General features: G+C 72.8%; 44 protein-coding genes and 1 tRNA gene (2 of these 45 cut by a window edge). 17 read left to right on the forward strand and 28 right to left on the reverse strand.

All coding sequences use genetic code 11. From position 1 onward, the window contains the following. The 7 genes from rho to PUR71_RS17805 all read right to left on the reverse strand — a co-directional run. Window positions 1-669 carry the 5' portion of a transcription termination factor Rho gene (gene rho / locus PUR71_RS17775; protein WP_329927984.1) on the reverse strand. Its footprint begins 1,425 nt before the window's first position, so the window shows 669 of its 2,094 coding nt (coding positions 1-669); its start codon is at window positions 667-669; its stop codon lies beyond the left edge, outside the window. A gap of 598 nt (window positions 670-1,267) precedes the next feature. Beyond that, a complete protein-coding gene (gene thrB / locus PUR71_RS17780; RefSeq protein WP_329927985.1) occupies window positions 1,268-2,206 on the reverse strand; it encodes a homoserine kinase in 939 nt (312 codons plus the stop codon). Between the two features lie 406 nt (window positions 2,207-2,612). Further along, entirely contained in the window at window positions 2,613-3,710 is a 1,098-nt protein-coding gene (thrC, locus tag PUR71_RS17785; RefSeq protein ID WP_329927986.1) for a threonine synthase, read from the reverse strand. Between the two features lie 10 nt (window positions 3,711-3,720). Continuing rightward, the gene (locus PUR71_RS17790) at window positions 3,721-5,013 is read right to left on the reverse strand and encodes a homoserine dehydrogenase (RefSeq protein WP_329927987.1); all 1,293 of its coding nucleotides are present in this window, start codon (window positions 5,011-5,013) and stop codon (window positions 3,721-3,723) included. 137 nt (window positions 5,014-5,150) lie between these two features. Then, window positions 5,151-6,545 carry a diaminopimelate decarboxylase gene (lysA, locus tag PUR71_RS17795; protein ID WP_329927988.1) on the reverse strand — a complete coding sequence of 465 codons (1,395 nt, stop codon included), beginning with the start codon at window positions 6,543-6,545 and terminating at the stop codon, window positions 5,151-5,153. A 103-nt stretch (window positions 6,546-6,648) separates the two neighbouring features. Next, window positions 6,649-8,310: an arginine--tRNA ligase gene (gene argS, locus PUR71_RS17800; protein WP_329927989.1), complete on the reverse strand. Its 1,662-nt coding sequence runs from the start codon at window positions 8,308-8,310 to the stop codon at window positions 6,649-6,651. Between the two features lie 83 nt (window positions 8,311-8,393). Beyond that, a complete protein-coding gene (locus PUR71_RS17805) occupies window positions 8,394-8,822 on the reverse strand; it encodes a response regulator (protein WP_329927990.1) in 429 nt (142 codons plus the stop codon). A gap of 157 nt (window positions 8,823-8,979) precedes the next feature. Between PUR71_RS17805 and PUR71_RS17810 the strand changes: the two genes are divergently transcribed. Beyond that, window positions 8,980-9,051: transfer RNA gene (locus PUR71_RS17810), tRNA-Arg, on the forward strand. Between the two features lie 117 nt (window positions 9,052-9,168). Here PUR71_RS17810 and PUR71_RS17815 read toward each other — a convergent pair. The 4 genes from PUR71_RS17815 to PUR71_RS17830 form a co-directional block, all read right to left on the reverse strand. Next, on the reverse strand, window positions 9,169-10,188 hold the full coding sequence (locus PUR71_RS17815) for a trypsin-like serine peptidase (protein ID WP_329927991.1): 1,020 nt from the start codon (window positions 10,186-10,188) through the stop codon (window positions 9,169-9,171). Window positions 10,189-10,292: 104 nt separating this feature from the next. Beyond that, on the reverse strand, window positions 10,293-11,222 hold the full coding sequence (locus PUR71_RS17820; RefSeq protein ID WP_443077480.1) for a carbohydrate kinase family protein: 930 nt from the start codon (window positions 11,220-11,222) through the stop codon (window positions 10,293-10,295). A 99-nt stretch (window positions 11,223-11,321) separates the two neighbouring features. Continuing rightward, entirely contained in the window at window positions 11,322-12,887 is a 1,566-nt protein-coding gene (locus PUR71_RS17825) for an MFS transporter (protein ID WP_329927993.1), read from the reverse strand. A gap of 198 nt (window positions 12,888-13,085) precedes the next feature. Next, window positions 13,086-14,792 (reverse strand): DUF885 domain-containing protein, encoded by a 1,707-nt coding sequence (locus PUR71_RS17830; protein WP_329927994.1) that lies wholly within the window; start codon window positions 14,790-14,792, stop codon window positions 13,086-13,088. Between the two features lie 194 nt (window positions 14,793-14,986). On the opposite strand from PUR71_RS17830, the gene PUR71_RS17835 reads away from it, so the two are divergent. Further along, window positions 14,987-15,745: a TetR/AcrR family transcriptional regulator gene (locus PUR71_RS17835; protein WP_329928153.1), complete on the forward strand. Its 759-nt coding sequence runs from the start codon at window positions 14,987-14,989 to the stop codon at window positions 15,743-15,745. A gap of 57 nt (window positions 15,746-15,802) precedes the next feature. Here PUR71_RS17835 and PUR71_RS17840 read toward each other — a convergent pair whose 3' ends face one another. The 8 genes from PUR71_RS17840 to PUR71_RS17875 form a co-directional block, all read right to left on the reverse strand. Then, on the reverse strand, window positions 15,803-16,654 hold the full coding sequence (locus PUR71_RS17840) for a fumarylacetoacetate hydrolase family protein (RefSeq protein WP_329927995.1): 852 nt from the start codon (window positions 16,652-16,654) through the stop codon (window positions 15,803-15,805). 196 nt (window positions 16,655-16,850) lie between these two features. Next, window positions 16,851-18,068 carry a serine/threonine-protein kinase gene (locus PUR71_RS17845; RefSeq protein WP_329927996.1) on the reverse strand — a complete coding sequence of 406 codons (1,218 nt, stop codon included), beginning with the start codon at window positions 18,066-18,068 and terminating at the stop codon, window positions 16,851-16,853. Between the two features lie 87 nt (window positions 18,069-18,155). Further along, a complete protein-coding gene (locus PUR71_RS17850; protein ID WP_329927997.1) occupies window positions 18,156-19,139 on the reverse strand; it encodes an ABC transporter substrate-binding protein in 984 nt (327 codons plus the stop codon). A gap of 29 nt (window positions 19,140-19,168) precedes the next feature. After that, window positions 19,169-19,921 (reverse strand): amino acid ABC transporter ATP-binding protein, encoded by a 753-nt coding sequence (locus PUR71_RS17855; RefSeq protein ID WP_329928154.1) that lies wholly within the window; start codon window positions 19,919-19,921, stop codon window positions 19,169-19,171. Between the two features lie 29 nt (window positions 19,922-19,950). Continuing rightward, on the reverse strand, window positions 19,951-20,937 hold the full coding sequence (locus PUR71_RS17860) for an amino acid ABC transporter permease (protein WP_329927998.1): 987 nt from the start codon (window positions 20,935-20,937) through the stop codon (window positions 19,951-19,953). Window positions 20,938-20,965: 28 nt separating this feature from the next. After that, window positions 20,966-21,913: an ABC transporter substrate-binding protein gene (locus PUR71_RS17865; RefSeq protein ID WP_329927999.1), complete on the reverse strand. Its 948-nt coding sequence runs from the start codon at window positions 21,911-21,913 to the stop codon at window positions 20,966-20,968. 25 nt (window positions 21,914-21,938) lie between these two features. Next, complete coding sequence (locus PUR71_RS17870; protein ID WP_329928000.1) at window positions 21,939-22,424, reverse strand: GNAT family N-acetyltransferase; 486 nt, start codon at window positions 22,422-22,424, stop codon at window positions 21,939-21,941. Continuing rightward, window positions 22,421-23,578, reverse strand: coding sequence for an LLM class flavin-dependent oxidoreductase (locus tag PUR71_RS17875; protein ID WP_329928001.1), 1,158 nt, complete (start codon window positions 23,576-23,578; stop codon window positions 22,421-22,423). Before PUR71_RS17875 ends, PUR71_RS17870 begins: the two co-directional genes overlap by 4 nt. Window positions 23,579-24,081: 503 nt before the next feature. On the opposite strand from PUR71_RS17875, the gene PUR71_RS17880 reads away from it, so the two are divergent. The 3 genes from PUR71_RS17880 (at window position 24,082) to PUR71_RS17890 (ending at window position 29,430) form a co-directional block, all read left to right on the forward strand. Further along, window positions 24,082-25,047: an amino acid ABC transporter permease gene (locus PUR71_RS17880; RefSeq protein ID WP_329928002.1), complete on the forward strand. Its 966-nt coding sequence runs from the start codon at window positions 24,082-24,084 to the stop codon at window positions 25,045-25,047. Beyond that, entirely contained in the window at window positions 25,044-26,957 is a 1,914-nt protein-coding gene (locus PUR71_RS17885; RefSeq protein WP_329928003.1) for an FAD/NAD(P)-binding protein, read from the forward strand. Before PUR71_RS17880 ends, PUR71_RS17885 begins: the two co-directional genes overlap by 4 nt. Window positions 26,958-27,147: 190 nt before the next feature. Further along, the gene (locus tag PUR71_RS17890; protein ID WP_329928004.1) at window positions 27,148-29,430 is read left to right on the forward strand and encodes an FdhF/YdeP family oxidoreductase; all 2,283 of its coding nucleotides are present in this window, start codon (window positions 27,148-27,150) and stop codon (window positions 29,428-29,430) included. A gap of 52 nt (window positions 29,431-29,482) precedes the next feature. On the opposite strand, the gene PUR71_RS17895 is transcribed toward PUR71_RS17890, so the two are convergent. Further along, window positions 29,483-31,075, reverse strand: a complete 1,593-nt coding sequence (locus PUR71_RS17895) for an NlpC/P60 family protein (RefSeq protein ID WP_329928005.1) — start codon at window positions 31,073-31,075, stop codon at window positions 29,483-29,485. Between the two features lie 345 nt (window positions 31,076-31,420). Here PUR71_RS17895 and PUR71_RS17900 point away from each other — a divergent pair, with 345 nt between their 5' ends. Together PUR71_RS17900 and PUR71_RS17905 are read left to right on the forward strand one after the other, a co-directional pair. Further along, a complete protein-coding gene (locus tag PUR71_RS17900) occupies window positions 31,421-32,614 on the forward strand; it encodes an inorganic phosphate transporter (protein WP_329928006.1) in 1,194 nt (397 codons plus the stop codon). Between the two features lie 26 nt (window positions 32,615-32,640). Continuing rightward, entirely contained in the window at window positions 32,641-32,889 is a 249-nt protein-coding gene (locus PUR71_RS17905; protein ID WP_329928007.1) for a hypothetical protein, read from the forward strand. Window positions 32,890-33,012: 123 nt separating this feature from the next. Here the strand turns inward: PUR71_RS17905 and PUR71_RS17910 are convergent, their stop codons facing one another. Further along, window positions 33,013-34,566: an MDR family MFS transporter gene (locus PUR71_RS17910; protein ID WP_329928008.1), complete on the reverse strand. Its 1,554-nt coding sequence runs from the start codon at window positions 34,564-34,566 to the stop codon at window positions 33,013-33,015. A 136-nt stretch (window positions 34,567-34,702) separates the two neighbouring features. Continuing rightward, window positions 34,703-35,191: a MarR family winged helix-turn-helix transcriptional regulator gene (locus PUR71_RS17915; RefSeq protein ID WP_329928009.1), complete on the reverse strand. Its 489-nt coding sequence runs from the start codon at window positions 35,189-35,191 to the stop codon at window positions 34,703-34,705. Between the two features lie 164 nt (window positions 35,192-35,355). Here PUR71_RS17915 and PUR71_RS17920 point away from each other — a divergent pair, with 164 nt between their 5' ends. Beyond that, window positions 35,356-36,393 (forward strand): DUF3533 domain-containing protein, encoded by a 1,038-nt coding sequence (locus PUR71_RS17920; RefSeq protein ID WP_329928010.1) that lies wholly within the window; start codon window positions 35,356-35,358, stop codon window positions 36,391-36,393. An 89-nt stretch (window positions 36,394-36,482) separates the two neighbouring features. Here the strand turns inward: PUR71_RS17920 and PUR71_RS17925 are convergent, their stop codons facing one another. The 4 genes from PUR71_RS17925 to PUR71_RS17940 all read right to left on the reverse strand — a co-directional run bounded on the left by PUR71_RS17925 (window position 36,483) and on the right by PUR71_RS17940 (window position 41,741). Next, window positions 36,483-37,700: an ROK family transcriptional regulator gene (locus tag PUR71_RS17925; RefSeq protein WP_329928011.1), complete on the reverse strand. Its 1,218-nt coding sequence runs from the start codon at window positions 37,698-37,700 to the stop codon at window positions 36,483-36,485. Between the two features lie 33 nt (window positions 37,701-37,733). After that, window positions 37,734-38,297, reverse strand: coding sequence for a GtrA family protein (locus PUR71_RS17930; protein ID WP_329928012.1), 564 nt, complete (start codon window positions 38,295-38,297; stop codon window positions 37,734-37,736). Between the two features lie 93 nt (window positions 38,298-38,390). Beyond that, entirely contained in the window at window positions 38,391-40,787 is a 2,397-nt protein-coding gene (gene lon / locus PUR71_RS17935; protein ID WP_329928013.1) for an endopeptidase La, read from the reverse strand. A 144-nt stretch (window positions 40,788-40,931) separates the two neighbouring features. Continuing rightward, window positions 40,932-41,741, reverse strand: coding sequence for a rhomboid-like protein (locus tag PUR71_RS17940; RefSeq protein WP_329928014.1), 810 nt, complete (start codon window positions 41,739-41,741; stop codon window positions 40,932-40,934). 570 nt (window positions 41,742-42,311) lie between these two features. On the opposite strand from PUR71_RS17940, the gene PUR71_RS17945 reads away from it, so the two are divergent. The 7 genes from PUR71_RS17945 to PUR71_RS17975 all read left to right on the forward strand — a co-directional run bounded on the left by PUR71_RS17945 (window position 42,312) and on the right by PUR71_RS17975 (window position 52,979). Continuing rightward, window positions 42,312-43,049: a response regulator transcription factor gene (locus PUR71_RS17945; RefSeq protein WP_326846781.1), complete on the forward strand. Its 738-nt coding sequence runs from the start codon at window positions 42,312-42,314 to the stop codon at window positions 43,047-43,049. Window positions 43,050-43,125: 76 nt separating this feature from the next. Beyond that, window positions 43,126-44,256: a HAMP domain-containing sensor histidine kinase gene (locus PUR71_RS17950; protein WP_329928015.1), complete on the forward strand. Its 1,131-nt coding sequence runs from the start codon at window positions 43,126-43,128 to the stop codon at window positions 44,254-44,256. A 346-nt stretch (window positions 44,257-44,602) separates the two neighbouring features. Then, window positions 44,603-48,349, forward strand: coding sequence for a multifunctional oxoglutarate decarboxylase/oxoglutarate dehydrogenase thiamine pyrophosphate-binding subunit/dihydrolipoyllysine-residue succinyltransferase subunit (locus tag PUR71_RS17955; protein WP_329928016.1), 3,747 nt, complete (start codon window positions 44,603-44,605; stop codon window positions 48,347-48,349). A gap of 254 nt (window positions 48,350-48,603) precedes the next feature. Continuing rightward, the gene (locus PUR71_RS17960) at window positions 48,604-50,607 is read left to right on the forward strand and encodes a serine/threonine-protein kinase (RefSeq protein WP_329928017.1); all 2,004 of its coding nucleotides are present in this window, start codon (window positions 48,604-48,606) and stop codon (window positions 50,605-50,607) included. Window positions 50,608-50,639: 32 nt separating this feature from the next. Beyond that, on the forward strand, window positions 50,640-50,819 hold the full coding sequence (locus PUR71_RS17965) for a DUF6104 family protein (protein ID WP_329928018.1): 180 nt from the start codon (window positions 50,640-50,642) through the stop codon (window positions 50,817-50,819). A gap of 191 nt (window positions 50,820-51,010) precedes the next feature. Next, window positions 51,011-51,934: a DUF4097 family beta strand repeat-containing protein gene (locus PUR71_RS17970; RefSeq protein WP_329928019.1), complete on the forward strand. Its 924-nt coding sequence runs from the start codon at window positions 51,011-51,013 to the stop codon at window positions 51,932-51,934. A gap of 1 nt (window position 51,935) precedes the next feature. Continuing rightward, window positions 51,936-52,979, forward strand: coding sequence for a PadR family transcriptional regulator (locus PUR71_RS17975; RefSeq protein ID WP_329928020.1), 1,044 nt, complete (start codon window positions 51,936-51,938; stop codon window positions 52,977-52,979). 127 nt (window positions 52,980-53,106) lie between these two features. Here the strand turns inward: PUR71_RS17975 and PUR71_RS17980 are convergent, their stop codons facing one another. Both PUR71_RS17980 and PUR71_RS17985 read right to left on the reverse strand, forming a co-directional pair. Continuing rightward, window positions 53,107-54,069 (reverse strand): zinc-binding dehydrogenase, encoded by a 963-nt coding sequence (locus PUR71_RS17980; protein WP_329928021.1) that lies wholly within the window; start codon window positions 54,067-54,069, stop codon window positions 53,107-53,109. Window positions 54,070-54,227: 158 nt separating this feature from the next. Next, window positions 54,228-55,424 carry an NAD(P)-dependent malic enzyme gene (locus tag PUR71_RS17985; RefSeq protein ID WP_329928022.1) on the reverse strand — a complete coding sequence of 399 codons (1,197 nt, stop codon included), beginning with the start codon at window positions 55,422-55,424 and terminating at the stop codon, window positions 54,228-54,230. A gap of 586 nt (window positions 55,425-56,010) precedes the next feature. On the opposite strand from PUR71_RS17985, the gene PUR71_RS17990 reads away from it, so the two are divergent. Together PUR71_RS17990 and PUR71_RS17995 are read left to right on the forward strand one after the other, a co-directional pair. Further along, the gene (locus PUR71_RS17990) at window positions 56,011-56,937 is read left to right on the forward strand and encodes an ABC transporter substrate-binding protein (RefSeq protein WP_329928023.1); all 927 of its coding nucleotides are present in this window, start codon (window positions 56,011-56,013) and stop codon (window positions 56,935-56,937) included. Window positions 56,938-57,370: 433 nt separating this feature from the next. Continuing rightward, window positions 57,371-57,671, forward strand: the 5' end (the start) of a protein-coding gene (locus PUR71_RS17995) for an ABC transporter substrate-binding protein (protein WP_329928024.1). Its footprint extends 632 nt past the window's final position; only the first 301 of its 933 coding nucleotides appear in the window; its start codon is at window positions 57,371-57,373; its stop codon lies off the right edge, out of view.

Genomic DNA, 57,671 nt, shown 5'->3' on the forward strand with positions numbered 1-57,671 from the left:
GTCCTGGCCGGCCTGGGCCTCGCCGCCCTCCTGGCGCTCGGTGCGCTCGCCGCCGTCGCGGCGGTCGCGGCGCTCACGGCGGTCGCGGCGGGACTCGGTGCGGCCCTCCTCGCGGCCCTCGAAGGCGCGGGTCTCGGCCGGGCGGGCCTCGGCCTGCTTCGGCTCGGCCACGACGACGGCGGCCGACTCGGCGGCGGCGGCCTCGGCGACCGGGGCGCCGGCGGCCGAGGTGGCGCGGCGGCGGGTGCGCTCCGCGCGGGCGGGCGCGGCGGTCTCGGCGGCGGCCTGCACCGGGATCTCGATCTGGGCCTGCGGCTCGGCGGCCGGGGCGGCGGCGGCCGCGGCGGCCTTGGTGCGGCGGGCCGGCTTCTCGGCCGGGGCCTCGGCGTCCGCCTTGGCGGCGGTGCGCTTGGCGGCCGGGGCGCCACCGGCGGCGAGCAGCGGGTCGCCGCCGCTCTTCTCCTTGATGGTCTCGATCAGCTGGCTCTTGCGCATGCGTCCGGTACCGGTGATGCCCAGATCCGCGGCGAGCTTCTGGAGCTCGGCCAGGACCATCCCGTCCAGGCCCGCGGCGGCCGAACGGCGGCGCCGGGCCGGGGCAGCGGGGGCGGCGGCGTCCGACGCGTCGGCGTCCGGGCGCGCGCCCATCAGATCGGTGGTGTCGCTCACTAAGGGTCCTTCCCTGGAGCGGACGTCGGCCTGTCTGGCTCGGCGACCGGTTGTGCTGTCCTGACCAACGCTCGACTGCGTCGGTCCGAGGCGGTGATCCCTCGAACGGCGGAAGCCGTCGAGGGAGAGCTGCGAGGTGCGGTGCACGAAGCACGGTGGTGCGAGTGGCGCGGTGGGCCGGCCGTGTGCCGACCTCCCCGAAGGGCGTACTCCCACGCTGCCTGCGAATCCCGGGCCCCCGTCGCGTGACGGTGGCCCGCGCTCCGCCCGTCCTGGCCTCGAGGTGGGAGGCCGCGGGTGGGAGTCAGGTGCCGTCACGGCTTCGGGATGCGGCCGCAAGTCGCGCAGGCAGGCTGCGTACGCGCTGCGGTGGGCTCCCGGAGAATCGTCGCCCCGGATATCGCCGGGACTCCGCGAAAGCGGAGTGCTGGGATCGGGACGCGGCGCACCGAGCCCCGGAGGGCACCTGGTGCAGCAATGAGATTAACACTACCGACCCCCTCAGACATTCCCCAGCCGTGCGCTTGCCAATCGTGTCCGGACGGCCCGGCTGCGGGCGTGCCGCGCCGGACCCGGGCGGACCGCCCGAACGTGCTGCTCAGGCGTCCAGCGGGAGCACCGTGGCACCGGTGCGGTCGAGCTCCAGGCGGTGTGCGGCGAACGCCGGGTCGCCGCCGTGGCCGTGGTGCCCGGCGAAGGAGAGCACCTTGTCGGCGCCCGCCTCGTCGGTGAGCGCGAGGACGGTCGGGCCGGCCCCGGAGATGACCGCGGGGATGCCCTCCGCGCGCAGGGCGCCCACCAGGCCGGCGCTCTCGGGCATCGCGGAGGCGCGGTAGTCCTGGTGCAGCCGGTCCTCGGTGGCGGCGAGCAGCAGTTCGGGGCGCCGGGTCAGCGCCTCGACCATCAGCGCGGCGCGGCCCGCGTTCACCGCGGCGTCGCCGAGCGGGACGGTCTTGGGCAGCAGGCCGCGGGCGGTCTTGGTGAGTACCTCGGTGGCGGGCACGAAGACGACCGGCACGACCCGCTCGGACGGCTCCAGGACGACCGCCTTGGCCGACTCCTCGTCGGTCCAGGCGACGGTGAAGTTGCCGCGCAGGCAGGCCGCGACGTTGTCGGGGTGGCCCTCCAGCTCGGAGGCCAGGTCCAGCAGCGCGTCGTCGTCCAGCGCGGAGGGGCCGCCGATGGTGACGGCACGGGCGGCGACGAGGCCGGCGCAGATGGCCGCCGACGAGGAACCGAGGCCCCGGCCGTGCGGTATCCGGTTGGCGCAGACCACTTCGAGGCCGCGCGGCTGGCCGCCGAGCCGGTCGAAGGCGGCGCGCATCGAGCGGACGACGAGGTGACGCTCGTCGCGGGCCAGCGAGTCGGCGCCCTCCCCGGCGATGTCGACGGACAGGCCGGAGTCGGCGACCCGGACGACCACGTCGTCGTACAGACCCAGTGCGAGGCCGAAGGCGTCGAAGCCCGGACCGAGGTTGGCGCTGGTCGCGGGGACCCGGACCCGGACGGCGGCGGCACGGAACGCGGGACCGGCCATGCGGTGGACTCTCCTGGGGAAATCGGCGGCGCGGAGCGCGTCGGTGCGAGGGTGGGGAGGCGGGCCGCGGGCCCCGTACCGGGGCGGGCGGTCACAGTCGTCGGTGCGGCCCGCGAGGGGGCCGGACCCGGGGCATGTGCCACACGGCCGGACCCAGAGTATCGAAGAGAGGTTCCCCAGTGGTACACCCCGTGGGCCTTCGATCTGGTGTGTTGCCGCTTCTGGCCGGAATGCGCACCCCTCCCTGCCAAAGAGGGGGCCGGAATCGGATCGGAATGCGCAGCGGAATTGACACAAAAGTGTCAGTGGAGAACTTTGACGGGCCGACCCCCGAAAGGGTCGGCCCGTCTCGGTCCGTCGCGGTGTCAGGCTTTGTGCCCCACCCGCCGGATGGCCCGGCCGGGGGTCAGTCGAGCAGGCCCAGGCGCCTGGCCGCCGCCTCCGGGTCGACCGGGACGACCTGCGGCTGCGGCGCGCCGGCCACCGCCCAGTCCGGGTCCTTGAGGCCGTTGCCGGTCACGGTGCAGACGATCCGCTGGCCCGGATCGACCAGCCCGGCCTCCGCCTTGGCCAGCAGACCGGCCACCGAGGCGGCCGAGGCGGGCTCCACGAAGACGCCCTCCCGCGAGGCCAACAGCCGGTAGGCGGCGAGGATCTGACGGTCCGTCACCTTGTCGATGAGGCCACCCGACTCGTCCCGCGCGGCGAGCGCGAAGTCCCACGAGGCGGGGTTGCCGATCCGGATCGCGGTGGCGATGGTCTGCGGCTTGAGCACCGGTGCGCCGTCCACGATCGGGGCCGAGCCGGAGGCCTGGAAGCCCCACATCCGCGGGGTGCGGGAGGCCAGGCCGTCGGTGGCGTATTCGCGGTAACCCTTCCAGTACGCGGTGATGTTGCCCGCGTTGCCGACCGGGAGGACGTGGATGTCCGGGGCGTCGCCGAGCATGTCGACGATCTCGAAGGCGGCCGTCTTCTGGCCCTCGATGCGCACCGGGTTCACCGAGTTCACCAGCGCCACCGGGTACTTCTCGGACAGTTCGCGCGCGAGCGTCAGGCAGTCGTCGAAGTTCCCGTCCACCTGCAGGATCTTGGCGCCGTGCACCAGCGCCTGGCCCATCTTGCCCAGGGCGATCTTGCCCTGCGGGACGAGCACCGCGGACACCATCCCCGCCCGCACCGCGTACGCGGCGGCGGAGGCCGAGGTGTTGCCGGTGGAGGCGCAGATGACGGCCTGCGCGCCCTCCTCCTTGGCCTTGGAGATGGCCATCGTCATCCCGCGGTCCTTGAAGGACCCGGTCGGGTTGGCGCCCTCGACCTTCAGGTAGACCTCGCAGCCCGTGCGCTCGGACAGCACCTGGGCGGGGACCAGCGGCGTGCCGCCTTCGAGCAGGGTGACCACCGGAGTGGCCGCGGTGACCGGCAGGCGGTCGCGGTACTCCTCGATCAGGCCGCGCCACTGGTGGGTGCGCGCGCCTCGGACGACGTTCTCGGCAACGGCGTTCATGGCTAGTTCCTTACTCCCCTTCGACCCGCATGATGCTGGCCACGTCCCGCACGCTGTCCAGCGCGCGGAGCTTGTCGACCGTCGCCGACAGGGCGGCGTCGGTGGCACGGTGGGTGACCACGACGAGCGAGGCGTCGCCGTCGCGGCCCTGCTGGCGCACGGTGTCGATGGAGACGCCGTGCTCGGCGAACACGGAGGCCACCTGGGCGAGCACACCGGCGCGGTCGTCCACGTCCAGGCTGACGTGGTAGCGGGTGACGACCTCGTCCATCGGCTTGGCCGGCAGCTGCGTGTACACCGAGTCACCGGGGCCGGTGGCCTCGTTGAGCTTGTTGCGGCACACCGCGACCAGGTCGCCGAGCACCGCCGAGGCGGTCGGCGAGCCGCCGGCGCCCGGGCCGTAGAACATCAGACGCCCGGCCGCCTCGGCCTCGACGAACACCGCGTTGTACGCCTCGCGGACGGAGGCCAGCGGGTGCGACAGCGGGATCATCGCCGGGTGCACGCGCGCGGTGACGGACTCGCCGTCGGCCGCCCGCTCGCAGATCGCGAGCAGCTTGACCACGCAGCCCATCGCCTTGGCGGAGGCGATGTCGGCCGCGGTCACCTCGGTGATGCCCTCGCGGTAGACGTCCGCCGCGGTCACCTTGGTGTGGAAGGCGATGCCGGCCAGGATCGCGGCCTTCGCGGCGGCGTCGAAGCCCTCGACGTCGGCGGTCGGGTCCGCCTCGGCGTAGCCGAGCGCGGTGGCCTCCTCCAGCGCCTCCGAGTAGCCGGCGCCGGTGGTGTCCATCTTGTCGAGGATGAAGTTGGTGGTGCCGTTGACGATGCCGAGCACCCGGTTCACCTTGTCGCCGGCGAGGGACTCGCGCAGCGGGCGCAGCAGCGGGATCGCCCCCGCCACCGCGGCCTCGTAGTACAGGTCCACGCCGGCCGCCGCGGCGGCCGCGTGCAGCTCGGCGCCGTCCTGGGCGAGCAGTGCCTTGTTGGCGCTGACCACCGAGGCACCCTGCTCGAACGCCGACAGGATGTGGTGTTTGGACGGCTCGATGCCGCCCACGACCTCGATCACCACGTCGATGTCGCCGCGGTTGATCAGGGCCTCGGCGTCGGTGGTCAGCAGGTGCGCGGGGACGCCGGGGCGCTCCCGGCCGGCCCGGCGGACCGCGATGCCGGCGAGCTCGACCGGGGCACCGATGCGCGCGGCGAGGTCGTCGGCCGTCGTCGTCATGATGCGCGCCACCTCGGAGCCCACCACACCGCAACCCAGCAACGCCACCTTCAGCGGGCGCGTACGCATCATCCGACTCCGCTCTGCATTCATCGTGCTTCGGTATTTCCGGCGGTTTTCTCGGGCCGCCGGGAACTTCGGTCCGTACCAGTCTCGGGGACTTTCCGCACGGATCTACGGTCGTTCCATGATCTGAGACGAGAATTTCGTCATCCGATATCCAGACGCAGGAGATCCTCCTCCGTCTCGCGCCGGACGATCACCCGCGCCCCACCGTCCTTGACGGCCACCACGGGCGGCTTCAGGGCGTGGTTGTAGTTGCTCGCCATCGAGCGGCAGTACGCGCCGGTGGCCGGCACCGCGAGCAGGTCGCCCGGGACGAGGTCGGCCGGCAGGAAGGCGTCCCGCACGACGATGTCGCCGGACTCGCAGTGCTTGCCGACCACCCGGACCAGCATCGGTTCGGCGTCGCTGGTGCGCGAGACGAGCGCCACCGAGTACTCGGCGTCGTACAGCGCGGTGCGGATGTTGTCGGACATGCCGCCGTCCACGCTCACGTAGGTGCGCAGGCCCTCCAGCGGCTTGACGGTGCCGACCTCGTACAGCGTGAACGCGGTCGGGCCGACGACCGCCCGGCCCGGCTCCACGCTCAGGCGCGGCACGTCCAGCTCCGCCGCCCGGCACTCGCGGCGGACGATGTCGGCCAGCGCGGCGGCGATCTCGGCCGGCTCGCGGGGGTCGTCGTCGCTGGTGTAGGCGATGCCGAGGCCGCCGCCCAGGTCGATCTCGGGCAGCTGGACGCCGTGCTCGTCGCGGACCTGCGCGAGCAGGCCGACCACCCGGCGGGCGGCCACCTCGAAGCCGGCCATGTCGAAGATCTGCGAGCCGATGTGCGAGTGGATGCCGCGCAGCTCCAGGCTCGTCGGGTGGCCGAGCACCCGGCGCACCGCCTCGGCGGCCGCGCCACCGGTCAGCGACAGGCCGAACTTCTGGTCCTCGTGCGCCGTCGCGATGAACTCGTGGGTGTGCGCCTCGACCCCGACGGTGACCCGGATCAGCACCGGCTGTCGCACGCCGTACCGGGCGGCGATCGCCGCCAGCCGCTCGATCTCCTCGTAGGAGTCGACGACGACGTGGCCGACGCCCGCCTTCACGGCGTGCTCCAGCTCGTCCACCGACTTGTTGTTGCCGTGCAGCGCGATCCGCCCGGCCGGCATCCCGGCGGCCAGCGCCACGGCCAGCTCGCCCCCGCTGCACACGTCGAGGTTGAGGCCCTCCTCGTGCAGCCAGCGCACGACCGCCTTGGAGAGGAACGCCTTGCCGGCGTAGTAGACGTCCGCGTCGGTGCCGAAGGCGTCGCGCCAGGCGCGTGCCCGGGTGCGGAAGTCCTCCTCGTCCATGACGTAGGCCGGGGTGCCGAACTCGGCCGCCAGCCGCTTGACGTCGATGCCGCCCACGGTGACCACGCCGTCGGCGTCGCGGGCGACGGTGCGCGACCAGACCCTGGGGTCGAGCGCGTTCAGGTCGGCGGGCGGGGCCTGGTAGTGGCCCTCGGGCAGGACGTCGCCGTGACGGGGGCCTGCGGGGTGTGCGGAGCGACTCATCGATCTCGTCCTTCGGGACCTGTGGCTTCGGGACCTATGGCGAGGGGCGGCGACGGTCCCCGTTGACCGTCAGCCGCCCCCGCCGTGCGCTTGGGGGTGGTTCCTACATCCGCTCGGGCGCCGTCACGCCCAAGAGCGTGAGGCCGTTGGCGAGCACGGTGCGCGTCGCCTCGACCAGCCAGAGGCGGGCCCGGTGCGTGTCCGTGAGCTCCTCGTCGCCCTTGGGCAGGAACATGCAGTTCTCGTACAGGCGGTGGTACTTGCCCGCGAGCTGCTCCAGGTACACGGCGACCTTGTGCGGCTGGCGCAGCTGGCCCGCCTCGGCCAGCACGACCGGGAACTGGGCGAGGTGGCCCAGCACCTCGTTCTCCCACTCCGTGGCGAGCAGCTCGGGCTTGAACTGCTCGGCCGTGCCCTTGTCCACGCCCAGCTCGGCGGCCTTGCGCGCCACGCCGCACATCCGGGTGTGGGCGTACTGGACGTAGAAGACCGGGTTCTCATTGGTCTGGCTCGTCAGGATGTTGATGTCGAGCGTGATCGTCGAGTCGGTGGAGGAGCGCGCCAGGGTGTAGCGGGCGGCGTCCACGCCGATCCACTCGACCACGTCGTCGATCGTGATGATGTTGCCGGCCCGCTTGGACATGCGGACCTCCTCGCCGTCGCGAAGCATCTTCACGAACTGGCCGATCTTCACCTCGATGTTGTGGTTCATGTCGTCGCCCGCGCAGGCCGAGATGGCCTTGAGGCGGTTGACGTACCCGTGGTGGTCGGCGCCCAGCATGTAGAGCGCGACGTCGGTGCCGCGGTCGCGCTTGGACAGGTAGTAGGCGGCGTCGGCGGCGAAGTAGGTGGTGTCGCCGTCGGCCTTGATCAGGACGCGGTCCTTGTCGTCGCCGAAGTCGGTGGTGCGCAGGAAGACCGCGCCGTCCTGGTCGAAGACGTGGCCCTGCTCGCGCAGCCGGGTGATGGCCTTCCCGACGGCGCCCGAGTCGTGCAGCGACTTCTCGGAGAACCACACGTCGAAGTGGGTGCCGAACTCGTCCATCGAGCGCTTGATCTCGGCGACCATGAGCTTGAGGCCCTCGGTGCGGAAGACCTGCAGTTGCTCGGCCTCGGGCAGGTCGAGCAGGCCCGGGACGGCGTCGGTGATCGTCTTGGCGATGTCGACGATGTACTCGCCGACGTACCCGCCCTCGGGCACCTCGCGGCCGTTCGCGGCGGCCTGCAGCGAGGCGGCGAACTTGGTGATCTGCACGCCGGCGTCGTTGAGGTAGTACTCGGTGGTGACGTCGGCGCCGGAGGCCCGCAGCACGCGGGCGAGCGAGTCGCCGACGGCCGCCCAGCGGACGCCGCCGATGTGGATCGGGCCGGTCGGGTTGGCGGAGACGAACTCCAGGTTGATCTTCAGGCCCTTGAGGGCCTCGTTGCGCCCGTAGGCCTCGCCGGCCTCGACGACGGTGCGCGCGAGCGCGCCGGCGGTGGCGGTGTCCAGGGTGATGTTCAGGAAGCCCGGACCGGCGATGTCGACCTTGGCGACGCCGGTGATCCCTCGCAGGCGGTCGGCCAGCGCCTCGGCGACGGCTCGCGGCGGCTTGCCGGCCGCCTTGGCGAGCTGGAGGGCCACGTTGGTCGCGTAGTCGCCGTGGTCCCTGTTCTTGGGCCGCTCGACCGTCACGTGCTCGGGCACGGCGACGGCCAGCTCGCCCGCCTCGACGGCGGCGCTCACTGCGGCCTGGACTGCCTGGGAAAGCTCTGCGGGGGTCACGACGCCAAGCGTAGGCGAGAGGGGGTGCCCGCCCGCCACTCGGTTTGCCGGTTGAGACGCCCGTGCGCGGCCCGGCGGCGGTCTCAGCCCCGATCGGTGCGCTCTGTTCGCTCAGGGCGAAACGCGTCGGGCCGCCCGCCCAGGGCCATCAGCCGGCGCACCAGCGCCACCAGGTCCGCCGGGTCGAAGGGCTTGCCGAGGTAGCCGTCCACCCCGACCGCCTCCCCCAGGTCCAGATCGGCCGGCGTGCAGGCGCTCACGATCGCGATCGGCAGCCCGCTGGTGCCGGGCGCCGCGCGCAGCCGGGCCGCCGTCCGCAGACCGTCCAGCCGCGGCATCACCACGTCCAGCGTCACCACGTCCGGCCGCACCCGGCGGACCACCTCCAGGCACTCGGCGCCGTCGGCGGCGGTCACCACCTCGAAGCCCTCGAGTTCCAGGTTCACCCTGATCAGCTGGCGGATCACCTCGCTGTCGTCCACCACGAGGACCCGCCCGGACTCTCCCGACACCTCACCGAGGGTATCGGCGGCGCCGCCGCCCCGTCCGGCCTTTGCCGACTTCCGCCCGCGGGGGCCGGCGGCGCGGGTGCGAAACCCGTGCACGGAGCACGGCCGGAGCCTGGTAGTGTTCTCCACGTCGGAGCGCAGGCCCCGACGGCAAGAGCAGGCCCCCGTAGCTCAGGGGATAGAGCACCGCCCTCCGGAGGCGGGTGCGTAGGTTCGAATCCTACCGGGGGCACTTGCAACCGAGGCCCAGATCAGTGGAGTTGATCCACCGATCTGGGCCTTCGTCGTTTTTCCGGAGCCCTGGCGCGGACGCCGCCCGGCCGCGGGGTGGGCGGCCGGGCGGCGGGCTTCAGGAGGCGGAGGCGGCGGCCTCGGCCTGGGAGTAGAGCGTCGCGATCGTGTGGTCGAAGTAGGCGCTGTAGGACACGTCGTCGGTGTCCCCGCCCTGCTGGTAGCCGCCGATGGCCCCGACCACGTCCCCGGTGGCGGTGTTGATCCACGGGCCGCCGCTGGTGCCGGCCGGATAGCTCGGGCAGTCGATGACGCGCTGGTACGTCGCCTGCTTGTCGGTGGTGTTGGTGCACAGGCTCGGGGACTCGGAGTCGGCCGGGTAGCCGTAGAGGCGGACGGTCGCGTCGAACGGCTCGTCGGTGCCCAGGCGGTTGGCGCCGACCACGTCCTCGATCTTGCGGCCGTTGTGCGGGGCCGTCTCCAGGATCGCGAAGTCCTCGTCCTGGTCGCCCTTCTGGGACCAGCCGGTGGTGGTGTGGACCGCCGTCACCTGCCACGTGCCGTACGGCGCGGTGCCGTTGCGGTAGCCGGGCGCGAAGACGACGCCGTCGGTGCTGCTGAGGCAGTGCGCGGCGGTCAGCAGGAGGTTGCCGGTGGCGCTGTGCACCACGCTGGCGGTGCAGAAGTGGTTGCCGGCCGCGACGGAACCGCTGAACAGCGCGCCGACGGTGGACGATTCGGAGGTCGCCGGGGCGGCGGCCGTGGTGCCGAGGCTGACGGTGCGGGTGGCGGGGGCGGTCGTGGCGGTGGGCGTCGGGGTCGGGGTGGGTGTCGGGGTGGGCGTCGGCGTCGGGGTGTCGGCCGCCGGGCTCGGGGTGCTCGACGGCGTGGGCTCGGCGAGCGGTGACGTCGACGCGGTCTCCGCGGTCGCCGCGGGGGCCGTCGGGGCCGGGGCCGAGGCGGGCGCCGCCGCCGTCGGGGAGGTGCGGGTGGGGCTGCTCGCGGCCGTCGCCTCGGACGGGCTCAGCGAGTGCATGCCGGTCACCACGGCGGCCACCGTCAGCGCCGAGAGCGCGGTGAGCAGGGTCGGGGCCAGGAATCTGCGTCGCGGGGTCGAGCGGCGGCGGTGCTGGCCCATGCGAGTCTCTCCTGCTCGGGAGTCGGCGTTGTCCGGTCACTGACTATGCCGCCTCTGACTCGAAAAGTTGTGACCCGAGGCTTGGAGCTCCATGAGAAAAGCCATCACCCGGCGGCAGTGGACTCCAGCGCCGCCGCAGCGACGAAGGCCGTGTGCGTCCCCGCGACGGTGCACGCGTGCGCGCCCGCCACGGCGCCGGCCCGGGCGCAGTCCAGCGGCGGGCGGCCCCGGAACCACGCGTACAGGAAGCCGGACACGAAGGCGTCCCCCGCGCCGTTGGTGTCGACCACCGGGCGGCCGGGGTCGACGGCCGGGACGTGGCGCGGCGCCGGGTCGTCCCGGGTGAGCAGGAAGCAGCCGTCGGCGCCGGCGGTGGCGACCACGACCGACGCCCGGCCGCCGTCGAGGACCGCCCGCATCACCTCCTCATGGCGGCCCCGGCACCCGGCCACGGAGAGGAAGACGAGGTCGGACCCGAGGGCGTAGTCGCGGTGGTGCGGCTCGCGGCCGTCCCAGTCGTGCAGGTCGGTGGACGTGGTGCGGCCGAGCCGGCGCAGGTCGCCGTACATGTCGCGGTTGACGCCGGTGATGGACAGGTGGACGTGCCGGCTGCGCTCGGCATACGGGAGGTAGAAGGCGCGCGGCAGCCGGAGGTCGGCGGGGTGGCGGCCGTCGTAGAAGGAGAACCGGCGGCCGTCGGCGTCCACCAGGTTGACCCCGCGCGGGGTGCCGTGCGGACTCACCAGGTGCGCGAAGTGCAGGCCGTGGCGCGCGAACGCGGCCAGGAGCAGTTCGCCCTGGGGGTCGTCGCCGAGGAAGTCGATGAAGGCGGTGCGCAGGCCTAGGTGGTGGGCGCCGAGGGCGACGCCGGTGCCGGTGTGACCGGCGTGGTCGCGCACCGGGCCGACGGACTGCGAGTCCCCCGGCGGGATCGCCAGCCGGTCGACGCGGACGACGGTGTCCACGCCGGCGCCGCCGACGACGAGCAGGTCGAACTCCGCCGGTGCGGGCGCGGCCGGATCCGTTGCGGGCAGCACGACGGCGCCTCCTCGATCCCTGGACGGTGGCCAGGAGTCAAGCAGGCGCCGGAGGTCGACTGCAAGACCTTGCGGAAACTTTCAGGCGGCTCGCTCTCAGGTCGATCGCTGGCGCTGCGCCGGAGCGGTCGCGCCCGCCTTGGCGCTGGGATGCCCGTCGACGACGACGGCGGCCTCGGCGGCGCCGGCGCCGCTCGGGATGCCCGTGGCCTCACCGGGAGCCGGCCGGTGGTCGATCATCAGGAACGCGATCACCGCGGCCAGCAGCAGCACGCCCATCGCCACCCAGGTCGCGATCACGTAGCCGTGCACCGCGCCCTGCGCCTGGACCTGCGCCGTCCGCACGAGCCGGGTGGACAGGTACGTCGCCGTGGCGCTGGCCGCGACCGTGTTCAGCAGCGCGGTACCGAACGAACCGCCCACCTGCTGGGCCGAGTTGATGGTGGCCGAGGCGGCACCGGCCTCGTTCGGGGCGACCCCGAGGGTGGCCAGGCTCATCGACGGCATGAACACCAGGCCCATGCCGAAGCCGAGCAGCAGCACCGCCGGGAGCACCATCGCGGCCCACGGGCTGTCCACCTTCATCTGGGTCAGCCAGGCCATGCCGGCCGCCGCGAGCAGCAGCCCCGGGCCGATCAGCAGCCGGGACGGCACCCGGGTCATCAGCCGGGCCGCGATGCCCGTCGAACTCAGCACGATCGCGGCCGTCATCGGCAGGAAGGAGACGCCCGTGACCACCGGCGAGAAGTGCTTGATGACCTGCAGGTAGTAGGTCAGGAACAGGAACAGGCCGAACATGCCGACCATCGCGAGCCCGACCGACAGCGCGCCGCCGCCGCGGTTGCGGTCCGCGACGATGTGCATCGGCAGCAGCGCGTGCGCGGTGCGCCGCTCGACCAGGACGAACGCCGCGAGCAGCGCCGCGCCGAGGACCAGCGAGCCGATCACCAGTGCGTCGCCCCAGCCTCGGGTGACGGCCTCGGAGGTGCCGAAGACGATGGCGAGCAGACCGGTGCAGCCGAGCACCGCGCCCGGCAGGTCGAGCCTGACCCGCCGCCCCTTGGCGATGTGGTCGCGCTCCAGGACGTAGAAGGCCCCGAAGGCGGTCGCGACGGCGATCGGGGTGTTGACGAACAGGCACCAGCGCCAGTTCAGGTACTCGGTCAGCAGCCCGCCGGCGATGAAGCCGATCGCGGCGCCGCTGCCGGCGATCGCGCCGAAGATCCCGAAGGCCGTGCTGCGTTCCTTCGGGTTGGTGAACGTGGTCGAGAGCAGCCCCAGCGCGGACGGGGCGAGCAGGGCGCCGAACGCACCCTGCAGGGCGCGGGCGCCGAAGAGCATGGCCGGGCCGGTCGCCCCGCCGCCGAGCGCGGAGGCGAGCGCGAAGCCCAGCAGGCCGATGGTGAAGACGCGCTTGCGGCCGAAGAGGTCGCCCAGGCGTCCGCCGAGCAGCAGCAGGCCGCCGAAGGCGAGCGTGTAGGCGGTGATCACCCACTGCCGGTCGGCGTCCGAGATCCCGAGGTCCCGCTGGGCGGACGGCAGCGCGATGTTCACGATGGTGATGTCGAGGACGATCATGAGCTGGGCGATGGCGATGACCGCCAGCGCCCACCAGCGGCGGCTGTCCGCGGCGTCATGACCGGTGGCGGTTTGCGCAGACACTGGTCGAGCCTTCCGGAGTGCTTACGGAGAGGTCACGCAGTCGCCTTCCAGCCAAACGCTCATGTGGGCGAAAGGCAAGGAAAAAACTCACCAAATCGCCTCATACCGGACCAATGGAAGACAGGGGTACGACCAGGGTCCTGCGACCACCGGCCTACGTCCGGACCCCGGCGGACCGGGGCCCGGACGGCCCGGCCGCTACAGCGCCGACAACTCCTCGACCAGGTCGTCCAGGCCGAGCGAACCCTGCGACAGCGCGGCCATGTGCCAGGCCTTGAGGTCGAACTCCTCGCCGCGCGCCTCGTGCGCCGCCTTCGCCGCCGCCCGGCCGCGCAGCCAGGCGCGCTCGCCCAGCTTGTAGCCGATCGCCTGGCCCGGCATGCCCAGGTAGCGGACCAGCTCGCTGTCCAGGAAGTCGCTGGACAGGCCGCAGTAGCGGCCGAAGAACTCGCGGGCGGCCTCCGGGCTCACCGGCTCGCCCGGCCGGTACGGGGACTCGGCGGGGAAGTCGAAGCCGGCGTGCATGCCGATGTCGACGATGACCCGCAGCGCCCGCATCATCTGCGCGTTGAGGTAGCCCAGGCGGTGGCCCGGGTCGGTCAGGTAGCCGAGCTCGTCCATCAGGCGCTCGGCGTACAGCGCCCAGCCCTCCAGGTTGGCGCTCACGCCGCCGAGGCTGACCTGGTAGGTGGAGAGGCGGTCGGCGACGTAGTTCCACTGCGCGAGCTGCAGGTGGTGGCCGGGGACGCCCTCGTGGTACCAGGTCGACACCAGGTCCCACACCGGGAAGCGCTCGCGGCCCAGCAGCGGCAGCCAGGTCCGTCCGGGGCGGGTGAAGTCCAGCGAGGGGGCCGTATAGTACGGCGCGGCGGCGCTGCCGGGCGGGGCGATCATCGACTCGACCCGGGTGACCGGCTCGGCCAGGTCGAAGTGGGTGCCCTGGAGGTCGGCGATCGCCCGGTCCATCAGACCCTGGAGGTACTCACGGGTGGCCTCGGCGCCGATGATGCCCTCGCCGTCCGTCTCCAGCCACTTCATCGCCTCCATCGGGCCCGCGCCCGGGCGGACCTTCTCGGCCTCGCCCTCCATCTGGGCCAGCAGGTGGTGGAACTCGCCCCAGGCCCACGCGTAGGCCTCGTCGAGGTCCAGGTCGGAGCCGGTCCAGAAGCGGACCCAGCGGCCGTAGCGCTCGCGGCCCGCGGTGTCCGGGGTGCCGGCGGCGGCCGGGCCGTAGACGTCGCGCAGCCAGTCGCGCAGCTCGCTCAGCGCGCCGGCCGCGGCGACGGCGTGCGCCGACAGCTCCTCGCGCAGGGACTCCGGCGCCTGCGCCACCAGCTGCCCGAACCACCCGCCGGGCGTATCGCCGGCCAGCCACTCGCCGAACTGCCCGACCACGGTGGTGACCTGACGGGGCCCGGAGAGCAGACCGCGCTCGATGCCGCCCTCCAGCGTCCGCCGGTACTGCGCCAGCGCCAGCGGCACCCGGGCCAGCCGGCGGCCGACGACCGCCCACTGCTCCTCGGTGTCGGTGGGCATCAGGGTGAAGACGTCACGCGTGTTGTGCACCGGCGAGCCGAGGTTGCGGACCGCGCGGTAGCCCTCCCCCGCGTCGTGGACGGCGAGTTCGGCGGTCAGCCGCTCGCGCAGCAGCCGGGCGCAGCGGCGCTCGGCCTCGTCCTCGGCGGCGCCGGCCCGCTCGGCCTCGGCGAGCCGGTCCAGGGTGCGGCGGGCGAGGTCGGCGACCGCCTCCGCGCCGGCCGGGGACAGGTCGGGGAGCCGGTCGTCCTCGGGGTTCAGTCCCAGGTAGACCGCGGTCAGCGGGTCGAGCTCGGCGAGGTCGCGGACGTAGTCGTCGGCGATGCGGCGCGGGGTGGGGCCGTCGGAGGTGATCAGTTCTTCAACCATTCGGACATCATTTCGCGGCACGGGCCGAATGCAACCCCCATGCCCCGCAGCACGGGTGGCCCGCGGGTGGTCGGCGGCCCGCCGCGCGCCGCGACAACCGTTCGGAAGGCGCCCGCAGACAACCGTTCGAGATCGTCGGCGCGCGACAGGATCCGATCGTCCCGACGCCCATTACGCTGACGGCCATGAGCGCCATGGATGCCCGCCCCGCCACCGCATCCGGCCCGGCGAACCCCCAGGCCGACCCCGAACCGCGGCCGCGCCGCGCCGGCTACCGGCGGCTGCCGGTCCAGCAGCGGCGCGAGCAACTCATCGCGGTGGCCCTGGAACTGTTCGCCACCCGGGCGCCCGAGGAGGTCGGCCTGGACGACGTCGCCGAGGCCGCCGGGGCCTCCCGCCCGCTCGTCTACCGCTACTTCGCGGGCGGCAAGCAGCAGCTCTACGAGGCCGCGCTGCGCACCGCCGCAGACGAGCTGACCAGCCGCTTCGCCGTCCCGCTGACCGGCACGCCGTCCGAACAGCTGTCGGCCGTCCTGGACGGCTACTTCGCGTTCGTCGCCGAGCACGACGCCGGCTACTCGGCGCTGCTGCGCGGCGGTTCGGTGGTGGAGACGGCCCGCACCTCGGCGATCGTCGACGACGTCCGGCGGGCGGCGCTGCGGCGCACGCTGCGACACCTGGGCGTCCGGGAGGCGGGCCCGCGGCTCACGCTGCTGGTGCGCTCGTGGATCGCGGTGGTCGAGGGGGCCTCGCTCAGCTGGCTGGACGAGGGGCGCGCGCTGCCGGTGGCCGAGCTGCGCGACTGGCTGGTCGACCAGTTCACGGCGATGGCGGCGGCGACGGCGCTGCACGATCCGCAGACGGCGCGGGTGCTGGCCGCGCTGCTCGCGCTGGAGGGGCCGCACGCGCCGCGGGCGGAGCGGCTGCGGGCGGTGCTGGCGGCCGGGCGGTGAGCACCACGGGCCGAGGTGGCCTTCCGACCCCCGTGCCTGGGGTCGGGCGGCGGGCGCTCAGGCCTTGCCGAGCACCTGGCGCTGACGACCGAGGCCGTCGATCTCGATCTCGACGACGTCGCCCGGGGCGAGGAACGCCGCGCCCGGGTGGCCCAGGGTGACCCCCGCCGGGGTGCCGGTGACGATCACGTCACCGGGCTCCAGGGCCATGAACTGGCTGACGTAGCGCACGAGTTCGAGCACCGGGAAGATCATGTGCGCGGTGCTGCCGTCCTGCCGGAGCTCGCCGTTGACCCACAGCCGCAGTGGCAGCCGCTGGGGGTCGGCCACCTCGTCGGCGGTGACCAGCCAGGGGCCGAGCGGGGTGAACGTCTGCGCCGACTTGCCCTTGGCCCACTGGCCGCCGCGCTCCAGCTGGAACGCGCGCTCGGTGACGTCGTTGGCGATCGTGTAACCCGCGATCACCCGCGCCGCCTCGGCGTGGCCGGCCAGGTAGCTCGCCGGGCGCCCGATCACGACGGCCAGCTCGGCCTCGTAGTCGGTCTTGTCGCCGCCCCGCGGCACCAGCACCTCGTCGTAGGGGCCGACCACGGTCGAGCTCGGCTTGAGGAAGATCACCGGCTCGTCCGGGATCGCGGCGCCGGCCTCGGCCGCGTGGTCGCGGTAGTTGAGCCCGATCCCGACCACCTTGCCCGGCCGGGCCACCGGGGCGCCGACCCGCTGTCCGGCGAGGTCGACCTCGGGCAGCAGGCCCGCCGCCACGTCCCGGGCCAGCGCGGCCGCGTCCAGTGCGGCCAGGAACGGCCCGTCGATGTCCCGGGCCATTCCGGAGAGGTCGTAACCGGTGCCGTCCTGTCCCAGCACGACCGGACGCTCGGCGCCCGGGGGTCCGACACGGAGGAGCTTCATCGATCCGTCACCACCATTTCGTCGCAGGTCACCGGGCCGGCCGCACACCGGTCCCGAGTCTGGCAACGAGGTATATCAACGGCTCCGTGGGCGATCCAGACGGTCCTCGTGGGCGAATTCCTATCAATTCCCACCGCCGGAGGAACGCCCGAATCGGCGTCCCGCACGGTTGACACCCTTCGCCCCCTCCGGTGTCTCAGGCCTTCCGGGGGCCGCCGGTGAGCAGGCCGTCGAGGGTCAGGGCCCGGGGCTCGCCCGGGCCCTCGTCGGCGAGCTCGCGCTCCCAGTGGTCGAGGTCGCGCAGCACGTCGGCGCGGGCCTGCGGGACGGCGTCGAGGGCCGGGACGAGCTCGCGCAGCAGCGCGACGGCGGCGCCCCTGCTGCCGTCGCGGGCGAGGAAGAGCGCCAGGTCGTGGCAGGTGCGCAGGGTGCGGAGGTCGGCCGGGCCGCAGATCCGGGCGAGGTCGCGGATGATCCCGGGCAGCATCGCGACGGCCTCCCCGGGCTCGCCGCCCGCGCCGAGCCGCCAGGCCCGGTCGGCGTTGCGGCGCAGGTGTTCGGGGTCGCCGTGGTCGAGCACGCCGGGGCGGACCTCGCGCAGCAGGCGGTGCACCTCGGCGGCGTCGGCGGGGCGGGCGGCGGGGTCCTTGGCGAGGAGCCGGGCGATCAGGTCGCCGAGCGCGGGGTCGACGGTGCGCACCCTCGCCGGGACCTCCTCCAGGTGCTTGTACATGTACTCGGCGGCCGAGGACGCCTGGAAGGGCCGCCGGCCGGTGCACAGCTGGTACAGCATGACGCCGAGCGCGTAGAGGTCGGCCTTGCTGTCCGCGCCGGCGCCGGACCAGACCTCGGGGGCCAGGTAGGGCACGGTGCCGACGATGTTCCCGGTGGAGGTGAGCACGGCACTCTGGGTGAGCAGGCGGGCGATGCCGAAGTCGAGGACCTTGGCCTTGCCGGTGTCCCGCGCGATCATGACGTTCTCGGGCTTGATGTCCCGGTGGACGATGCCCTCGCGGTGCGCGGCGTCCAGCGCCCGGCACACGTGGCGCGCCCAGCGCAGGGCGTCGGCCTGGTCGGGGACGCCTTCCTTCAGGACGTCGGCGAGCGAGCGTCCGCGGACGTACTCCATGACGAGGTAGTGGGTCTCCCCCGCACCGGGGCCGGCCCCGGTGCGCACCCGCCCGTAGTCGTGCACCGTCACGATGTGCGGGCCGGCGAGCCCGCCGGCCGTCCGGGCCTCGCGGATGAACCGGCTGACGGCCTCCCGGTCGGCGGCGTGCTCCTCCAGCAGCACCTTCACCGCGACCTTGCGGCCCATCCGCGCGTCGGTGGCCAGCCAGACCGAGCCGAAGCCGCCCCGGCCGAGCTCCTCCACCAGCCGGTAGCGGCCGTCGAGTACGTCCCCCTCCTGCATGTCTCCCCCCAAGTCCGCTTCCTCCGCCCGGCGTTCACCGCCGGGCGGACCACCATAGCGGCGGGGGGAGACGAACGGGTGAACGGATCAGGACGCGGTCTTCGGCAGTCCGGGCGGGTTGATCTCGGAGCTCTGCACGGCCTCGTTGGTGAGGCCCCAGCGCTTGAGCACCTGCGCGTAGGTGCCGTTCCGGATGGTCTCCTCGATCGCCCCGTTGAGCGCCTTGACCAGCCCGTTGTCCTTCTTGGTGGTCGCCGCGATCTTGCCGAGGACGTCGGCGCCGCCGCCCGAGTAGGTGCCGACGATCTCGGTCTCGCCGCTCTGGGCGGCGTGGAAGGACAGGCTGGGGTTGGGGCCGACGTAGGCGTCGATCCGGCCGGAGGAGAGGGCGAGGTAGAACTCGACGCCCTGGAAGTACTTGATGTCGATGGGCTTGAGGCCGTTGCGCACGTCCTCCTCGCTCCAGGCGATCAGCAGCTTCTCCTGGTTGGTGCCGGAGGAGACGCCGACCGTCCGGCCCGCGAGGTCCTTGGCGCCCGTCACCTTCAGGCCGCTGCCCTTCTTGGCCTCGAAGCCGAGGATGTCGAGCCGGTAGGTGGCGAAGTCGTACTTCTCCTTGCGGGCCTCGGTGACGGTGATGTTCGACAGGCCGGCGTCGTACTTGCCGGCGTCCAGGCCGACGAAGATGTTCTCCCAGGACACCGGGTTGAACTCGACCGTGAGACCGAGCACGTCACCGATGAGCGAGGCGATGTCGGGCTCGACGCCGATGACGGTCTTGTCGTCGTTGGCGTAGAACTCCAGCGGCGGGGTGGTGCCGAGGTTGTCGGCGACCGTCAGCGTGCCGCGTCTGCGGATCTCCTCCGGGACGAGCGCCGCGATGGCGTCCACCTTGGGCGTGGTCACGCGCTTCTGGTCGGCCGTCAGGTTGACCGTCGTGCCGTCGGGCGCGGTGCTGCCCTTGGCCGGGGCGAGCTCCGCCTGGGCGCCCGCGGGGCCCGCGCACGCGGCCGAACCGAGGAGGCCGACGGCGGCGATGGCGGCGACGAGGGCGCGGCGGGGCAGGGACATGGTGGAACTCCTTTACGGGGAAGGGGGTTTCAGAGGACCTTGGCGAGGAACGCCTTGGTGCGCTCCTGCCGGGGGCGGTCCAGGACCTCGGTCGGCGGGCCCTGCTCGACCACCACGCCGCCGTCCATGAAGACGACGGTGTCGGCGACCTCGCGGGCGAAGCCGATCTCGTGGGTGACGACGATCATCGTGGTGCCGCTGCGGGCGAGGTCCTTGATCACGTCGAGCACCTCGCCGACCAGCTCCGGGTCCAGCGCCGAGGTCGGTTCGTCGAACAGCAGCACCTTGGGCTCCAGGGCCAGCGCCCGGGCGATCGCCACCCGCTGCTGCTGCCCGCCGGAGAGCTGCCGCGGGTAGGCCTGCGCCTTGTCGGCCAGCCCGACCCGCTCCAGCAGCCGCAGCGCCGCCGCCCGGGCCTCGGCCTTCGGCCGGCGCAGCGCGCTCACCGGTGCCTCGACCAGGTTCTCCAGCACGGTGAGGTGCGGGAAGAGGTTGAAGTTCTGGAAGACGAAGCCGATGTGGGTGCGCTGGCGCAGCACCTCGCGCTCCCTGAGCTCGTGCAGCCGGTCGCCGGAGCGGCGGTAGCCGATCAGCTCGCCGTCGATGGCGACGAAGCCGCGGTCGAGCTTCTCCAGGTGGTTGATCGAGCGCAGCAGCGTGGACTTGCCGGAGCCGGACGGCCCCAGCACGACGGTCACCGATCCGGCCGGGACGTCCAGGTCGACGCCGCGCAGGACGGCGAGTGCGCCGAAGCTCTTGTGCAGGCCGCGGACCTGCACCATGGGGGCCGCCTCGGTCTTCGTCAGGGTGGTCACGACTGTCCTTCCGGGCTGAGGGCCGCGCCGGCGCCCCGGAGGAACGTCCGGACGCGCTGGAGCGGGGTGGGCGGCGGGGTGCGCTCGGCGCCGCGGGCGAAGTGGCGCTCGACGTAGTACTGGCCCACCGACAGGGCGGTGGTCAGCAGGACGTACCAGACGGTGGCGACCATCAGCAGCGGCACGACCCGGCCGGTCCGGCCGTAGACCACCTGCGCCTGGTAGAAGAGCTCGCCGATGGCCATCACGTAGACCACCGAGGTGCCCTTGAGCAGCGAGATCACCTCGTTGGCGGCGGCCGGCAGGATGCCGCGCATGGCCTGCGGCAGGACGATCCGCCAGGCCTGGCGCAGGCGCGGGACCCCGAGCGCGGCGGCGGCCTCGCGCTGGCCGGCGTCGACGGCGATGACGCCGCCGCGGATGATCTCGGCGGCGAACGCGGCCTGGTGCAGCCCGAGGCCGAGCACGGCGGCTCCGAGCGCGCTGAGCACGCCCATCGTGTCGACCTCGCCGAAGGTCGGGCCGAACGGGATGCCGAGGCCGAACCGCTTGTAGAGGTAGGAGAGGTTGAACCAGAAGACCAGCTGGACGATCAGCGGGATCGAGCGGAACGCCCACACGTACGCCCACGCGATGCTCCGCAGGATCCGGCTGGGCGACAGCCGCATCGCGGCCACGACGGCGCCCAGCAGGAAGCCCAGGACGGTGCCGTAGGCGGTGAGTTCGAGGGTGCGCCCGACCGCGCGGACGATCACGTCGGCGGTGAAGTAGAGCCGGAAGGTGCCCCAGTCCCAGCCCGGGTTGGTGGCCAGGCCGTGGACGAACTGGGCGAGGACGACGACGGCGGCGAGCCCGGTGGCGAGCCGCCAGGGGTGGCGGGCCGGGACGGTCCGCAGCCCGGCCAGGTCGTCGAGGTCGACCCGCCCGGGGCCGCGCGCGGAACCGGCGGGTCCGCGGACGGCGGTGGTGTCGGTGACGGTCATGCGGGGACTCCTCCAACGGGCCCGGGGATCAGGGGTGTTCGGGCGGGCTGATCAGGGACTCCGGGATCGCCGAGTCGGTGACGCCCCACTTGCGCAGGATCCGCTCGTACGTCCCCTCCTTGATCAGGGTGTTGACGGCCGCCCGGAACGCCGGGGTCAGCCGGGAGCCCTTCTTGAACGCGAAGCCGACGTCCAGCCGGTGGAACTCGCCGAGGAAGCGCGTCCCCGAGGCCTCCTGCGCGGCCTGGTGGCGCAGGCCGTTGATGGTGGACATCACGATGTCGACGCGGCCCTGCTGGAGGCCGGTGAGCACGGCGCCGCTGTCGCTGAACGCCTTGACCTCGTACGGCTTCTTCCCGGCGTCGGCGCACACGTTCTTCTTCGCGTTCAGCGTGGTCTCGAAGGTGGTGCCGGCGCCGGTGCCGATGGTCAGCCCGCACAGCTGGACGAGGTCGGTGACCGGCTTGCGGTCGGTATCGTCCTTGCGCACCGCGAAGCCCTGGCCGTCGTCGATGTAGGTGACGAAGTCGATGGTCTTCAGCCGGGCCGTGGTGACGCCGAAGTTGCCGGTGCCGACGTCGTACTTGCCGCTGTCGAGGGCGGGCAGGATCGTCTCGAAGGCGGCCTCCTCGCGCTGCACGGTGAGGCCGAGCACCTTGGCGACCGCGTCGGTGATGTCGATGTCGATCCCGGCCGGCTTCTTGGTGGCCTGGTCGGCGTAGAACGCGCTCGGCGGGTACCCGAAGGACGTGCCGAACGTGACCGTGCCGGCGGCACGGACCTCCTCGGGCAGCAACGCGGCCGCCGCGTCGGACTCGGCGATCCCGGAGACGACGTCCTGACCGGCCGCGGCGGCCGGTCCGCTCGCGCCCGGCGCACCCGGGATCTTCGGGTCCGCGCCGCACGCGGCCACCGCCAGGACCGGCAGCAGGGCGGCCGTGGCCGCGAACAGGCGACGGACGGGGGTGGTTCTCACGCGAGGCCTTTCGTGGGGTGGTGCGCTAGTGGAAGAGGTGCTTCTCGAACGGGAGCGGGCCGACCGCGACCGGATCGGCGCTGACGTCGAACAGCGGCGTGTAGCCGGCCGCCAGGTAGAGGCCCCTGGCCTCGGGCTGGAGCGGGCCGGTGGTGAGGAAGACCCGGCGGTACCCGGCGGCGAGCGCGGCGCGTTCCAGCTCGGCCAGCACCCGGCGGGCCAGGCCGCGGCGGCGGTGGGCCGAGGCCGTCCACATCCGCTTGAGCTCGGCGGTGTGCCGGTCGTAGCGCTTGTACGCGCCGCCGGCCACCGGCTCGCCGTCCTCCAGCAGGAGGAGCAGCAGGCCGTGCGGCTCGGCGAACGCGTCCGCCGGGTAGCGGGTCATCTCCACCTGCCCCGAGGGGCCGTAGCGCCTGGTGTACTCGTGCGTCAGCTCGCGCAGCAGCGGTTCGACCAGGGGGTCGTCGATCGTGACCCGCCGGATCTCCGCGATGCGGGCGGACTCCGTCACGCCTGCACCGCGATGAGCTGCTGCCGGTCCCGCTCGGCCTCCTCGGCCCGCGCCGCCTTCTCGGCGTCCCGCTTGGCGACCTCCTCGCGGACCAGCGGGATGACGTAGCGGCCGAAGTCGATCGCGTCGTCCAGCAGGTCGTAGCCGCGCGCGGAGAGGATGTCGACGCCGAGGTCGTAGTAGTCGAGCAGCGCCTGGGCGACCGTCTCCGGGGTGCCGACCAGCGCGTTGGAATTGCCCGCCCCGCCGGTGGCCGCCGCGGTCGGGGTCCACAGCGCGCGGTCGTAGCGCTCGCCGGCCTCGGCGATCTCGATGAGGCGCTGGGAGCCGGTGTTCTCCGGCGCGTCGGCGCCGAGCGGGCGGCCGCGGCGCAGCGGCTCGCCGCCGGCCCGGCGGGCCCTGATCGCGTCCACCGTCCGGTGCGCCTTCTCCCAGGCCAGTTCCTCGGTCGGCGCGACGATCGGCCGGAAGGCCACCTGGATCCGCGGCACGTCGGTGCGCCCGGCGGCGCGGGCCGCCTCCTTCACCCGCTCGATCTGCTCGGCGGTGCGGGCCAGCGGCTCGCCCCACAGGCAGTAGACGTCCGCCTCGGCGCCGCCGGCCGCGTAGGCGGCGTCCGAGGAACCGCCGAAGGAGACGCCGGGGCGCGGCTGCTGGACGGGGAAGACGTCCGAGACGAAGTCGTTGAAGCGGTAGTGCTCGCCCTCGTGGTCGAAGGGTTCGCGGCTGGTCCAGGCCTTCTTGACGATGCCGATGTACTCGCGGGTCCGGGCGTAGCGCTCGTCCTTGCCGAGGAAGTCGCCCTCGCGCTGCTGCTCGTGGTCGTTGCCGCCGGTGATGAAGTGGACGGTGAGACGGCCGCCGCTGATCTGGTCGAGCGTCGCGAAGGTCTTGGCGGCGAAGGTCGGGTAGGAGACGTTCGGCCGGTGGGCGAGGAGGATCTGCAGCTTGTCGAGCTTCGAGGCGAGGAACGCGGCTGCCGCGGCCGGCTCGGGCGAACCGGCCCCGTAGGCGAACAGGACACGGTCCCAGCCGTGGTCCTCGTGGGCGCGGGCCAGCCGCAGCGTGTAGTCGCGGTCGAAGGCGGCGGTGGTGCGGGCGGTGGTCTCCGAACCGTCGCCGGTGGCGGCGATGCCGAGGAACTCGACGGGCATGGCGGAACCTTTCGCGTGGGCGGGTCGGCGGCCCGCGGACGGGCGTGCCGGAGGCGGCCGCGGCGGGGCGGCCGTGAACACGGGTACGTGAGGTGAGGGAACTGCCGGAGCGCAGTGGATGGGGCCGGAAGGCGGCGGCGCACGGCTGTCGGGAGGGCCGTCGGATCAAGGGAGGACGGCGGTCCGCTGCCGGTTCAGGCCGGACACGCCGCCGACCACACCCGACCGAAGTCGATGTGGTCGCGGGTGACCAGGAACTGCTCGGCGTACATGGGCTCAAGTTGACCAGCGGCCCGAGCCGTACGTCAACCACCCATCATTGCAGCGCTGTTGCAATCTCCTGACGTCTTCCCGCGGGCCCCGGTCGCCCTTGACAGCCCGCGCGCGCAGCGGCCTACGATCACGGCGGAGCGCAGTGCGCAGCGCCGGCCGTGTTGAGGGACGCGGGCCGGCGCGAAGGCCGTACGTGACCACACCCGTACCTCCCGCCAGGAGCCTCCGCCATGGCCACTCCGCCGGACGTCCTCCCCTCCCCCGCACCGCCCGCCCGCCCCGCACCGGACCCCGGCCCCGCCGAGGCCCGCGTCGTCGCCCGCCGGAGCCCCGGCCAGTGGCTCGCCGCCGCGGTCGCCCTGCTGTTGTTCGTCATGGCGGTCGCCTCGATCGTCCGCAACGACGCCTTCCAGTGGGGCGTCGTCGCCGAGTGGTTCACCGCGCGGTCCGTCCTCGACGGCCTCGGCCTGACCCTCTGGCTCACCGCCGCGACGCTCGGTCTCGGCTTCGTCTTCGGCACCGTGCTCGCCACCATGCGGCTGTCCGCCAACCCGGTGCTGCGCACGCTGAGTTGGGGCTACATCTGGCTGTTCCGCTCCACCCCGCCACTGGTCCAGCTGCTGTTCTTCTTCAACATCGGCGCGCTCTACCCGACCCTCGGCCTCGGCATCCCGTTCGGCCCGGAGTTCGTCACCGTGAAGACCGTCAACCTGATCGGCCCCACGCTCACCGCCGTCATCGGCCTGACCCTGCTGGAGACCGCGTACGCGGCCGAGGTCATCCGCGGCGGCATCCTGTCCGTCGACCGAGGGCAGCTGGAGGCCGCCGCCGCGCTCGGCCTCGGCCGGTGGCGGGTGCTGCGCCGGATCGTCGTGCCGCAGGCGATGCGGGCGATCGTGCCGACCGCGGGGAACATGCTGATCGGCGCGCTCAAGGGCACCAGCATCGTCAGCGTGCTGGCCGTCTCCGACCTGTTGTACTCGGTCCAGTTGGTCTACCTGCAGTCGTACCAGGTCATCCCGATGCTGATGGTCGCCACCATCTGGTACCTGGTGATCACCAGCGTCCTGTCCGTCGGCCAGTACTACGTCGAACGGCACTACGCCAGGGGCGCCACCCGGGACGGGCTGCCGCCCACCCCGCTCCAGCGCGCCCGGGCGGCCTTCGGCCGGCTGCGCGGGGCGGTGGGCGCGTGAACGTCCTCGTCATCGTCGGCGCCGGCCCGCGCGGCACCGGGCTGCTGGAGCGCATCGCCGCCAACGCGCCCGAACTCCTGCCCGCCGACCGGCCGTTGCACATCCACCTGGTCGACCCGTACCCGCCCGGCGCGGGCCGGATCTGGCGGCACGACCAGTCCCCGCTGCTGCGGATGAACTCGATGGCCGAGGACGTCACGATGTTCACCGACGAGCACTCCACCATCGAGGGCCCGGTCCGCCCCGGCCCCTCGCTCGCCGAATGGGCCCGCCGTCAAAGGCACTTCGCGCCCTACCGGGAGGTCGCGGACCGGGCCGTCCGGGAGGAACTGCGCACCCTCGCCCCCACCGACTTCCCCACCCGCCGGGCCCAGAGCGCCTACCTGGACTGGGTGTTCCGCCGCGCCGTCGCCGACCTGCCGCCGCACGTCACCGTCACCGTCCACCGGGACACCGTCCGGCGGATCGACGGCCCCGCCGACGGCCCGCAGACCGTCCACCTCGGCGACCGCACGCTCACCGCCGACCACGTCGCCCTCACCCTCGGCCACCTCGACTCCGCCCCGCACCCCCGCCACGACGCCGACGCCGACTTCGCCGCCCGGCACCGCCGCTTCCACCTCCGGCCCGCCTACACCGCCGACACCGACCTCTCCGGCCTCGCCCCCGGCGAGCACACCGTGCTGCGCGGCTTCGGACTGGCCGCGGTCGACCTCCTCGCACTGCTCACCGAGGGCCGCGGCGGCCGCTTCGAGCCGACCCCCGACGGACTGCGCTACCACCCGTCCGGCCGCGAGCCGGTGCTCCACCTCGGCTCCCGGCGCGGCGTCCCGTACCACTCCAAGACCGGCTACCGCCTCCAGGGGCCGCCCGCCCCGCTCCCCCGGTACTTCGACGCGGCCACCGTCGACGCCGTCCTCGCCACCGGCGGACCACTCGAGCTGCGGCGCGACATATGGCCCTTGATGGCCAAGGAGGTCGGCTTCGGGTACTACCACGAGCTGTTCCACGCACACCCCGAACGCACCGCCCTACCCTGGTCCCGCTTCCTCGCCCGCTACGACCGGCACGGCTGGTACACCCCCGGACTCGCCGCCCTCGTCGCCGAAGCCGTCCCCGACCCGGCCGACCGGCTCGACTTCGAACGGCTCGACCGCCCGCTGGCCGGCCTCGAACTCGGCTCGGCGGACGAACTCCAGGCCCACCTGCGCGCATACGTCACCGCCGACGCCGACCGCCGCGCCGACCCGGCCCACAGCGCTGACCTCGGCGCCTTCCTCGCGCTGCTCTCACTGTTCGGCCAGTTCCCCCGGGTGATCGGCTCCGGCCTGCTGACCCCCCGGTCGATCGCGGAGGAGGTCGACGGCTGGTTCTTCGGCTACTTCAACCACCTCGCGTCCGGCCCGCCCGGCTTCCGGCTGCGCCAGTTGCTCGCGCTCTCCGAAGCCGGCGTGGTCCGCTTCCTCGGCGCGGGCATCCGGGTGGACCGAAACGAGGCCGACGGCACCTGGCGCGCATCCGGAACCACCGTGCCCGGCCACACCGTCACCGCGACGGCTCTCATCGAGGCCTACCTCCCGAAGCACACCGTGGGCCGCACCGCGGACCCCGTCCTGCACGACCTGCACCACACCGGCCGGGTCGTCGAGGAGGTCCTGGCCGACGAGGAGTACACCCACCGCTCCGGCCTGATCGCGATCTCCCCGCACGACAGCCGCCTCATCGACCCCACCCTCGACGGCACCCCCCACCCCCGCCGCACCGCCATGGGCCCCCACACCACCCTCCGAGCCGCCGCCGCCTTCGCCCGCCCCCACACCAACTCCCTGGGCTTCCGCCAAAACGACGCCACCGCCCGCACCCTCCTGCAAACGATGGCCACCCACCCGACCCCCGAAATGGCCATCTGAATCCCCCCGGACGCCCCTCTCCCCACCCACCCCCTCCGCCACCCCCGGAGAACCCACCCACCCGAAAGCCAACCCCCACACACAAGCCCCGCGCAGCGGCCCCCTCCCACCCCCTTCCCCCAGGTGAAAGGATGGTCCCGGCCCCCCGCGACGATGCGACGGCCATAGAGCAGAGCCGAGGAGCGCAGTCATGCCGAAGCAGGCCCCGCAGAGCGACCCCCTGCAGGACGCCCCCGAGGTGTCCGCGCCGCAGCACGCCGCCGCCGGCCTGCCCGCCGTCGGCCACAGCCTCCGCATGGCCACCGAGCAGATGGGCGCCCGCCGCACCCTCGCCACGCTCCTCAAGGTGAACCAGCCGAACGGTTTCGACTGCCCCGGCTGCGCCTGGCCGGAGCCGGACAAGACGCACACCGCCGAGTTCTGCGAGAACGGCGCCAAGGCCGTCGCCGAGGAGGCGACCGAGCGCCGGATCCGGGCCGAGTTCTTCGCCGCGCACCCGGTCGCCGACCTGGCCGAGCGCTCCGGCTACTGGCTCGGGCAGCAGGGCCGCCTCACCCAGCCGATGCTGCTGGAGGAGGGCGCGACGCACTACACCCCGGTCTCCTGGGACGACGCCTTCGCGCTGATCGCGGAGGAGCTGCGGGCCCTGGAGTCTCCGGACGGCGCCGCGTTCTACACCTCGGGCCGCACCAGCAACGAGGCCGCCTTCGCCTACCAGCTGTTCGCCCGCCGCCTGGGCACCAACAACCTGCCGGACTGCTCCAACATGTGCCACGAGTCCTCGGGCTCCGCGCTCACCGAGACGCTCGGCGTCGGCAAGGGCAGCGTCAGCCTGAAGGACCTCTACGAGGCCGACCTGATCATCGTGGCCGGCCAGAACCCGGGCACCAACCACCCCCGGATGCTCTCCGCCCTGGAGCGCGCCAAGCGGGCCGGCGCGAAGGTCGTCAGCGTCAACCCGCTGCCGGAGGCGGGTCTGGAGCGCTTCAAGAACCCGCAGAACGCCCGCGGCCTGGTCGGCCACGGCACCAAGCTGACCGACCTCTTCCTGCAGATCCGCCTCGGCGGCGACCTCGCGCTGTTCCGCGCGCTCAACAAGATCGTCCTGGAGCGCGACGGCGTCGACCACGACTTCGTCGCCGAACACTGCCACGGCTTCGAAGAGTTCGAGAGCCAGGCCCGCAGGACCGAGCGCGCAGACGTCCTCGCCGCGACCGGCCTCCCCTGGGAGCAGATCGAGGAGCTGGCCGGCCTGGTGCTGGCCTCCGAGAAGATCATCGTCTGCTGGGCGATGGGCCTCACGCAGCACAAGCACGCCGTCCCGACCATCCGCGAGGTGGTCAACTTCCTCCTGCTGCGCGGTAACGTCGGCCGCCCGGGCGCGGGCGTCTGCCCGGTGCGCGGGCACAGCAACGTGCAGGGCGACCGGACGATGGGCATCTTCGAGCGCCCGAGCACGGCGTTCCTGGACGCGCTCGGCAAGGAGTTCGGCTTCGAGCCGCCGCGCGAGCACGGTCTCGACTCGGTGGACACGATCCGCGCGATGCGGGACGGCAAGGTCGGGGTCTTCTTCGCGATGGGCGGCAACTTCGTCGCGGCGACGCCGGACACCGAGGTCACCGAGGCCGCGATGCGGCGCTGCAAGCTGACGGTGCACGTCTCGACCAAGCTCAACCGCTCGCACGTGATCACCGGCGCCCGCGCGCTGATCCTGCCGACGCTGGGCCGCACCGACCGGGACGTCACCGCGCACGGCGCCCAGTTCGTCAGCGTCGAGGACTCGATGGGCCAGGTGCACGCCTCGCGCGGCGGTCTGCGTCCGCCGGCGCCGGGCCTGCTGTCCGAGACGGCCATCGTCTGCCGCCTCGCCCGGACCGTCCTCGGCCCGGAGGACACCGTGCCGTGGGAGGACTTCGCCGACGACTACGACACGCTGCGGGCCCGGATCGCCCGGGTCGTGCCCGGCTTCGAGGACTACAACGAGAAGGTGCGCCGCCCCGGCGGCTTCACCCTGCCGCACGGCCCGCGCGACTCCCGGACCTTCCCGACGGCCACCGGCAAGGCGAACTTCACCGTCAACCCGCTGACCGCCCCGGAGGTCCCGCCGGGCCGCCTGCTGTTGCAGACGCTGCGCTCGCACGACCAGTACAACACCACGATCTACGGCCTCGACGACCGCTACCGCGGCATCAAGGGCGGCCGCCGGGTGGTCCTGGTGAACCCGGCCGACGCCGCCGAACTCGGCCTGAGCGAGGGCGCGTTCGTCGACCTGGTGGGCGAGTGGAAGGACGGCGTCGAGCGGCGTGCCCCGCACTTCAAGGTGGTCCACTACCCGGTGGCCCGCGGCGGGGCGGCGGCCTACTACCCCGAGACGAACGTGCTGGTCCCGCTGGACTCGACGGCCGACATCAGCAACACCCCGACGTCGAAGGCGGTCGTGATCCGCTTCGAGTCGGACAGCACCGCGGGCTGACCGAACACCAGTGAGGCCGCCTCGAGGGGCGGCCTCACTGGTGTTCACGGGCTCAGTGCAGCAGCCCACCAAGGAGCGGCAGCGTCGCAGTGGCACTCCCGGGCGCCGAAGCGGTGGGCGTACCCGTACCGGACGGCGTGGGAGTACCCGTCCCTGACGCCGTAGGCGTCCCCGTGCCCGACGGCGTAGGCGTCCCCGTGCCCGTACCCGACGGCGTCCCCGACGGCGTCCCCGACGGCGTAGGCGTCCCCGTCCCCGAAGGAGTGCCAGTACCCGAAGGAGTGCCAGTACCCGACGGCGTCCCCGGACTGCTGGGCGTACCGGGCGTGGTCGACGGAGTGCCGGGCGTGGTCGACGGCGTCCCCGGGTTCGGCGCGGGCGTACCCGGGGCCGGGGTGGTCACCGGCGGCCGCTGCTCGGCCGGGGTCGGGGCGATCGGGGTGACGGTGTCCCAGCCGGCCGGGAGGGCGGGGACCTTCCAGGCGCCGCCTGCGTCGTCCGCCGCGCCGGACGGGTCGGGGCGGACGGCCCCGAGGATCGGCATCGAGCCGATCGGCGAGACCTTGATCACCGCGCCCGGCCGCGGCGCCTGGACGATCAGCCCGCCGCCGATGTACATCGCGACATGCGTGGCGCCCTGGAAGTACACGATGAGGTCGCCGGGCCGGATCTGGTTCAGCGCGACGTGCGGAAGCTCGGCCCACTGCTCCTGGCTGGTGCGCGGGATCGGCTTGCCGGCGTGCAGCCACGCCTGCGAGGTGAGGCCGGAGCAGTCGTAGGAGTCCGGGCCGACGCCGCCCCACAGGTAGGGCTTGTTGAGCTGGGCCAGCGCGAAGGCGACCGCCGCGCGCCCGGCCAGCGAGGGCGTGCGCTCGCCCTGACCGAGGGCGCCGGAGGCGAGGAAGGCGAGCTGGGCCTCGTCCGCCTTGGCCTTCTCCAGCTCCTCCAGTTCGGTGCGCTGGGCGCCGGTGAGCGAGGAGACCAGTTGCTCGACGGCGGCGAGGTCGGTGGCGACCTTGGCCTTCGCGGCCTCCTGCTGGGCGACGAGCGCCTGGGAGGTCTTGAGGGCGTCCGCGGTCTGCTGGGTCAGCCCGGCGAGTTCGTTGCGGTCGGCCTTGAGCCGGTCGAGGAACTCGGACTGCGAGCGGCTGGCGGTGGCGAGCAGCTCGGCGATGGTGACGGCCTCGTACGGGTCCTTGGAGAGCAGCAGTTCGGCGTAGGCGGAGGTGGCGCCGTTGCGGTACTGGGCGGCGGCGAGCTGCGCGGCGATGTCGGTGCCGGCGTCGACCTGCTTCTGCTGGCGTTCGAGGCGGTTCTGCAGGTCGGCGAGGGCGGTCTGCTGCTCGGTGACCTTGGCGACCGCGCCGTTGTACTGCTCGGTGGCGGCCTCGGCGCCCTGGTAGAGCGCGTGCAGCTGGTCGAGCAGCGGTCCGAGGGTGGCCTTGGCGGCGGCGAGCGGGTCGTCGCCGGGGCTCGCCGCGGGCGCCGTCACGCCGGGCGTGCCCGGGTCTGGTGCGGCGTACGCGGCCCCGGTGGCGAACGGGAGCGCCAGCGCGGCGGCGGCCAGCACGGCTCCGCAGCGCAGGGCGGCCCGCACCCAGGGGCGCACGCCCGTCGTCTCGCCGCGCCGTGATTCCCCGCCCATGGGTGTTCCTCCCCGCCCTGCCCGTCCCCCGGGTTCCCCGGATCCCGGCGATCCTCCCACGGGTTACCCGTCGGAAACAGGGCGCGCCAGGACCAGGAGGTGAATTCTCCGTTCACGGCGCCGTCCGGCTGTGAGACGGGTCTCAGCAAAACGGCGCGAACCGGGGCGTTCTTCGCTAAGGTCCAGCTCAGCGCGACCGACGTCACCCTTCCGAAAGTTTCCGGCCACTGCCAGGACACCATCGGAACCACGATTCCCGGCTCAGTTCACCTTCCGTTCACCGAACCTGCCTACGGTCACGATCGACACCAACGTCCGTGCGACAACTACGACGATTGTTTGGGTATGGAACACATCTCGTTCCTGGTGGCCGTTGTGATCATCACGGCGCTCGCCTTCGACTTCACCAACGGGTTCCACGACACCGCGAACGCGTCCGCCACCGCGATCGCGACGGGAGCCCTCCGGCCGAAGGTCGCGGTCACCATCGCGGCCCTCCTCAACTTCGCGGGCGCGTTCCTGTCCGTGAAGGTCGCCACCACCATCTCCGGCGGCATCGTCAACGAGAAGACCGGCATCCACCCCGAGATCATCTTCGCCGCCCTGGTCGGCGCGATCCTGTGGAACCTGCTGACCTGGCTGCGCGGCCTGCCGTCCAGTTCCTCGCACGCCCTGTACGGCGGCCTGATCGGCGCCACGATCGTGGGCGTCGGCATGAACGGCGTCAACTTCGACACCGTGGTCACCAAGATCCTGATCCCGGCGGTCGCCTCCCCGTTCGTCGCGGGCCTGGCCTCCTTCGGCGCCACCAAGCTGGCGTACCTGATCACCCGCCGCGGCAAGGAGGCCACGACGGACAAGGGCTTCCGGACCGGCCAGATCTTCTCGTCCTCGCTGATCTCGCTCGCGCACGGCACCAACGACGCCCAGAAGACGATGGGCATCATCACCCTGACCCTGGTCTCCGTCGGCGCCCTGCCGAAGGGCGCGCTGCCCCCCACCTGGGTGATCGTCTCGGCGGGCGCCGCGATCGCGCTCGGCACCTACATGGGCGGCTGGCGGATCATCCGCTCGATGGGCAAGGGCCTGGCGGACATCCAGCCGCGGCAGGGCTTCGCCTCCGAGTCGTCCGTCGCGACCGTCATCCTCACCTCGTCGCACATGGGCTTCGGCCTCTCCACCACCCAGGTCTGCACCGGCGGCATCATGGGCGCCGGTCTCGGCGGCCCGAAGCCGGAGCTGCGCTGGAGCATGGTCCGCCGCATGGTCTACACCTGGGGCCTGACCCTGCCGGCCGCCGGTCTGGTCGCCGGCGGCGCGGCCTTCGTGGTCCGCCAGGGCACCTGGGGCGTGGTGCTGGTCGGCGCCGCGCTGGTCGCCGGCGCGGGCAGCATGTGGCTGATCTCCCGCCGCCAGCCGGTCGGCGCGGACAACGTCAACGAGGTCGGCTCCGTCGAGGGCGTCACCGCCGTCGACGTCACCCCGGCCACCCCGGCGAACGCCGCCCCCACCACCGCCTCGACCACGGTCGCGGCCTGAGCGCCGACGACCGAGGAGCACACACCATGCACATCAAGTGGAACGCCCTGGCCCAGACCGCCGGCGTCAGCTTCGGCGTCACCGTCGCCGTGGTCACCGTCTTCGCGCTCGGCATCCTGGCGCTGTCCCGCCGCGAGGCCGCGCTGACCGCCCGCGAGGACGGCACCGCCCAGGCCGGCGGCGGCGGCCGGCTGGCGCTGGCCGGCGCGTACGCCTGCTTCGCCGTCTGCGCCGCGGCCGTCATCTACGGCCTGGTGCTGATCGCCGCACCGTAGTCCGCGCCCCAGCACCACAGCACCGCAGCACCGCAGCGCCACAGCACCACAGCACCAACGCGAACGGGCCGGAAAGTGGATCCCCACTTCCCGGCCCGTTCCCGTACCCGCCTGCCAGCGACGTCAGTTCTGCTGCGTGGTCCGCAGTGCCGTCTCCCGGATGAACAGCACCGTGACGAACGAGGCCAGCGCGAACGGCGCGGCCCACAGGAACACCGTGCCGACGCCGTGCCCGAAGGCGTCCGTCACCAGCGGCAGGACCGGTGCCGGCAGCTTGTGCAGGTCCGGGATGCCGCCGCCGGAGGCCGCGTGCCCGGCCGGGATGTGCGCGGCGGCGAGGTTCTCGGCGAGGTAGTGGCCGACCTTGTTGGTCATCAGCGCGCCGAGCGCGGAGACGCCCATCGCGCCGCCCATGGTGCGGAAGAACGTGACCACCGAACTGGCCGCGCCGAGTTCGTTGCGCGGCACCGTGTTCTGCACCGCGAGCACCAGGTTCTGCATGGTGAGGCCGAGCCCGATGCCGGTGATCGCCATGTAGACGGAGAGCAGCAGGTAGCTGGTGTCGGTCCGCATGGTCCCGAGCAGACCGAAGCCCACCGCGAGCATGGCCGTGCCGGCGACCAGGTAGGCCTTCCAGCGGCCGTACTTGGTGATCAGCCGGCCGGCGACGGTGGAGGCGAGCGCCAGGCCGAGGATCATCGGCAGGGTCATCAGGCCGGCCATGGTCGGGGACTTGGCGCGGGCCAGCTGGAAGTACTGGCTGAGGAAGGTGGTCGCGCCGTACATCCCGACGCCGACCAGGACGCTCGCGAGCGCGGCCAGCACGACGGTGCGGTGCTTGAACAGGTCCGGCGGGATGATCGGCTCGGCGGCGCGGCGCTCGACCACGACGGCGAGGGCGGCCAGCAGCAGGCCGCCGCCGACCATGGCCGCGGTCTGCCAGGACAGCCACGCGTACCGGTCGCCGGCCAGCGTGATCCAGACCATCAGCAGGCTGACGGCACCGGTGATGGTGAGCGCGCCCAGGTAGTCGATCTTCACCTTGCGCTTGACCACCGGCAGCTTCAGGGTGCGCTGCACCACCAGGATCGCGGCGATCGCGAACGGGATGCCGACGTAGAAGCACCAGCGCCAGCCGAGCCACGAGGTGTCGACGATGACGCCGCCGATCAGCGGACCGCCGATGGTGGCGAGGGCGAACACCGCTCCGAAGTAGCCGCTGTAGCGGCCGCGCTCGCGCGGCGACACCATCGCGGCCAGGCAGATCTGGCCGAGCGCGACGACACCGCCGGCGCCGATGCCCTGGAGGGCGCGGCAGGCGATGAGTTCGCCGGTGTTCTGGGAGAGGCCGGCCAGGGCGGAGGTGGCGATGTAGATCAGCAGGGCGATCTGCAGCAGCACCTTCTTGCTGGCGAGGTCGGAGAGCTTGCCCCAGATCGGGGTGGAGGCGGTGAGGGTGAGCAGCGCGGCGGTGATCACCCAGGTGTAGGCGGACTGGCCGCCGTGGAGGTCGGTGAGGATGTGCGGAAGGGCGTTGGAGACGACGGTCGACGAGAGCACGGCCACGAAGAGGCCGAGCAGCAGGCCGGACAGCGCCTCCATCACCTGTCGGTGGGTCATGGGTCGGTCGTCGACGGCGGCGGCTGCGCCGGTCGCGGCCTCGGTGGTCACGGTCATCCGGGTCCTTAAAATTCGTTGCCTTAAGCAACCATACGACCGATGGTTGACTTAGGCAACTTTCTTCAAGGCGCAGTAAAGCCCGGCTCCGGCCCCGCGACGACCCTCCGGCGCCCTCGCGGCCGCCCGCCTGCGGTCACTCCCCCGCGGGCTCGCCGAACACGTCGTTGAAGCGGTGCAGCAGTTCGGCGAAGCGGGCCACGTCCCCCTGGGACCAGCCACCCATGACCTCGCGCACCCGCCGCATCCGGACGCCCCTGGCCGCGAGGTAGCGCCGCCGGCCGTCCTCGGTCAGCGAGACGAACGAGGCCCGCCGGTCCAGCGGGTCCGCCACCCGGGCGACCAGGCCCAGCTCCTCCAGGGCCCGGATCTGCCGGCTCACGGTGGCCTTGCCGACGGCGAAGTGCACGCCGACGTCGGTCACCCGCACCGGCCCGGCCTGCTCGATGTAGCCGAGCATGCTGTAGGCCATGCCCTCCAGCTCGGGGTGCACCCGGCGGGACAGCTCGGCGACCCGCGCCCGGCCGCGCCGGAACATCAGCGCGACCTCGCGATCGACCGCCAGCAGCGCGTCCTCGTCCAGTGTTCGCCCGCCCGGCACCCGCTCGCCGCTCTCCGCACTCACCGCGCCAGTATCCCGCAGCGGCCGTGGCCGGAACGCGGCGCGCGAGGTGCGACAAGCCAACTACTTCATGGTATGAAGTATCGGTTCTCGTAGCATCCGTTTTCGCTCGAAACGTGGGTTTCCCCCCGAAACCGCAGGTTTCCCCCGATACCAAGGAGATGTGGATGGCCACCCCGGGGCAGGGTTTCGTCGCCGAACTGAAGGGAGCGATCACCCCGCGCGCAGCGCTGATGGTGATCGCCGTGCTGCTGCTCCAACTCGGCTTCATCACGTCGTACGTCGGGGCGCTGCACAAGCCGGCCCCGCACAACCTGTCGATCGCGGTGGTCGCCCCGCCGCAGGTCGCGCCCAAGCTGGTCGGCGCGCTGGAGTCGGTGCCGAACGACGCCGTGAAGCCGGTCACGGCGCCGGACGCCGAGACCGCGACCCAGCAGATCAAGGACCAGAAGGTCTACGCCGCGCTGATCTTCGACCCGGCCGGCACCGAGGACACCCTGCTGACCGGCGGCGCCCGCGGCACCTCGGCCGCCAAGGCGGCCGAGAGCATCACGACCGCGCTGGAGAAGTCCCAGGGCCGCACCGTCAAGGTCGAGGACGTCGTCCCGCTGGCCAAGGGCGACACCAACGGCCTCTCCGCCTTCTACCTGGTCATCGGCTGGTGCGTCGGCGGCTACCTGGTCGCCTCGATCCTCGGCATCAGCGCGGGCTCCAAGCCGGCCAACGTCCACCGCCTGCTGATCCGGCTCGGCGCGCTGGCGCTGTACTCGATCGCGGCCGGCGTCCTCGGCACCCTGATCGCCGGTCCGATCCTGGACGCGCTGCCCGGCTCGATCCTGAGCCTGTCGGCGGTGGGCGCCCTGGTGGTGTTCACGGTGGGCGCGTTCACCATGGCGCTGCAGTGCCTGTTCGGCATCGTCGGCATCGGCATCGCGGTGCTGATCTTCGTCGTGCTCGGCAACCCGAGCGCGGGCGGGGTCTACCCGGCACCGATGATGCCGCCGTTCTGGCGCGCGATCGGCTCGTGGATCCCGAACGGCGCCGGTACGGCCGCGACCAAGTCGATCGCCTACTTCGGCACGACGAACATGGCGATGCCGCTCCTGGTGCTCGTCGTGTGGGCGGTCCTCGGCGTGGCGGCCGCCCTGCTGGCCGTCGTGCGCGGCCCGCGCTCGGGCGACCGGGAACTGGTCCAGGAGGCCTGAGCCCCCGCACCGCGCCTGCCGCACCACCGCACCACCGGCACCACCGCAGAAACGTTCCCCCGGCCCCAGTGGCCGGGGGCACGGCCGTCTCAGCCGCCCGCGAGCCGGCCCGGGTCCGCCACGACGGCGCGCACCACCCCGACGGCGGCGCCCAGCAGCGGCCCGCGCCGCCCGAGCCGGGAGACCGTCAGCCGGTCCTCCGACCAGGGGCGGACGGTCACCCGGGCGCCCATCTCGGCCCGCATCGAGGGCAGCAGCCAGGGCGCCAGCTGGGCGTAGCCGCCGCCGAGCACCACCTCGGCCGGGTCCAGCAGGTTGACCGCGCCGGACGCCGCGATGCCCAGCGCCGCCCCGGCCCCCGCCAGCGCCTCGCGCACCTCCTCGTCCCCGGCCTCGGCGCGCTCGGCGAGCAGGGCCACCCAGTCGCCGCGGACGCCCTCCAGCCCGGCCGCGCGCAGCACCGCCGCCTCCCCCGCGTACTGCTCCAGGCAGCCGTGCGCGCCGCACGCGCAGCGCGGCCCGTCCGGGCGGACCGGCACGTGGCCGAGCTCGCCCGCGTAACCGTGCGCGCCGCGCAGCAGCCGGCCCCCGATCACGATCGCCGCGCCGACGCCAGCCTCGGCGGAGACGTGCAGGAAGTGGTCCGGGCCGCCGCCCAGCCAGAGTTCGGCGAGCCCGCCGAGGTTGGCCTCGTTGTCCGCGTCGATCGCGAGCTCCGCCAGGTCCTCCGAACCGGCCGCGCGCAGGGCCAGGCGCAGTTCGGCGGCGAGCGGCACCTCCCGCCAGCCGAGATTGGCGGCCCGCTGGAGCACCCCGCCGGCGCTGCCGACCAGGCCGGGCACGGCGAGCGAGAGCGCGGCCGGGCGCAGGCCCGCGTCGGCGACGGCCCGGCGCAGCAGTTCGGCGAGGTCGGCCATGACGGCGGCGGGCGTGCGGCCCCGGTTGCGGATCTCCTGGCGGCGCCAGGAGACGACCCCGCCGCGCAGGTCGACGACGCAGGCGCCGAGGTGCTCGACGCCGATCTCGGCGCCGAGGCCGCCGGGCCCGTGCGGGTTGAGGCCGAGCGCGGTGCCGGGGCGGCCGACCTTGCCGCTCGGCGCGGCCGGGCCCTCCTCGACGACCAGGCCGCCGGCGATCAGCTCCTCGGCGAGCGAGGAGACCGCCGCCCGGGTGAGGCCGGTCTCCGCGGCGACCTCGGCGCGGGAGCGCGGGGCCCGCGCGATCACGCCGAGCACCAGCGCCAGGTTGGCCCGACGCATGCCCTGCTGGCTGGCGGGTCCGCTCCGGACGCCGTCCGGTTCACGCATGCGCCCACCCCGCTCCCTGGCGGTCACCCGGCCTCACGGCGCCCCGGGCACCTCCCGGGACGTCTCGTGTGCAGCGTAACCGGGTTCGAGGGGCGGCTGCGTCCCGGTGACGACGGGCTCGGCGAGGCGGGTGAACACCCAGCGCTGCATCGCCCAGAAGCGGAAGAGCATCGCCACGAAGGTGCCGACGACCATGCCGCTGAGGAAGTCCGCGACCTCCTGGGTGAAGGCGCCGACGTACGGCTCGCGCAGGTCCAGGACGTACCGCGAGAGCGCCAGCGGCACGTCGTTGACGGCGATCGCCACCGCGCTGACCAGGAAGAACAGCACCGCCTCGCGCCGCTGCCCCTGGGCCCGGAAGGCCCAGCGGCGGTTCAGCACGTAGGAGACGGCGGTGGCGATGACGGTCGCGATGGTCAGGGCGACCACCGGCTTGTGCTCCAGGACGGTGAACTTCAGCTCGAAGTTGATCACCGTGGTGAGCGCGAAGCAGCTGCCGCCGACCAGCAGGAACTTCACCAGCCTGCGGTGGCGCAGCAGGAACGGGCGCAGCCGCGCCGGCACCCGGGCCAGGGCGCGCTGAGTGGGGGACGGCATCTTCGCAGTCTCGCACGCGGCTGCGCCGTCCCCTCGTCAAAACGGCCGGGGTCGGAGCAGCGCTGCTGCTCCGACCCCGGCCGTGAACCCGCGTCAGGCTGCGGCGACGAGGACCTCGGCCGGCTCCAGGGCCAGCTTGAGCACCTCACGGACGTCCGCCACGGGGTGCACGGTCAGCCGCTCCAGCACCTCGGCCGGGACGTCGTCCAGGTCGGCCTCGTTGCGCTTGGGGATGATCACCGTGGTGACCCCGGCCCGGTCGGCGGCGAGCAGCTTCTGCTTCACCCCGCCGATCGGCAGCACCCGCCCGGTCAGCGACACCTCGCCCGTCATCGCCACGTCCGGGCGCACCTTGCGGCCGGAGAGCAGCGAGGCGAGCGCGGTGGTCATGGTGATGCCGGCGCTCGGCCCGTCCTTGGGGACGGCCCCGGCCGGGACGTGCAGGTGCACGCCGCGGTCGCGCAGCGAGGTGACGGGCAGCTCCAGCTCGGCACCGCGCGAGCGCAGGAAGGAGAGCGCGATGTGCGCGGACTCCTTCATGACGTCGCCCAGCTGCCCGGTCAGGGTCACCCCGGTGCCGCCCGTCTCGGCGTCGGCGAGCGAGGCCTCGATGTAGAGGACGTCGCCGCCGGCGCCCGTCACCGCGAGGCCGGTGGCCACGCCGGGGACGGCGGTGCGCCGCTCGGCCGGCTCCTGGGCGGCCTCCGGCACGTGGTGCGGGCGGCCGATCAGGGCGCGCAGGTCCTCCGCGCCGATCACGGCGGGCAGCTCGCGCTGGCCGAGCTCGGTCTGCGCGGCGATCTTGCGCAGGACCCGGGCGATCGAGCGCTCCAGGTTCCGCACGCCGGCCTCGCGGGTGTACTCCCCGGCGAGCCTGCGCAGCGCCGACTCCTCGACGCTCACCTGCTCGCCGCCGAGCCCGGCCCGCTCCAGCTGGCGCGGGAGCAGGTGGTCGCGGGCGATGACGACCTTCTCGTCCTCGGTGTAGCCGTCGAGCCGGACGAGCTCCATCCGGTCGAGCAACGGCTCGGGGATCGCTTCCAGCACGTTGGCGGTGGCGAGGAAGACGACGTCGGAGAGGTCGAGCTCGACCTCGAGGTAGTGGTCGCGGAACGTGTGGTTCTGCGCCGGGTCCAGCACCTCCAGCAGGGCGGCGGCCGGGTCGCCCCGGTAGTCGGAGCCGACCTTGTCGATCTCGTCGAGCAGGACGACCGGGTTCATCGAGCCGGCCTCCTTGATCGCCCGGACCAGGCGGCCGGGCAGCGCGCCGACGTAGGTGCGCCGGTGGCCGCGGATCTCGGCCTCGTCGCGGACGCCGCCGAGCGCGACCCGGACGAACGTGCGGCCCATCGCGCGGGCCACCGACTCGCCGAGCGAGGTCTTGCCGACCCCGGGCGGCCCGACCAGGGCCAGCACGGCGCCCCCTCGGCGCCCGCCGACCAGCCCGAGCCCCTGCTCGGAGCGGCGCTTGCGCACGGCGAGGTACTCGACGATGCGGTCCTTCACGTCGCCGAGGCCGGCGTGGTCGGCGTCCAGCACCGCGCGGGCGCCGGCGATGTCGTACGCGTCCTCGGTGCGCTCGTTCCACGGCAGCTCCAGGACGGTGTCCAGCCAGGTGCGGATCCACGAGCCCTCGGGGGACTGGTCGGAGGCGCGCTCCAGCTTGTCGACCTCCTTGAGCGCGGCCTCGCGGACGCCCGCGGGCAGGTCGGCCGCCTCGACGCGGGCGCGGTAGTCGCCCTCCTCGTCGGCCGGGTCGCCGTTGAGCTCGGCCAGCTCCTTGCGGACGGCCTCCAGCTGGCGGCGGAGCAGGAACTCCTTCTGCTGCCTGGCCACGCCCTCCTCGACGTCCTTGCGGATGGTGTCGTTGACCTCCTCCTCGGCGAGGTGGTCGCGCAGCAGCGTCAGCGCGTACTCCAGGCGGGCGACCTGGTCGGCCTCCAGCAGCACCTTGAGCTTCTGCTCGGCGGTGGCGAAGGGTGCGTAGCCGATGTTGTCGGCGAGCTCGCCGACGCCCTCGATCTGGGCCACCCGGTCGACGATCTGCCAGGCGCCGCGCCGGCGCAGCCACTGGGTGGACAGCGCCTTGTACTCCTTGACCAGCTCGGCGGCCCGGCCGGCCACCGGCATGCCGACCGAGGACTCCCGGAACGGCGTGGTCTCGACCCACAGGGCGGCGCCGGGACCGGTGGTGCCGGCCCCGATCCGGACCCGCCGCACGGCGCGCACCAGCGCCGCCGGGTCGCCGTCGGCCAGCCGGCCGACCTGCTCGACGGCGGCCAGCGTGCCGACCGCCGCGTACGAGCCGTCCACCCGCGGGACCAGCAGGACCTGCGGCTTGCCGGCGCCGCCGGCCGCCGCGCGGGCGGCCTCCACGGCGGCGCGCACCTCGGTGTCCTTCAGGTCCAGCGGGACGACCATGCCCGGCAGGACGACCTCGTCGTCGAGCGGCAGCACGGGCAGGGTGAGCGGTGTGGACGTCGATGCCATGATCTCTCCCCGGTCAGTGAACTTGAGTCGACCTGACTAAGGCTTCACGGGCGCCGGATGTTCCCCGGCCGTTGTTCGCTGTGAGCGAACGGAAAAGCGGCCCAGATAGGGCGGCGGGAAGGTCGTCAAAAACCCCCGAACGAGTTAACGGACGTCCAAGACCGGGGCTCCGCCGGCCGCCGCGGCCGGCCCGGCACCGGCCTCCGGCGCCTCCGCGCGCAGCGGCCGCGGCCCGCGCCGGGGGCCGCGGCGCAGCCAGCGCCACAGCGCCACGCCGGTCAGCACCGCCACCGGGTGTCCCACCGCGGTGACCAGGTCGTTCTCGGTGAGGACCTGCTCGGCGATCAGCGCCGCCGCGCCGCCCAGCGCCAAGAGCCGCCCGCGCCAGGGGAGCAGCCCGGCGAGCGCGCCGAGGCTGACCAGCACGCCGTAGCTGACCCCGATGTCCAGGTAGTCCATCGCCGCGGACTCCAGCCGCCCGGTCTCCACGGCAGTGATCACCACCGCCTGGGACAGCAGCGTGGCCGTCACGTGCCCGATCGCGAATACCGCCGCCGCCCGCCGGGACCCGACCCGGCGCTCCAGCGGCGCGACGGTGAAGGCGAATCCCCAGAGGTAGGGCATCCACACCTCGCCGGCCACCCAGAAACCGCTCAGCAGCAGCGCCCGCAATGGGTGGTGCAAAAGATTGTGGCCGTCCGAACTGGAGGCCTCCTGCAGGCGCAGGACGAGATCAGGATCCGCGAGTTCGGCAAAGGTCGTGGTGGCGCCCACCACGGCGAGATATCCGAGGGCGAAAGGGTTGCGCCGGGGCGTCGGCACCCGGTCCAGCAGCCACTGCGCCACCCCGGTGCGCAGCCCGAGCCGGAGCATCCCGTACGGCGGCGCGGCCCACGGCGGGCACGGTCCCGGGCGCGGCCCCACCGGTCCGCCACCGCGCCGCAGTCCAGCCATGCCGCCTCCGCTCCACGCCCGCAGCCACCGGTCCCCCGGTTCCCGCCCGGGGGAACCAACGTACCGGCGTGCGCCCGCAATCCCTCCCGCGGGGCGTTGTCGTGATCACGTTACGTCGAGGTTCTGAGAGCCAGCTGAGAAAAGCCCGTGAAGACCGGTGGACCGGCCGGCCGGTCGGAATCCGGTATTGGTCCATACCTACTTCCATTTGACCCGTCAGTAGCGGCCCTGACCGGCGACTTGGCCTCAATTCGACTGCATACGTACCGTTACGCAGTGAAAAAACGCCGGGTAAGGTATCGGCCCGTGCCCACTCGTGAGTGGGTCCGAGAGCGGGCCGGAACCGGCCCAACGGGCCGGAAACGTCCGGTCCACCTGCCGGGAGGCACCCGCTGTCCGTACGCTGCGAAGTGCGCGGGAGAAGCGGGTGGCCGACCTCCGCCCTCCGATCCGCGCACGCGACGGGACGGCGGACCCGGCACACAGTCCACGACGGAACAAGACTACGAAGCGGAGCCCCGCCATCCCCACAGGTGGCCGGCCCGCAGCCCTGGGGGCGGTGGCGTGACCGTGACAGAGATTCAGCAGGACAACAGCAACAGCGGCGGCACGGTGAGCAGCCAGCGCAGAGTGCTGGTGGTGGAGGACGAGCCCACGATCGCCGAGTCGATCGCGGCCCGGCTGGGCGCGGAGGGCTTCAAGGTCGCCGTGGCCCACGACGGCCCCGGCGCGGTCGACGGCTTCCACACCTGGCAGCCGGACCTGGTCGTCCTCGACATCATGCTGCCCGGCTTCGACGGCCTCGAAGTGTGCCGCCGGATCCAGGCCCAGCGACCGGTGCCGGTACTGATGCTGACCGCGCGCGACGACGAGACGGACCTGCTGGTCGGCCTCGGCGTCGGTGCCGACGACTACATGACCAAGCCCTTCTCCATGCGCGAACTGGCCGCCCGGGTCAACGTGCTGCTGCGCCGCGTCGAGCGCGCCCAGCAGGCCGCCCGCACGCCCGCGCTCGGCTCGCTGCGCTTCGGCGAGCTGGAGATCGACCACGTGCAGCGCCGGGTGCGGCTCGCCTCGGGCGACGTCCACCTGACGCCCACCGAGTTCGACCTGCTCGCCTGCCTGGCCGCCCAGCCGCGCGCCGTGCTCACCCGCGAGCAGCTGCTGGCCGAGGTGTGGGACTGGACCGACGCGTCCGGCACCCGCACCGTCGACAGCCACGTCAAGGCGCTGCGCCGGAAGATCGGCGCCAGCTGGATCCGCACCGTCCACGGTGTCGGCTACGCGCTGGAGGCCCCGCTCTCCTAGCGGCGCCTCGGGCATCGGGCCTCCGGGGGGCCCGTGTCCCGAACCGCCGTACCCACGCGGGGGACGACAGGGACCAATGACCTTTCCACAGCAACGCAACGGCGACGCCGACGGCACCCGGTCGCAGACCCTCGCCGCGCGCGCCGCCCGCCGGGTCTGGGCCGACATCCGTCCGCTCGACCCCGTCCGGTCGATCAAGGGCAAGCTCACGCTGCTCGTGATCGTCTCCGTCTTCCTCGCCAGCGGCATGGTCGTCGTGGCGATGAAGTCCGAGACGCAGATCCGCATCATCATGATCTTCTCGATGATCGCGTCGCTGCTCTTCATGCAGTTCCTCGCGCACGGACTCACCGCCCCGCTGCGCGAGATGACCGCGGCCGCCCGCGCGATGGCCTCCGGTGACTACAGCCGCCGGGTCGAGGTGAGCTCGCGCGACGAGATCGGCGAGCTGGCCGCCACCTTCAACCAGATGGCCGCCGACCTGGAGGCCGCCGACCGCCACCGGCGGGAGCTGGTCGCCAACGTCTCGCACGAGCTGCGCACGCCCATCGCCGCGCTGCGCGCCGTGCTGGAGAACGTGGTCGACGGCGTGGTGCAGCCCAATCCGGCGACCCTCGAAGCGGCCCTGGAGCAGACCGAGCGGCTCGGCCGCCTCGTCACCCACCTGCTCGACCTCTCCAAGATCGACGACGGCGTGGTCGACCTCGACGCCCGCCCCTTCGAGGTGCGTGAGTTCCTCGACGGCGTGCTGCGCGGCGTCACGGTGGACGGCGCGACGGCGGGCGGGGCCTTCTCCCGGCGCGGGGACGTCCGGCTCGCGTTGGAGGTCAGCCCGGCCGGCCTGACCGGCGTCGCGGACCCCGAACGCCTCCACCAGGTGGTCGCCAACCTGGTCGACAACGCCTGCAAGCACTCCCCGCCCGGCGGCACCGTGACGGTCCGCGCCCGGCCCGACGGCGAGCCCGGCGGCCTGCTGCTGGAGGTCGAGGACGAGGGGCCCGGCATCCCGCCGGCCGACCGCAACCGGGTGTTCGAGCGGTTCAGCCGCAGCGGCACGGCCACCGCCCAGGGGCCGGGCTCCGACGGCGGCACCGGCCTCGGCCTGGCCATCGCCCGCTGGGCGGTGGACCTGCACGGCGGGCGGATCGCGGTCGCGGAGTCGCCGCGCGGCTGCCGGATCGAGGTCCGGCTGCCCGGCCAGCGCTGACCCCTTCCGGCGGGCCCGCACGAGCGTCTCGTGCGATCCCCCAAGGGGGAGCGAAGGGCACGGAGTGGGGTTTGTGTCACAGATCCGACACAGACGTACACGAAGATCGTTCGAAGATTCGACCGGTGGTATGTCCGTTTTCATCCTGATTTGCGGGGCAGTCAAGCCTGGTCGGTTCCCCTCAGATGCGCGTTTCTAACGCACATTTTCGGCCAATCTGCAGGTCAGGACTGTGATCTGAGCGACGCCTGCCCCCCGGGGACTGCGCGATCACTGGTCAGGGGCGTAGCCTTAATCCCCGCTGTCCAAACATCCCAAAAGGAAGCGGAAGAGGGCGGTTGCCGCCGTGTCGCCACAGTCCCAAGAAACCCCCAACAGCTCGGCTAGCTCCACTGGCTTCGGTCCCAATGAGTGGCTCGTCGATGAGATCTACCAGCAGTACCTCCAGGACCCGAACTCGGTCGACCGAGCCTGGTGGGACTTTTTCGCCGACTACAAGCCCGGTTCCGAGGTGACCCCAGTGACCCAGGCCGCGACCCAGGCCGGCCCCACGCCGACCCCTGCCGCTGCCCCCGCGCCCGCTGCTGCTCCGGCCGCCGCGCCCGCCCCCGCCGTGCCGGCCGCCCCGGCCCCGGTGGCGGCGGCTCCCGCGCCGCTCGCCGCCGCGCCCGCCGCGCCGCCGGCCCCCAAGGCCGCCGCCCCGGCCGCCCCCGCCGCTCCCGAGGCCGCCGGCCCGGAGCTGGTCCAGCTGCGCGGCCCGGCGAAGGCCGTCGCCACCAACATGGACGCCTCGCTGGAGGTGCCGACCGCGACCTCGGTCCGCGCCGTTCCGGCGAAGCTGTTGATCGACAACCGCATCGTCATCAACAACCACCTGCAGCGCGCCCGCGGCGGCAAGGTCTCCTTCACCCACCTGATCGGCTACGCCCTGGTCCAGGCCATCAAGGCCCACCCGGGGATGAACCACAGCTACAAGGTGGAGGGCGGCAAGGCCTTCCTGGTCAAGCCCGAGCACATCAACCTGGGCCTGGCCATCGACCTGGTCAAGCCCAACGGCGACCGCCAGCTCGTCGTCGCGGCCATCAAGAAGGCCGAGACGCTCGACTTCTTCGGCTTCTGGCAGGCCTACGAGGACATCGTCCGCCGGGCCCGCGCCAACAAGCTGACCATGGACGACTTCACCGGCGTCACGGTCTCGCTGACCAACCCCGGCGGCATCGGCACCGTGCACTCCGTGCCGCGCCTGATGCAGAACCAGGGCACCATCGTCGGCGTCGGCGCCATGGAGTACCCGGCCGAGTTCCAGGGCTCCGCCCCGGAGACCCTGTCGCGCCTGGGCGTCTCCAAGATCATGACGCTGACCTCGACCTACGACCACCGCGTCATCCAGGGCGCGGCGTCCGGCGAGTTCCTGCGCGAGATCCACCGCCTGCTGCTCGGCGAGAACGGCTTCTACGACGAGATCTTCGAGTCTCTGCGGATCCCGTACGAGCCGGTCCGCTGGGCCACCGACGTCGCCACCACCCACGACGACGAGGTCAACAAGACCGCCCGCGTCATGGAGCTCATCCACGCGTACCGCGTGCGCGGCCACCTGATGGCCGACACCGACCCGCTGGAGTACAAGCAGCGCAAGCACCCCGACCTGGACGTCGTCCAGCACGGCCTCACCCTGTGGGACCTGGAGCGCGAGTTCGCGGTCGGCGGCTTCGGCGGCCAGAAGATGATGAAGCTCCGCGACATCCTCGGCCTGCTGCGCAACACCTACTGCCGCACCGTCGGCATCGAGTACATGCACATCCAGGACCCGAAGCAGCGCAAGTGGCTGCAGGACCGCCTGGAGAAGCCGTACACGAAGCCGGAGCGCGAGGAGCAGCTGCGCATCCTGCGCCGCCTGAACTCCGCCGAGGCCTTCGAGACCTTCCTGCAGACCAAGTACGTCGGGCAGAAGCGCTTCTCGCTGGAGGGCGGCGAGTCGCTCATCCCGCTGCTGGACGCCACCATCGACGCCGCCGCCGAGCACCGCCTCGACGAGGCCGTCATCGGCATGGCCCACCGCGGCCGCCTGAACGTGCTGGCCAACATCGTCGGCAAGCCGTACGGCAAGATCTTCGGCGAGTTCGAGGGCAACCTCGACCCGAAGTCGATGCACGGCTCCGGTGACGTCAAGTACCACCTGGGCGCCGAGGGCACCTTCACCGGCCTGGACGGCGAGACCATCAAGGTCTCGCTCGCCGCGAACCCCTCCCACCTGGAGGCCGTGGACCCGGTCGTCGAGGGCATCGTCCGCGCCAAGCAGGACGTCCTGGACCAGGGCGGCACGACCTTCCCGGTGCTGCCGATCCAGATCCACGGCGACGCGGCCTTCGCCGGCCAGGGCGTCGTCGCGGAGACGCTGAACATGTCGCAGCTGCGCGGCTACCGCACCGGCGGCACGATCCACCTCGTGGTGAACAACCAGGTCGGCTTCACCGCCGCCCCGGCGTCCTCGCGCTCCTCGATGTACTGCACCGACGTGGCCCGCATGATCGAGGCCCCGATCTTCCACGTGAACGGCGACGACCCGGAGGCCGTGGTCCGCGTCGCGCGGCTCGCCTTCGAGTTCCGCCAGGAGTTCCACAAGGACGTGGTGATCGACCTCATCTGCTACCGCCGCCGCGGTCACAACGAGGCCGACAACCCGTCGTTCACCCAGCCGCTGATGTACGACCTGATCGACAAGAAGCGCTCGGTGCGCAAGCTGTACACCGAGGGCCTGATCGGTCGCGGCGACATCACCATGGAAGAGGCGGAGCAGGCGCTCCAGGACTTCCAGGGCCAGCTGGAGAAGGTCTTCGCCGAGGTCCGCGACGCCTCCCAGACGCCGGCCGCCGGCGCCACCGGCAAGCCGGTCGCCGACTTCCCGGTCAGCATCCAGACCGGCATCTCGCAGGAGATGGTCAAGCGGATCGCCGCCTCGCAGGTCAACCTGCCGGAGTGGCTGACCGTCCACCCGCGCCTGTTCCCGCAGCTGCAGCGCCGCGCCGCCTCGGTCGAGGACAACACCATCGACTGGGCGATGGGCGAGACCCTCGCCATCGGCTCGCTGCTCATGGAGGGCCACCCGGTCCGCCTGGCCGGCCAGGACAGCCGCCGCGGCACCTTCGGCCAGCGGCACGCCGTCCTGATCGACCGCAAGACCGGCGAGGACTACACCCCGCTGCAGTACCTCACCGAGGACCAGGCCCGGTACACCGTCTACGACAGCCTGCTGTCGGAGTACGCGGCCATGGGCTTCGAGTACGGCTACTCGCTGACCCGCCCGAACGCGCTGGTCATGTGGGAGGCGCAGTTCGGCGACTTCGTCAACGGCGCCCAGACCATGGTGGACGAGTACATCGCCTCCGCCGAGCAGAAGTGGGGCCAGCACTCGGGCGTCACCCTGCTCCTGCCGCACGGCTACGAGGGCCAGGGCCCGGACCACTCGTCCGCCCGCCCGGAGCGCTTCCTGCAGCTGTGCGCGCAGAACAACATGACGGTCGCCATGCCGACGCTGCCGTCGAACTACTTCCACCTGCTGCGCTGGCAGGCGCACAACCCGCACCACAAGCCGCTCGTCGTCTTCACCCCGAAGTCGATGCTGCGCCTGAAGGCCGCGGCGAGTGCGACCGAGGAGTTCCTGTCCGGCTCGTTCCGCCCGGTCATCGGCGACACCACCGTCGACCCGGCGCAGGTCCGCAAGGTGGTCATCACCGCCGGCAAGTTCTACTACGACCTGGAGGCGGCGCGCACCGAGCGCGGCGTCACCGACACGGCGATCGTCCGGGTCGAGCGGCTCTACCCGCTGCCGGTGGCCGAGCTCCAGGAGGAGCTGGCCCGCTACGGCGAGAACGTCCAGTTCATCTGGGCGCAGGAGGAGCCGGCCAACCAGGGCTCCTGGCCGTTCATCGCGATGAACCTGGTCGACCACCTGCAGGTCGTCATCGGCCGCAGCGCCAACGGTTCGCGCCTGCGCCGCGTCGCCCGCCCGGCGGCGTCGTCGCCGGCGGTCGGTTCGGCCAAGCGCCACGGCGCCGAGCAGCAGGCCCTGATCGAAGAGGTCTACTCGATCTGAGGCTCTGAGCCAGGCTGACGTAACCGGCCCCCGTCCTCCCCTCGCGGGAGGACGGGGGCCGCTTCGTTTGTCGCAGAACCGTTTCCCCACGATGCCATGTCAAGGTCGCAGCTCTGCAACCAATCGGGTACCGGCGTGCCGGGTCACCTGACGGATCGATAGGTTATCCCTCGCCAGATCGCTGCCCCGGGAGCCCCGTCACCGCCTCCCGGGCCGGTCGGACGACCTCACCGCTCTCCCAGGGGGATGACCAGATGACCGCCGACACGCCGAGGGACGCCAGCAAGCTCCCGCCGGTCTTCCAGCCACTGCTGCCCGACGACCCCCGGGAGGTCGGCGGCTACCGGCTCTTCGCCCGGCTGGGCGCCGGCGGCATGGGCCGGGTCTACCTCTCCTACACGCCGGGCGGGCGCCCGGTCGCCCTCAAGGTGGTCCGCCCCGAGTTCGCCGAGGACGGCGAGTTCCGCCGCCGCTTCGCCCAGGAGGTCAGCAACGCCCAGCGGATCCACGGGCTCTACACCGCGCAGGTGATCGACTCCGGCGGCCTGGACTCGGACGCCCCCTGGCTGGTCACCGCGTACGTGCCCGGTCCGTCCCTCCAGCAGGTCGTGCGCGAGAACGGCGCGCTGCCGGTGCGCACCGTCCTGCTGCTGATGGGCGGCATCGCCGAGGCGCTGCAGGCCATCCACAGCGTCGAGGTGGTGCACCGCGACCTCAAGCCCGCCAACGTGCTGGTCGCCGGGGACGGCCCGCGGGTGATCGACTTCGGCATCGCCCGGGCCGCCGACGCCACCGCGCTGACCGGCACCGGGTACCGGATCGGCTCCCCCGCCTTCATGTCCCCCGAGCAGGCCCAGGGCCGCCCGGTCACCCCGGCCACCGACGTGTTCGCGCTCGGCGCGCTGGCCGCGTACGTGGCCGGCGGCGCGGCGCCGTTCGGCGACGGCCCGGACACCGCCGTCCTCTACCGGGTGGTGCACGAGGAGCCCGACCTGACCGCCGTCCCGGCCGACCTGCGCGAGCTGGTCCTGCGCTGCCTGGCGAAGCTCCCCGAGGACCGGCCGACGCCCGCCGAGATCATCCAGGTCGCCCGCAACCACCCGGAGGTCGGCGGCCAGCTGCGGTTCGGCGAGGACTGGCTGCCGCGCCAGGTCAACACCGAGATCACCCGCCGCTCGGACCTGCCCAAGACGCCGCCCACGCCGGTGCCGGCCGTCCCCTCCACCCCGCCGGCCCCGATGCCGGCCGTGCCCGCCACTCCCCCGCCGCCGGTCACCGCGCCGACCCACCCGGCCACGGCCGTGACGCACCAGCCGCCCGCGGGCCCGCCGCCCGGCTTCGCGCCGCCGCCCGTCGGCGCGTACGGTGCCCCGCAGCCGCCCACCGAGGCGCCGACCGCGCCGGTGCTCACCTCGCCGCCCACCATGCAGCTGCGCAGCGAGCCGCCGGCCTACGACACCCCGCCGCCCGGCCCGGTGGTCCCCGAGGTGCCCGGGACCGCCAAGCCCGAGCCGAAGGCGAAGAAGGGCGGGGTGTCCTGGAAGGCCCTGCTCGTCGTCGCCCTGGTGATGGCGATCGGCGGCACCGCAGGCGGCGTCTTCCTGATGAAGAAGCTGAACGACGGGAAGTCGAGCGGCAACCCCCCGGCCGCCGCCCAGTCGGTGTCCCCGTCGTCCGCGCCGCTGCCGACGTCGACGTCCGGCGCCGTCACCGCCCCGCCCACCGGCGCCGGTCCGTCCTCCGGCAACACCCCGGTGACGGCGCCGACGGGCAAGCCCGGCACGCCCGGCGCCACCGTCTCGGCGCCCGCCCGGCCCACCGGCTACACCCCGGCGCTCGACAAGGTCTCGCTCTCGATCCCCTCCGCCGAGTACTCCAGCGACGCGTACAAGATCGACCTGACCGCCGGCAAGGTCGTGCCCCGCGGCAACGACCTCAAGTGGGGCTTCGGCGTCGGCAAGGCCCAGTGCTGCGGCGGCCGGGCGGACTCCTTCGCCCCCTACGGCGACAACGCCTCCGACTTCGCGGTGATCAGCGAGGCCAGCGTCACCCCGGAGCAGTGCGCGAGCGCCATCGACTCCCGCCCGGACACCGACCTCAGCTTCAACCGCGTCACCCCGGGCCGGCTGCTGTGCATCCGCGACCGGGTGACCCAGAACATCGCCGTCGCCGCCGTGGAGGTCGCCGACGCGGGCACCGGCGCCGCCAAGGTGACCATCAGCACCTGGCGGGCCAACGGCCAGGCGGGTCTATCCTGACCAGGTCAACCCCCATCCGACCGGAGCGAACCGTGTACTTCACCGACCGAGGCATCGAGGAGCTGGAGAACCGGCGCGGCGACGAGGAGGTCACCTTCGGGTGGCTGGCCGAGCGCCTGCGCGAGTTCGTCGACCTCAACCCCGACTTCGAGATCCCGGTCGAGCGGCTGGCCACCTGGCTGGCGCGGCTCGACGACGAGGACGACGAGTGACGCGGTGAACCGCCAGCGAGAGGCCCGGAGGCGCTGCCCTCCGGGCCTCTCGCGTTGTCCCGTAGGGGTCGGCCTCAGGGCCGGGTCCGGGCCGGGATCAGGGGCGGAACCGCTTGCTTTTCCCGCCACGCGATATATCGTCTTCATCAGAGAACGCGATACATCGCGAGTCGCAACGGGAGGCGGCAGAGATGAGCCAGTGGACGGTCGACGGACCCGACAGCATCACCATCGACGAGGCCGTGCACACGGTCAACGTGCGGGTCATCGACGGCACCGTGAACGTGGTGGCGGCCGACGGCCCGGCCCGCCTGGAGGTCACCGAGCTGCGCGGCGAACCGCTGCACGTGACGCTGGTCGACGGCGTCCTCACGGTCACCTACAAGGACATCAGCAGCTGGGGCGAGGTCGGCGACTGGCTCAAGTCCGCCACCTCGATCAAGAGCTTCTTCGGCTCGCTCAAGAACAAGCGCGTCGCCGGCGTCACCCTGACCGTCCCGGCGGCCACCGAGGTCAAGGTCGGCACCGTCTCGGCCGGCGCCACCGTCTCCGGCTTCGCCGGCCACGTGTCGGTGCAGAGCGCCAACGGCGACGCCACGCTCGTCGGGCTCAGCGGCCGCACCGACGCCAACACCGTCTCCGGCGACGTGGACGCCCAGTCGGTGGGCGGCCGGCTCAGGGTGAACACCGTCTCCGGCCGGCTCACCGTGGTCGCCGGCACCGCCGACCGGATCCAGGCCAACTCGGTCACCGGCGCGGTCACCCTGGACCTCGACGTGGTCACCCCGGCCGACATCAAGGTCACCACGGTCAGCGGCCAGGTCGCCGTCCGGCTCCCCTCGCTCGCCGACGCCCGGGTCGACGCCGGCTCCACCAGCGGCGACGTCTCCAGCACCTTCGACCAGCTCAAGCTGGGCGGCAGCTGGGGTGCCAAGCGCCTGTCCGGGCAACTCGGCGACGGCCAGGGCAGCCTCGCGGTGACGACCGTCTCCGGCGCCGTCACGGTGCTGCGCCGCCCCGACGCGGAGGACGAGGAGTCCGTGGTGGTCCGCGAACTGCCGGCCGGCCCGAGCCTCGACAAGCCCGCCGGCCCCGACCTCACCAAGGAGGCGTGAGATGAGCCCCGTCTTCGGCCACGGCCGGCTGCGGCTCTACCTGCTGAAGCTGCTGGACGAGTCCCCGCGGCACGGCTACGAGGTGATCCGTCTCCTGGAGGAGCGTTTCCAGGGCCTCTACGCGCCGTCCGCCGGGACGGTCTACCCCCGGCTCGCCAAGCTGGAGCAGGAGGGCCTGGTCGCCCACAGCACCGAGGGCGGCCGCAAGGTGTACCGGCTCACCGACGCCGGGCGCACCGAACTGTCGGGCCGCCAGGCGGAATTGGACGAGCTTGAGGTGGAGATCCACGACTCCGTGACGCAACTGGCCGGGGCGATCCGCGAGGACGTCCGGGACAGCGCCAAGGACCTGCGCGAGGAGCTGTGGAACGCCGCGAAGGCGGCCCCCAAGCCGGACCGCGCCGAAAACGGGGACCCGTGGGCCGGCCCCTGGGGGGACAAGGAGTCCTGGCAGCGCGCCAAGGACGAGTTCGCCCAGTTCAAGCGCCAGGCCAAGGAGCAGGCCAAGCGGGCCAAGGACCAGGAGAAGGCCGCCAAGGCCAAGGCGAAGGCCGCCGAGGAGGAGGCCCGCCGGCTGCGCGAGCAGTCCAAGGCCGCCCGCACAGCGGCCCAGCAGGAGGCGCTGCGGATCAAGCGCCGGGTCGAGCAGCAGGTGCGCGAGCACGCCGCGAAGGGCGACTGGCCGACCGGGCTGGCCGAGGGCCTCTCGGAACTGACCAGGGGTCTGGCCGGGCTGGCCGACGCGGCCCGCTGGGGCCACCCGGGCGCCGAGGCACCCGCCGACCCGGCCGACCGCGTCACGGTGACCAGGATCGACCTGGACGAGGACGCGGACGAGCCGACCGGCGCCCCGGCGGACCTGCCGCCGTGGGCGGCGACCGACCCGGCCGGCGATCCGGCCCGGGAGCTGGAGCGGCTGCTCGACCGCTTCCGCGACCAGGTCCGCGACGCGGCCCGGGACGGCGGGGTGACGCCCGAGCGGCTCACCGAGGCGCGCTCGGTGCTCGGCGCGGCCGGCGAGCGGCTCAAGCGCCTGCTCGGCTGAGGCAAGGCGGCAGAACAGGCACGCCAGGCACGACGGACCGGACGGGCCCGGCGCTTCTCGGGGGGAGAGCGCCGGGCCCGTCCGCACGCCCGGGGGCGGTCCGACGGCGCCTACGGGTCCCGCGGTCCTACGGATTGAGGACGATCTTGCCGAAGACGTCACCCTTGGCGAGCCGGGCGAAGCCCTCGCGGGCCTCGGCCAGCGGCAGCACCGAGTCGATCACCGGCCGGACGCCGGCGGTAGCGCAGAGCGAGAGCAGCCCGGCCAGCTCCTCCTTGGTGCCCATGGTCGAGCCGACCACCTTGAGCTCCAGGAAGAAGATCCGGTTGAGCTCGGCGGCCTTCGGGCTGGGGCCGGAGGTGGCCCCGGAGATGACGATGGTGCCGCCGGGGCGCAGCGACTTCACCGAGTGCGACCAGGTGGCGGCGCCGACCGTCTCCATCACCGCGTCCACCCGCTCCGGGAGCCGGGCGCCGCTCTCGAACGCCGCGTCGGCGCCGAGCCCGACGGCCCGGGCGCGCTTGGCCTCGTCCCGTCCGGTGACCCAGACCCGCAGGCCGGCCGCCTTGCCGAGGACGATCAGCGCGGTCGCCACCCCGCCGCCCGCACCCTGCACGAGGACGGTGTCGCCGGGCTTCACGCCGGCGTTGGTGAACAGCATCCGGTAGGCCGTCAGCCAGGCCGTGGGCAGGCAGGCGGCCTCCTCGAAGCTGAGCTCGGCGGGCTTGGGCAGCAGGTTCCAGGTCGGGACGGCCACCCGCTGGGCGAAGGTGCCCTGGTAGCGCTCGGTGAGGATGGAGCGGGGCTCGTCCGGCCCCACCCCGTGGCCGGACTGGCCGATCACCGAGTGGAGGACGACCTCGTTGCCGTGCTCGTCGATGCCGGCCGCGTCGCAGCCGAGGATCATCGGCAGTCGCTCGGCGGGCAGGCCGACGCCGCGCAGCGACCAGAGGTCGTGGTGGTTGAGGCTGGCCGCCTTCACGGTGACCACGCTCCACCCGGGGCGGGCCTGCGGCTCGGGGAGTTCGCCCGACTCCAGGCCGGAGAGCGGGTCGTCGGCGTCGATGCGGGCGGCGTAGGCAGCAAACATGCTCGGGACGATAGCGGCGACGGCCGGGGCCGGGAACCACGCGTGGGTGTGACGCGTGTCCCGGCCCCGGCCGTCTGGTGTTCGGTTGTCCTGCCGCAGTCCTTCCGCGGTCCTGCCGCACCGGTCGCCGTGGTGGCCGCCGCAGCGGCCGCCCGGGATCAGGCCCGCGCGACGCCCTCGGCGCGCGCGGCCTCCGCGACGGCCTTGGAGACCGCCGGGGCGACCCGGTCGTCGAACGGCGAGGGGATGACCTTCTGCGGGGTCAGCTCGTCGGCCACGACGCCCGCCAGCGCCTTGGCGGCGGCCAGCTTCATGCCCTCGGTGATCCGGCTCGCCCGGACCTGCAGGGCGCCCGCGAAGATGCCGGGGAAGGCCAGCACGTTGTTGATCTGGTTCGGGAAGTCGCTGCGCCCGGTGGCGACGACGGCCGCGTACTTGTGCGCGACCTCGGGGTGGATCTCCGGGTTGGGGTTGGCCATCGCGAAGACGAACGCGCCCTCGGCCATCGTCGCGACGACCTCCTCCGGCACGGTGCCGCCGGAGACGCCGATGAACACGTCCGCGCCCGACAGCGCGTCGGCCAGCGAGCCCGTGAGACCGGAGCGGTTCGTCAGCGCCGCGATCTCGGCCTTGACGTCCGTCAGGTCGCCGCGGCCGTCGTACACGACGCCCTTGCGGTCGCAGACGGCCACGTCGCCGATGCCGGCCGCGAGCAGCATCTTGGCGATGGCGATGCCGGCCGCGCCGGCGCCGGAGATGACGGCCCGCAGCGAGCCGACCTCGCGGCCGGTCACCTTGGCGGCGTTCCACAGGGCGGCGGTGGTGACGATCGCGGTGCCGTGCTGGTCGTCGTGGAAGACCGGGATGTCCACGGCCTCCTGCAGCCGGCGCTCGATCTCGAAGCAGCGGGGGGCGGAGATGTCCTCCAGGTTGACGCCGCCGAAGGAGGGCGCCAGCCGGACCACGGTCTCGACGATCTCGTCCACGTCGGTGCAGGCGAGCGCGATCGGCACCGCGTCGACGCCGCCGAACTGCTTGAACAGGATCGCCTTGCCCTCCATCACGGGCAGCGAGGCCTGCGGGCCGATGTCACCGAGGCCGAGCACCGCGGTGCCGTCGGTGACCACGGCGACCGTGTTGGACTTCCAGGTGTAGTCGTTCACCAGCTCCGGCTGCTCGGCGATGGCCGTGCACACCCGTGCGACACCCGGGGTGTAGGCGAGGGACAGGTCGTCCGCGTCGCGCACCGGGACGGTCGCCCGGATCTCCATCTTGCCACCGCGGTGCAGTGCGAAAACGGCGTCGACCGGATCGTCGGTGTCCTGGGTGCTGCTGTGGATGATCTCCGCTGCCACGATGACCTCTTCGTCATTGTTCCGGCGAGGACGCGCGGCCGACGGACGGGGTGACCCCGTCCGGAAACCGGAAACCGGGTACGCCGAAGCGGACCCGGGGCGGGGTCGGGGCGCTGCCGTCGGGCGGCGCCCTCGGATGAGGGTTTTATGGGGTCTTGTCTGTCCGCGTTGGGTACTACCGGGCGAGCGTAAGTCGGACGAAGGCGTTGCACCTGTGCCTTTTCGTCCTCGTCACGAGCAGTTCATCGCCGCGCTGTCGCGTCGCGGGCCCGGCTTCGCAAGCGCCGGGCTCCGGCGGCGGCAACGGCGATGACACGCGTGCACCCGCGGGAGTGAACGCAGACACGGAGGGGAGCAGGCGTTCCGGATACGGAGCCGCGTGAGGACTTCCGTTCCTGAACACCCCGAGCCTGTCGGGACTCGGCGGTCTGGTTCGAGCGTTCGGGGGTCACCCGGTACCGAATTCTGACACACCCGCCCACCGGCCCGGCAGGGCGGGATGACAGGATCGCTTGTCCGCCATCCGCCGTACACCACCACGGCACCCTGGCGACCGCACGTACCTCCCACAGGAGCAACCACCCTCATGCACCACCGCACCCGTTCCCGACGCTCCGCCGTCACCGGCGCCGCCCTGGCCGCCACCGGAGCCCTGCTGCTGACCGGCTGCAACGACGGCGGACAGGCCGCCGCGAAGGACCCGGTCCAGGAGATCCGCGCCAAGCTCCCGAAGGCCCAGCGCTCCGCCGGCGCGCTGCGCGTCGGGATGGACGTGAACTACGAGCCGGTCGAGTTCCGCGGCCCCGACGGCAAGCCGGCCGGCCTGGACCCCGACATCGCCACCGCGCTGGGCAAGATCCTCGACGTGCGGGTCGAGCTGGTCGACACCCCGTTCGACAAGCTGATACCGAACCTCCAGTCCAAGCAGTACGACTTCGCGATGTCCGCGCTGAGCGACATCCAGAAGCGGCGCGAGGGCCTGGACGACTCCGGCAAGCAGACCGGCCCCGGCGTCGACTTCGTGGACTACTTCATCGCCGGCACCTCGATCGTCGTCCCCAAGGGCAACCCCAAGGGCATCAAGACCCTGGACGACCTGTGCGGCCGCACGGTGGCGCTCCAGCAGGGCACCACACAGGACGAGATCATCACCCGTCAGGTCGCCGTCTGCGCACGAACGGGCCGCCAGCTGACGCCCCACAAGCTCGACAGCGACACCAAGGCGCTGGCCGAGGTGGCCTCCGGCGCAGCGGCGGCCGGCGTCAACGACTTCCCGGTGGCCGCGTACGCGGCGAAGTCCGCCGACGGCGGCAACCGCTTCGAGGTGACGGGCGCGCAGTCCACCTCCAACCCGTACGGGATCGCGTTCCGCAAGGGCGACACGGAGCTGCGCGACACCCTGGCGAAGGCCGTCGACCAGCTGATCCGCAGCGGCGAGTACGACAAGATCCTCGCCAAGTGGGGCGTCCAGGCGGGCGCGGCCCAGAACGCGGTGGTCAACGGGGGCATCTGACAGGGGGATCCGGCGGAGGCGAGGGCGGCGGGCCTCCGGGCGCAGCGCGGAGGGATCTGCATACTTATACGCAGGGTGACAGGGACCAGGGAATCGTCCGAATAGCGGACAGCACGGCCCCTCGTTATCCGATTTTGATCTGAATGAGGGCCTTCCCACCGTCATCAGATGGCAGGATTCCCCCCATCTCGGATCGAGCCGGCCACTGGTCGAGGCGGTTCGGTCAACGTCCACCTCGGCGGAGGGTGGCGGAAGCGGTACCCGAGCACCACCCTGGACGCCCCCCGGTCCAGGCGCACGATCCGGCCCTGCCCGTACGACGACGTACAGCGCCGAGTGTGTACCCGTACAGCGCCGTACGGCCTTGCTGCCCGGCGCGCCGCCTCCCGCGGCGCGCTCCGCCCGACCTCTCCCTCAGGAGGAGATCCCCCTCATGACCGCCCGTACCCAGCGCAACCGCCTCCTCGCGGCCGGCGCCGTCGCCGCGTCCCTGACCCTCGGCCTCACCGCCTGCGGCAGCAGCGGTTCCTCCAGCGGCTCCTCGGCCGGCGCGAACGCGAGCGCCACGGTCCCGGCCGTTTCCGCGGACCCCTCGCTGGCCGCCCTCGTCCCGGCCGACGTCAAGTCCGCAGGCAAGGTCGTCGTCGCCACGGACGCGTCCTACGCGCCCAACGAGTTCAAGGACGACAAGGGCAACATCGTCGGCATGGACGTCGACCTGGCCACCGCGATCG

This window comes from Streptomyces sp. SP17BM10, from assembly GCF_036322405.1.
Taxonomy (GTDB): Bacteria; Actinomycetota; Actinomycetes; order Streptomycetales; family Streptomycetaceae; genus Kitasatospora.

Coding starts and splice junctions, on each gene's coding strand:
- thrB (WP_329927985.1), bottom strand. CDS start 2,206: ATGGCCGGTCCCGCGTTCCGTGCCGCCGCCGTCCGGGTCCGGGTCCCC.
- thrC (WP_329927986.1), bottom strand. CDS start 3,710: ATGAACGCCGTTGCCGAGAACGTCGTCCGAGGCGCGCGCACCCACCAG.
- PUR71_RS17790 (WP_329927987.1), bottom strand. CDS start 5,013: ATGATGCGTACGCGCCCGCTGAAGGTGGCGTTGCTGGGTTGCGGTGTG.
- lysA (WP_329927988.1), bottom strand. CDS start 6,545: ATGAGTCGCTCCGCACACCCCGCAGGCCCCCGTCACGGCGACGTCCTG.
- PUR71_RS17815 (WP_329927991.1), bottom strand. CDS start 10,188: ATGGGCCAGCACCGCCGCCGCTCGACCCCGCGACGCAGATTCCTGGCC.
- PUR71_RS17830 (WP_329927994.1), bottom strand. CDS start 14,792: ATGGTTGAAGAACTGATCACCTCCGACGGCCCCACCCCGCGCCGCATC.
- PUR71_RS17835 (WP_329928153.1), top strand. CDS start 14,987: ATGGATGCCCGCCCCGCCACCGCATCCGGCCCGGCGAACCCCCAGGCC.
- PUR71_RS17840 (WP_329927995.1), bottom strand. CDS start 16,654: ATGAAGCTCCTCCGTGTCGGACCCCCGGGCGCCGAGCGTCCGGTCGTG.
- PUR71_RS17845 (WP_329927996.1), bottom strand. CDS start 18,068: ATGCAGGAGGGGGACGTACTCGACGGCCGCTACCGGCTGGTGGAGGAG.
- PUR71_RS17850 (WP_329927997.1), bottom strand. CDS start 19,139: ATGTCCCTGCCCCGCCGCGCCCTCGTCGCCGCCATCGCCGCCGTCGGC.
- PUR71_RS17855 (WP_329928154.1), bottom strand. CDS start 19,921: ATGGTGCAGGTCCGCGGCCTGCACAAGAGCTTCGGCGCACTCGCCGTC.
- PUR71_RS17860 (WP_329927998.1), bottom strand. CDS start 20,937: ATGACCGTCACCGACACCACCGCCGTCCGCGGACCCGCCGGTTCCGCG.
- PUR71_RS17875 (WP_329928001.1), bottom strand. CDS start 23,578: ATGCCCGTCGAGTTCCTCGGCATCGCCGCCACCGGCGACGGTTCGGAG.
- PUR71_RS17880 (WP_329928002.1), top strand. CDS start 24,082: ATGGCCACTCCGCCGGACGTCCTCCCCTCCCCCGCACCGCCCGCCCGC.
- PUR71_RS17890 (WP_329928004.1), top strand. CDS start 27,148: ATGCCGAAGCAGGCCCCGCAGAGCGACCCCCTGCAGGACGCCCCCGAG.
- PUR71_RS17895 (WP_329928005.1), bottom strand. CDS start 31,075: ATGGGCGGGGAATCACGGCGCGGCGAGACGACGGGCGTGCGCCCCTGG.
- PUR71_RS17900 (WP_329928006.1), top strand. CDS start 31,421: ATGGAACACATCTCGTTCCTGGTGGCCGTTGTGATCATCACGGCGCTC.
- PUR71_RS17905 (WP_329928007.1), top strand. CDS start 32,641: ATGCACATCAAGTGGAACGCCCTGGCCCAGACCGCCGGCGTCAGCTTC.
- PUR71_RS17910 (WP_329928008.1), bottom strand. CDS start 34,566: ATGACCGTGACCACCGAGGCCGCGACCGGCGCAGCCGCCGCCGTCGAC.
- PUR71_RS17920 (WP_329928010.1), top strand. CDS start 35,356: ATGGCCACCCCGGGGCAGGGTTTCGTCGCCGAACTGAAGGGAGCGATC.
- PUR71_RS17925 (WP_329928011.1), bottom strand. CDS start 37,700: ATGCGTGAACCGGACGGCGTCCGGAGCGGACCCGCCAGCCAGCAGGGC.
- PUR71_RS17930 (WP_329928012.1), bottom strand. CDS start 38,297: ATGCCGTCCCCCACTCAGCGCGCCCTGGCCCGGGTGCCGGCGCGGCTG.
- lon (WP_329928013.1), bottom strand. CDS start 40,787: ATGGCATCGACGTCCACACCGCTCACCCTGCCCGTGCTGCCGCTCGAC.
- PUR71_RS17940 (WP_329928014.1), bottom strand. CDS start 41,741: ATGGCTGGACTGCGGCGCGGTGGCGGACCGGTGGGGCCGCGCCCGGGA.
- PUR71_RS17950 (WP_329928015.1), top strand. CDS start 43,126: ATGACCTTTCCACAGCAACGCAACGGCGACGCCGACGGCACCCGGTCG.
- PUR71_RS17960 (WP_329928017.1), top strand. CDS start 48,604: ATGACCGCCGACACGCCGAGGGACGCCAGCAAGCTCCCGCCGGTCTTC.
- PUR71_RS17970 (WP_329928019.1), top strand. CDS start 51,011: ATGAGCCAGTGGACGGTCGACGGACCCGACAGCATCACCATCGACGAG.
- PUR71_RS17975 (WP_329928020.1), top strand. CDS start 51,936: ATGAGCCCCGTCTTCGGCCACGGCCGGCTGCGGCTCTACCTGCTGAAG.
- PUR71_RS17980 (WP_329928021.1), bottom strand. CDS start 54,069: ATGTTTGCTGCCTACGCCGCCCGCATCGACGCCGACGACCCGCTCTCC.
- PUR71_RS17990 (WP_329928023.1), top strand. CDS start 56,011: ATGCACCACCGCACCCGTTCCCGACGCTCCGCCGTCACCGGCGCCGCC.